General features: G+C 64.8%; 56 protein-coding genes and 1 tRNA gene (1 of these 57 cut by a window edge). 33 read left to right on the top strand and 24 right to left on the bottom strand.

What is annotated here, in order from left to right; all coding sequences use genetic code 11:
- The 6 genes from LB538_RS26900 to LB538_RS26875 all read left to right on the top strand — a co-directional run.
- Positions 1-456 carry the end of an acetamidase/formamidase family protein gene (locus LB538_RS26900; RefSeq protein ID WP_224531969.1) on the top strand. It extends 489 nt beyond the left edge of the window, so only the last 456 of its 945 coding nucleotides appear in the window; its start codon lies off the left edge, out of view; its stop codon occupies positions 454-456.
- A complete protein-coding gene (locus LB538_RS26895) occupies positions 453-2,273 on the top strand; it encodes an ABC transporter ATP-binding protein (RefSeq protein ID WP_224560623.1) in 1,821 nt (606 codons plus the stop codon). The genes LB538_RS26900 and LB538_RS26895 overlap by 4 nt, the downstream gene beginning before the upstream one ends.
- A gap of 90 nt (positions 2,274-2,363) precedes the next feature.
- Entirely contained in the window at positions 2,364-3,758 is a 1,395-nt protein-coding gene (locus LB538_RS26890) for a multicopper oxidase family protein (RefSeq protein ID WP_224531965.1), read from the top strand.
- Between the two features lie 105 nt (positions 3,759-3,863).
- The gene (locus LB538_RS26885) at positions 3,864-4,583 is read left to right on the top strand and encodes a hypothetical protein (protein ID WP_224531963.1); all 720 of its coding nucleotides are present in this window, start codon (positions 3,864-3,866) and stop codon (positions 4,581-4,583) included.
- A gap of 281 nt (positions 4,584-4,864) precedes the next feature.
- The gene (locus LB538_RS26880; protein ID WP_224531961.1) at positions 4,865-7,897 is read left to right on the top strand and encodes an AsmA family protein; all 3,033 of its coding nucleotides are present in this window, start codon (positions 4,865-4,867) and stop codon (positions 7,895-7,897) included.
- A gap of 211 nt (positions 7,898-8,108) precedes the next feature.
- Complete coding sequence (locus LB538_RS26875) at positions 8,109-8,441, top strand: hypothetical protein (RefSeq protein WP_224531959.1); 333 nt, start codon at positions 8,109-8,111, stop codon at positions 8,439-8,441.
- Between the two features lie 205 nt (positions 8,442-8,646).
- Here the strand turns inward: LB538_RS26875 and LB538_RS26870 are convergent, their stop codons facing one another.
- Positions 8,647-9,090 (bottom strand): hypothetical protein, encoded by a 444-nt coding sequence (locus tag LB538_RS26870; protein ID WP_224531957.1) that lies wholly within the window; start codon positions 9,088-9,090, stop codon positions 8,647-8,649.
- A gap of 178 nt (positions 9,091-9,268) precedes the next feature.
- Positions 9,269-9,344, bottom strand: a tRNA-Ala gene (locus LB538_RS26865).
- Between the two features lie 165 nt (positions 9,345-9,509).
- On the opposite strand from LB538_RS26865, the gene LB538_RS26860 reads away from it, so the two are divergent.
- Both LB538_RS26860 and LB538_RS26855 read left to right on the top strand, forming a co-directional pair.
- Positions 9,510-9,809, top strand: coding sequence for a YggT family protein (locus tag LB538_RS26860; RefSeq protein WP_135888880.1), 300 nt, complete (start codon positions 9,510-9,512; stop codon positions 9,807-9,809).
- Positions 9,809-10,132 (top strand): DUF167 family protein, encoded by a 324-nt coding sequence (locus LB538_RS26855; protein ID WP_224531955.1) that lies wholly within the window; start codon positions 9,809-9,811, stop codon positions 10,130-10,132. The genes LB538_RS26860 and LB538_RS26855 overlap by 1 nt, the downstream gene beginning before the upstream one ends.
- 392 nt (positions 10,133-10,524) lie before the next feature.
- On the opposite strand, the gene LB538_RS26850 is transcribed toward LB538_RS26855, so the two are convergent.
- The 3 genes from LB538_RS26850 to LB538_RS26840 are packed head-to-tail and all read right to left on the bottom strand — an operon-like array spanning position 10,525 to position 13,256.
- The gene (locus LB538_RS26850) at positions 10,525-11,406 is read right to left on the bottom strand and encodes a MurR/RpiR family transcriptional regulator (protein WP_095770045.1); all 882 of its coding nucleotides are present in this window, start codon (positions 11,404-11,406) and stop codon (positions 10,525-10,527) included.
- A 9-nt stretch (positions 11,407-11,415) separates the two neighbouring features.
- Positions 11,416-12,483 (bottom strand): ABC transporter ATP-binding protein, encoded by a 1,068-nt coding sequence (locus LB538_RS26845; RefSeq protein ID WP_224531953.1) that lies wholly within the window; start codon positions 12,481-12,483, stop codon positions 11,416-11,418.
- A gap of 2 nt (positions 12,484-12,485) precedes the next feature.
- Positions 12,486-13,256, bottom strand: a complete 771-nt coding sequence (locus LB538_RS26840; RefSeq protein WP_224531951.1) for an SDR family NAD(P)-dependent oxidoreductase — start codon at positions 13,254-13,256, stop codon at positions 12,486-12,488.
- Between the two features lie 171 nt (positions 13,257-13,427).
- Between LB538_RS26840 and LB538_RS26835 the strand changes: the two genes are divergently transcribed.
- The 4 genes from LB538_RS26835 to LB538_RS26820 all read left to right on the top strand — a co-directional run bounded on the left by LB538_RS26835 (position 13,428) and on the right by LB538_RS26820 (position 18,376).
- The gene (locus LB538_RS26835) at positions 13,428-14,660 is read left to right on the top strand and encodes an ABC transporter substrate-binding protein (RefSeq protein ID WP_224531949.1); all 1,233 of its coding nucleotides are present in this window, start codon (positions 13,428-13,430) and stop codon (positions 14,658-14,660) included.
- Positions 14,661-15,083: 423 nt separating this feature from the next.
- Positions 15,084-15,953 carry a carbohydrate ABC transporter permease gene (locus tag LB538_RS26830; RefSeq protein WP_224531947.1) on the top strand — a complete coding sequence of 290 codons (870 nt, stop codon included), beginning with the start codon at positions 15,084-15,086 and terminating at the stop codon, positions 15,951-15,953.
- Positions 15,950-16,774 (top strand): carbohydrate ABC transporter permease, encoded by an 825-nt coding sequence (locus tag LB538_RS26825; RefSeq protein WP_140846456.1) that lies wholly within the window; start codon positions 15,950-15,952, stop codon positions 16,772-16,774. The genes LB538_RS26830 and LB538_RS26825 overlap by 4 nt, the downstream gene beginning before the upstream one ends.
- A gap of 81 nt (positions 16,775-16,855) precedes the next feature.
- Positions 16,856-18,376 (top strand): M81 family metallopeptidase, encoded by a 1,521-nt coding sequence (locus tag LB538_RS26820; RefSeq protein WP_224531944.1) that lies wholly within the window; start codon positions 16,856-16,858, stop codon positions 18,374-18,376.
- Between the two features lie 109 nt (positions 18,377-18,485).
- On the opposite strand, the gene LB538_RS26815 is transcribed toward LB538_RS26820, so the two are convergent.
- From LB538_RS26815 to LB538_RS26790, 6 genes are all read right to left on the bottom strand, one after another.
- Positions 18,486-20,540, bottom strand: coding sequence for a M3 family metallopeptidase (locus LB538_RS26815; protein ID WP_224531940.1), 2,055 nt, complete (start codon positions 20,538-20,540; stop codon positions 18,486-18,488).
- Positions 20,541-20,617: 77 nt separating this feature from the next.
- Entirely contained in the window at positions 20,618-20,989 is a 372-nt protein-coding gene (locus LB538_RS26810; RefSeq protein WP_224531938.1) for a nuclear transport factor 2 family protein, read from the bottom strand.
- Between the two features lie 54 nt (positions 20,990-21,043).
- Positions 21,044-21,685, bottom strand: a complete 642-nt coding sequence (locus LB538_RS26805; RefSeq protein ID WP_095769607.1) for a carbonic anhydrase — start codon at positions 21,683-21,685, stop codon at positions 21,044-21,046.
- 164 nt (positions 21,686-21,849) lie between these two features.
- Positions 21,850-22,602, bottom strand: a complete 753-nt coding sequence (locus LB538_RS26800) for a DUF429 domain-containing protein (protein ID WP_224531935.1) — start codon at positions 22,600-22,602, stop codon at positions 21,850-21,852.
- On the bottom strand, positions 22,599-23,483 hold the full coding sequence (pdxY, locus tag LB538_RS26795) for a pyridoxal kinase PdxY (RefSeq protein ID WP_224531934.1): 885 nt from the start codon (positions 23,481-23,483) through the stop codon (positions 22,599-22,601). The genes LB538_RS26800 and pdxY overlap by 4 nt, the downstream gene beginning before the upstream one ends.
- Before the next feature lie 12 nt (positions 23,484-23,495).
- Positions 23,496-23,747: a hypothetical protein gene (locus tag LB538_RS26790; RefSeq protein WP_224531933.1), complete on the bottom strand. Its 252-nt coding sequence runs from the start codon at positions 23,745-23,747 to the stop codon at positions 23,496-23,498.
- Between the two features lie 243 nt (positions 23,748-23,990).
- Here LB538_RS26790 and LB538_RS26785 point away from each other — a divergent pair, with 243 nt between their 5' ends.
- The 5 genes from LB538_RS26785 (at position 23,991) to ppa (ending at position 27,877) form a co-directional block, all read left to right on the top strand.
- Entirely contained in the window at positions 23,991-24,638 is a 648-nt protein-coding gene (locus LB538_RS26785; protein ID WP_224531931.1) for a LemA family protein, read from the top strand.
- Positions 24,639-24,800: 162 nt separating this feature from the next.
- A complete protein-coding gene (locus tag LB538_RS26780) occupies positions 24,801-25,640 on the top strand; it encodes a TPM domain-containing protein (protein ID WP_263482571.1) in 840 nt (279 codons plus the stop codon).
- 6 nt (positions 25,641-25,646) lie between these two features.
- Positions 25,647-26,285 (top strand): TPM domain-containing protein, encoded by a 639-nt coding sequence (locus tag LB538_RS26775; protein WP_224531930.1) that lies wholly within the window; start codon positions 25,647-25,649, stop codon positions 26,283-26,285.
- 426 nt (positions 26,286-26,711) lie between these two features.
- Entirely contained in the window at positions 26,712-27,221 is a 510-nt protein-coding gene (locus LB538_RS26770) for a GNAT family N-acetyltransferase (protein WP_040991512.1), read from the top strand.
- Positions 27,222-27,343: 122 nt separating this feature from the next.
- Positions 27,344-27,877 (top strand): inorganic diphosphatase, encoded by a 534-nt coding sequence (gene ppa / locus LB538_RS26765; RefSeq protein ID WP_095769600.1) that lies wholly within the window; start codon positions 27,344-27,346, stop codon positions 27,875-27,877.
- A gap of 2 nt (positions 27,878-27,879) precedes the next feature.
- On the opposite strand, the gene LB538_RS26760 is transcribed toward ppa, so the two are convergent.
- The 4 genes from LB538_RS26760 to LB538_RS26745 are packed head-to-tail and all read right to left on the bottom strand — an operon-like array spanning position 27,880 to position 32,336.
- The gene (locus tag LB538_RS26760) at positions 27,880-28,827 is read right to left on the bottom strand and encodes an ABC transporter permease (protein ID WP_224531919.1); all 948 of its coding nucleotides are present in this window, start codon (positions 28,825-28,827) and stop codon (positions 27,880-27,882) included.
- A gap of 3 nt (positions 28,828-28,830) precedes the next feature.
- Positions 28,831-29,808: an ABC transporter permease gene (locus LB538_RS26755; RefSeq protein ID WP_224531917.1), complete on the bottom strand. Its 978-nt coding sequence runs from the start codon at positions 29,806-29,808 to the stop codon at positions 28,831-28,833.
- Between the two features lies 1 nt (position 29,809).
- Entirely contained in the window at positions 29,810-31,273 is a 1,464-nt protein-coding gene (locus LB538_RS26750) for a sugar ABC transporter ATP-binding protein (RefSeq protein ID WP_224531915.1), read from the bottom strand.
- A 46-nt stretch (positions 31,274-31,319) separates the two neighbouring features.
- A complete protein-coding gene (locus tag LB538_RS26745; RefSeq protein WP_095769596.1) occupies positions 31,320-32,336 on the bottom strand; it encodes an ABC transporter substrate-binding protein in 1,017 nt (338 codons plus the stop codon).
- A gap of 183 nt (positions 32,337-32,519) precedes the next feature.
- Here LB538_RS26745 and LB538_RS26740 point away from each other — a divergent pair, with 183 nt between their 5' ends.
- The 8 genes from LB538_RS26740 (at position 32,520) to LB538_RS26710 (ending at position 41,445) form a co-directional block, all read left to right on the top strand.
- On the top strand, positions 32,520-34,931 hold the full coding sequence (locus LB538_RS26740; RefSeq protein ID WP_224531913.1) for a glucan 1,4-alpha-glucosidase: 2,412 nt from the start codon (positions 32,520-32,522) through the stop codon (positions 34,929-34,931).
- A gap of 50 nt (positions 34,932-34,981) precedes the next feature.
- Entirely contained in the window at positions 34,982-35,995 is a 1,014-nt protein-coding gene (gene gnd / locus LB538_RS26735) for a phosphogluconate dehydrogenase (NAD(+)-dependent, decarboxylating) (protein WP_224531912.1), read from the top strand.
- A gap of 13 nt (positions 35,996-36,008) precedes the next feature.
- Complete coding sequence (gene zwf / locus LB538_RS26730; protein ID WP_095769593.1) at positions 36,009-37,385, top strand: glucose-6-phosphate dehydrogenase; 1,377 nt, start codon at positions 36,009-36,011, stop codon at positions 37,383-37,385.
- Between the two features lie 17 nt (positions 37,386-37,402).
- Positions 37,403-38,107 carry an ROK family protein gene (locus LB538_RS26725; protein ID WP_224531911.1) on the top strand — a complete coding sequence of 235 codons (705 nt, stop codon included), beginning with the start codon at positions 37,403-37,405 and terminating at the stop codon, positions 38,105-38,107.
- 203 nt (positions 38,108-38,310) lie between these two features.
- Positions 38,311-38,772: a MucR family transcriptional regulator gene (locus LB538_RS26720; RefSeq protein ID WP_095769591.1), complete on the top strand. Its 462-nt coding sequence runs from the start codon at positions 38,311-38,313 to the stop codon at positions 38,770-38,772.
- A gap of 178 nt (positions 38,773-38,950) precedes the next feature.
- On the top strand, positions 38,951-39,391 hold the full coding sequence (locus LB538_RS29225; RefSeq protein ID WP_263482573.1) for an aminotransferase class I/II-fold pyridoxal phosphate-dependent enzyme: 441 nt from the start codon (positions 38,951-38,953) through the stop codon (positions 39,389-39,391).
- A gap of 38 nt (positions 39,392-39,429) precedes the next feature.
- Positions 39,430-40,050, top strand: a complete 621-nt coding sequence (locus tag LB538_RS29220; RefSeq protein WP_263482574.1) for a pyridoxal phosphate-dependent aminotransferase — start codon at positions 39,430-39,432, stop codon at positions 40,048-40,050.
- A gap of 156 nt (positions 40,051-40,206) precedes the next feature.
- Positions 40,207-41,445, top strand: coding sequence for an MFS transporter (locus LB538_RS26710; RefSeq protein ID WP_224531910.1), 1,239 nt, complete (start codon positions 40,207-40,209; stop codon positions 41,443-41,445).
- Positions 41,446-41,531: 86 nt separating this feature from the next.
- Here LB538_RS26710 and LB538_RS26705 read toward each other — a convergent pair whose 3' ends face one another.
- Both LB538_RS26705 and LB538_RS26700 read right to left on the bottom strand, forming a co-directional pair.
- Positions 41,532-41,762 carry a hypothetical protein gene (locus tag LB538_RS26705; protein ID WP_217574228.1) on the bottom strand — a complete coding sequence of 77 codons (231 nt, stop codon included), beginning with the start codon at positions 41,760-41,762 and terminating at the stop codon, positions 41,532-41,534.
- A gap of 286 nt (positions 41,763-42,048) precedes the next feature.
- Positions 42,049-42,951, bottom strand: a complete 903-nt coding sequence (locus LB538_RS26700) for a LysR family transcriptional regulator (protein WP_224531909.1) — start codon at positions 42,949-42,951, stop codon at positions 42,049-42,051.
- Positions 42,952-43,088: 137 nt separating this feature from the next.
- Here LB538_RS26700 and LB538_RS26695 point away from each other — a divergent pair, with 137 nt between their 5' ends.
- Positions 43,089-43,511 (top strand): RidA family protein, encoded by a 423-nt coding sequence (locus tag LB538_RS26695; protein WP_224531907.1) that lies wholly within the window; start codon positions 43,089-43,091, stop codon positions 43,509-43,511.
- Positions 43,512-43,856: 345 nt separating this feature from the next.
- Here LB538_RS26695 and LB538_RS26690 read toward each other — a convergent pair whose 3' ends face one another.
- From LB538_RS26690 to hemC, 6 genes are all read right to left on the bottom strand, one after another.
- Entirely contained in the window at positions 43,857-44,573 is a 717-nt protein-coding gene (locus LB538_RS26690) for a glutamine amidotransferase (protein ID WP_224531906.1), read from the bottom strand.
- An 18-nt stretch (positions 44,574-44,591) separates the two neighbouring features.
- Complete coding sequence (locus LB538_RS26685) at positions 44,592-45,071, bottom strand: TerB family tellurite resistance protein (protein WP_224531904.1); 480 nt, start codon at positions 45,069-45,071, stop codon at positions 44,592-44,594.
- Positions 45,072-45,116: 45 nt separating this feature from the next.
- Positions 45,117-46,694 (bottom strand): heme biosynthesis protein HemY, encoded by a 1,578-nt coding sequence (locus LB538_RS26680; protein WP_224685883.1) that lies wholly within the window; start codon positions 46,692-46,694, stop codon positions 45,117-45,119.
- A gap of 9 nt (positions 46,695-46,703) precedes the next feature.
- Positions 46,704-48,173 carry a COG4223 family protein gene (locus LB538_RS26675; protein ID WP_224531900.1) on the bottom strand — a complete coding sequence of 490 codons (1,470 nt, stop codon included), beginning with the start codon at positions 48,171-48,173 and terminating at the stop codon, positions 46,704-46,706.
- A gap of 100 nt (positions 48,174-48,273) precedes the next feature.
- Positions 48,274-48,987, bottom strand: coding sequence for a uroporphyrinogen-III synthase (locus tag LB538_RS26670; RefSeq protein ID WP_224531897.1), 714 nt, complete (start codon positions 48,985-48,987; stop codon positions 48,274-48,276).
- A gap of 1 nt (position 48,988) precedes the next feature.
- A complete protein-coding gene (hemC, locus tag LB538_RS26665) occupies positions 48,989-49,912 on the bottom strand; it encodes a hydroxymethylbilane synthase (protein ID WP_224531895.1) in 924 nt (307 codons plus the stop codon).
- 103 nt (positions 49,913-50,015) lie between these two features.
- On the opposite strand from hemC, the gene tsaD reads away from it, so the two are divergent.
- From tsaD to LB538_RS26635, 6 genes are all read left to right on the top strand, one after another.
- Positions 50,016-51,101, top strand: a complete 1,086-nt coding sequence (gene tsaD, locus LB538_RS26660; RefSeq protein WP_224532004.1) for a tRNA (adenosine(37)-N6)-threonylcarbamoyltransferase complex transferase subunit TsaD — start codon at positions 50,016-50,018, stop codon at positions 51,099-51,101.
- Positions 51,098-52,099: an NAD(P)H-dependent glycerol-3-phosphate dehydrogenase gene (locus LB538_RS26655; protein ID WP_224531893.1), complete on the top strand. Its 1,002-nt coding sequence runs from the start codon at positions 51,098-51,100 to the stop codon at positions 52,097-52,099. The genes tsaD and LB538_RS26655 overlap by 4 nt, the downstream gene beginning before the upstream one ends.
- 2 nt (positions 52,100-52,101) lie before the next feature.
- A complete protein-coding gene (locus LB538_RS26650) occupies positions 52,102-52,410 on the top strand; it encodes a YciI-like protein (RefSeq protein WP_224532003.1) in 309 nt (102 codons plus the stop codon).
- 90 nt (positions 52,411-52,500) lie between these two features.
- Complete coding sequence (locus tag LB538_RS26645) at positions 52,501-52,926, top strand: EVE domain-containing protein (RefSeq protein ID WP_224531891.1); 426 nt, start codon at positions 52,501-52,503, stop codon at positions 52,924-52,926.
- Entirely contained in the window at positions 52,881-53,579 is a 699-nt protein-coding gene (locus LB538_RS26640) for a class I SAM-dependent methyltransferase (RefSeq protein ID WP_224531888.1), read from the top strand. The genes LB538_RS26645 and LB538_RS26640 overlap by 46 nt, the downstream gene beginning before the upstream one ends.
- Before the next feature lie 51 nt (positions 53,580-53,630).
- On the top strand, positions 53,631-54,056 hold the full coding sequence (locus tag LB538_RS26635; RefSeq protein ID WP_224531887.1) for a DUF1761 domain-containing protein: 426 nt from the start codon (positions 53,631-53,633) through the stop codon (positions 54,054-54,056).
- Positions 54,057-54,146: 90 nt separating this feature from the next.
- Here the strand turns inward: LB538_RS26635 and gcvA are convergent, their stop codons facing one another.
- Positions 54,147-55,067, bottom strand: a complete 921-nt coding sequence (gene gcvA / locus LB538_RS26630; RefSeq protein ID WP_140698256.1) for a transcriptional regulator GcvA — start codon at positions 55,065-55,067, stop codon at positions 54,147-54,149.
- Between the two features lie 130 nt (positions 55,068-55,197).
- Here gcvA and LB538_RS26625 point away from each other — a divergent pair, with 130 nt between their 5' ends.
- On the top strand, positions 55,198-55,458 hold the full coding sequence (locus tag LB538_RS26625) for a hypothetical protein (protein ID WP_224531884.1): 261 nt from the start codon (positions 55,198-55,200) through the stop codon (positions 55,456-55,458).
- The last annotated feature ends 121 nt before the right edge of the window (positions 55,459-55,579 follow it).

Below are 55,579 nucleotides of genomic sequence, written 5' to 3'. Positions count from 1 at the left end.
GGCAATCTCGACATCCGCGATCTTGCCGCCGGCACCACGCTCTATCTGCCGGTGGAAGTGCCTGGCGCGCTGTTCTCGGTCGGCGACACGCATGCCGCGCAGGGCGACGGCGAAGTGTGCGGCACGGCGATCGAAAGCCCGATGGACGTCGTGCTGAAACTCGACCTGGTGAAGGACGCGCGGCTGAAGACGCCGCGTTTCACCACGCCCGGCCCCGTGACGCGCCACCTCGATGCCAAGGGCTATGAGGTGACGACCGGCATCGGGCCCGACCTGATGACCGGGGCCAAAGAGGCCGTCAGCCAGATGGTCGACCTGCTTGCCGGCCGCTATAAACTCGACCCGGTCGAGGCCTATATGCTCGTCTCGGTCTGCGGCGATCTCAGGATCAGCGAGATCGTCGACATGCCGAACTGGGTGGTGTCGTTCTATTTCCCGCGCTGCGTGTTCGAATGAGCGCAGGCGTGGTCAACGAACACGCTGACGCCGCCGCAAAAGTGGCCGTGGGGCCGGTGCTCGAAATCACCGGTCTCTCCGTCGGTGTGCGCGGCGAGGATGGCGAGCGCGAGGTGGTGTCCGGCCTGTCGCTGTCGCTCAAACGCGGCGAGACGCTGTGCATCGCCGGCGAATCCGGTTCCGGCAAGTCGATGACGGCGCTGGCGGTCATGCAGCTCCTGCCGCAGCCGGCCGGCCGCATCGCTTCGGGAAAGATCCGGCTGTTTGATAAGGATGGCGGTGCCGTCGAGTTGACGGCGCTCGACGAGCGCCGCATGCGCGACATTCGCGGCGACCGCATCGCCATGATCTTCCAGGAGCCGATGACCTCGCTCAATCCGGTGCTGTCGATCGGCCGCCAGCTCACCGAATCGATCGAGGTCCATACCGGTCTCTCGCACGCCGAGGCGCAACGGCGCGCCGTCGAGGCGCTGAAGGCGGTTCGCATTTCCGAAGCCGAAAGCCGGCTGAAACAGTTTCCGCATGAATTGTCGGGCGGCATGCGCCAGCGGGTGATGATCGCCATGGCGCTGGCGCTCGAGCCCGACGTGCTGATCGCCGACGAGCCGACGACGGCGCTGGACGTCACCGTGCAGGGCGAGGTTCTGGAACTGCTGCGCGACCTGCAGCGCCAGCACGGCACCAGCGTCATCCTGATCACCCACGACATGGGCGTCGTCGCCGAGATGGCCGATCGCGTTATCGTCATGCGCAATGGCCGCATGGTCGAGGAAGGGGCCACCGCCGATATTTTCGCCAGGCCGCAGGCCGCCTACACGCAAGAGCTCCTCGCGGCGGTTCCGCGCATCGGCTCGGGCGTCGGACGGCGCAATCCGGGCGAGGCCACCAGCACGGCCGGACAGGACAAGGTGGCGGCGGTGAGCGACCTCCATGTCCGTTTCGACCTGCGCGGCGGCTTCTTCGGCCGCGTCAACCGGCGCGTGCACGCCGTCGAGGGTGTCAGCTTCTCGATCGCGCCCGGCGAGACGCTGGCGCTGGTCGGCGAATCCGGCTGCGGCAAGTCCACCACCGCCAAGGCGCTTGCCGGCCTCGTGCCCTATGCCGGCGGGGTGACGATCGGTGGCCGGGAGCTCTCCAGACTTGGCGGCGACGAACGCAAGGCGGTGCGGCGCGACGTGCAGATGGTTTTCCAGGATCCCTACGCCTCGCTCGACCCGCGCATGCGCGTCGGCGATCTGGTGGCCGAGCCGCTGCTCATCCATGGCATTGGCTCAAGGCAGGAGCGCCGCGAACGCGTGGCCGCCCTGTTCGAGCGGGTCGGCCTGTCGGCAGGGCAGATGGAGCTCTATCCGCATGAATTCTCGGGCGGCCAGCGCCAGCGCATCTGTATCGCCCGGGCGCTGGCGCTCCGGCCGAAGCTGATCATCGCCGACGAGAGCGTGTCGGCGCTCGATGTCTCGGTGCAGGCGCGCGTGCTCGATCTTTTGAAGGAGCTGCAACGCGAATTCGGCGTCGCTTATCTCTTCATCTCGCATGACATGGCGGTGGTCGAGAACATCTCCGACCGCGTCGCCGTCATGTATCTCGGCCAGATCGTCGAGATCGGCAGCCGCGATCAGGTCTTTTCCAATCCGCGCCATCCCTATACGCGGCGGCTCATCGAGGCGGTGCCGGTTCCCGATCCGTCACGGCGCCGGACACGCTTTGCACGTCTGGACCGCGAAATTCCAAGCGCGACGCGCCGGATCGGCGAGAGCGTGCCGAAACTGCTGCTCAAGGATTTCGGCGGCGGACATCTCGCCGCGGTGGCGGATTGACAGCCACCCGGAGCGGCGATCTGTCCGTTTCGGAAACTGCGCGAATGGTGATAAAGCCTGACGCAGTTACTCATCTATTTCGGGATTCCAATGTCGGCCCTCACACGCCGCAAACTCCTGCAGGGCGCCGCGGCGGCGGGCACGGCCGGTATCGGCCTCTCCGCCGCCGGCAAGTTTGCCGGCTGGGCGGGCCCGAAACCGGAACCGCTGATCCTGAAGACCGCCACCATCGAGGCGCGGCTGATGGAGGGTGCGCCGACGAAGAAGGTGCTGACCTATGGTGAAGCAGGTCCGCCGCCGGTCGTCAGGATGAGGAAGGGCGAGCCGTTTGCCGCGCGCCTGATCAACGGCATCGATGATCCGACGACCATACACTGGCATGGCATCCGCGTTCCCAACAAGATGGACGGCGTGCCGTTCCTGGTGCAGCCCTATGTCTATCAGGGCGACAATTTCGACTATGAATTCACGCCGCCCGACGCCGGCACCTTCTGGTACCACCCGCATTGCAACACGCTGGTCCAGATGGGTCACGGCCTGACGGGCGTGATCGTGGTCGAGAACCCGAAGGACCCGGTCTTCGATGTCGAGATGGTCGTCAACCTGCGCGACTGGCGGCTCGGCGACGACGGCCAGTTCATCGAGCCGTTCAGGCCGCGCGACGCGGCCAAGGCCGGCACCTTCGGCACGGTGCGCACCGCCAATTGGCAGGGCCAGCCGCAATTCGATGCACCGGCCGGCGGATTGGTGCGGCTGCGGGCGGCCATCACCGACGTCACCCGCATCTATGCCTTCCGCGTCGACGGCGCGGAGGCGACGGTCATCGCGCTCGACGGCAATCCGGTGCCGCAGCGGTTTACGCCGGATGCCTTGCAGCTGGGGCCTGGCCAGCGGCTCGAGCTTGCCATCCGCATGCCCGACGAGGAGGGCGCGATCGCTAGCCTGCGCGACGTCAGGGGCACCAAGCCGAAAATCCTGGCGACGCTGCGTTCGGTCGGCAGATCGCTGAAGCACGATCTGCGCGATCTCGGCCCGCTTGACGCCAATCCGGTGCCGGAGGTGGACCTGACAAGCGCCAAGCGGATTCCCCTGGCGCTGAGCGCTACGGCGGAAAACGTCGCGGCCGACGGCATTTGCGGCTCGCTCGGCTACAGTTTCTGGGCAATCAACAAAGTGCCGTGGCAAGGCGACACGCCGGACCCGACCGCGCCGCTCGCCGAACTGAAGCTTGGCCGCAGCTACATCATCGACATGGAGAACCTCACCCCGCACGCGCACCCGATTCATTTGCACGGAATGAGCTTCAAGGTGCTGTCGTCCTCGACCAGGACAGTCCAGCCGCTGGTCTCCGACACCTATCTCATCCAGCCCGACGAGAAGGTGCAGCTCGGCTTCGTCGCCGACAATCCCGGCGACTGGCTGCTGCATTGCCACATCATCGAGCACCAGAAGACCGGCATGACGAGCTACTTCCGGGTGGTATGAGCGCATCGGCGCGGAAGGCGTCGGCATTCCGCGGGTTGACGCGTTTGGCCGATTGCCTAGGTAGGCAGGAGGGCGCTGGGGCGGCACACAACTCCGACCGAAGGCATGACATCCTTGCATATTCGAAAACTTGCCTTTGTTGCGGCAGGCATCTCCACCCTGTCGTCCTGCGTCATCCCCGACGATACGTCGAGCATCGCCAAGGTCGACGCCACCACGGCCGCTGCCCGCAAGGAGATGGTCGGTCTCAGCGAGGCCGATGTCCGCATGTGCGCCGGCTTTCCGACCGCGACGGCCGACACGGGGCCTTCCGGTCAGATTTGGACCTACCAGCGCACCGTGCAACGCGGCAATCTCAGCATCGCGGTGCCGACGATGGCCGTGGGCGCGATTCCCGCGGTCGGAGGGTCGGTCAACGTCGCCCCCGGCGGCTATTGCAATACGCAAATACGCATGCTCAACGGCCACGTCGCAGAGGTGGCCTATGCCGGCGACAATAACTTGCCGAACAGCCGTGACGCGCTATGCGTCAGCACCGTGGACGCCTGCGTGGCCTATGCGCGCCAACGCAAGCAACACCAGTCTCCAGGTGAGGGGGGCGAGGCCGGTCCGAGACTCCGCTTGTGTCAGCGTCCTCCGGGGTGTATGGCGCCAGGCTCCTTTTTGGAGGCGTCGGGCGAAACATGCCGGCCCATGTCTCTGCCGGTTTCGGGCGGCGGGACATCCATCAGGTTTCTGACCTTGGCGTTGTTGTGCGCGTGGATGATGGCGCGGCTCAAACGAAGCAGGGTTCCGAGCGCAGACATTGGCACGTCCTCCATTTGAAATGGCTGATATGTCGGCGGCGGGTGCCGGAAAAATGCGCCCGGTCTGTTTCACGCGAATGGCTCGGAAACCGGCTGACCGTTTCCAAACCCTTTCGTCTGGAAACACTTGCGTGCAAATGGCTGCGACCGCGATAGACCTCGACGAAAGAGCCGACGGGCTCCGCGGAACAGTCCGAAATTCGTCCGGCGCGGGGCCCATGTTTCGGCAGGATTCAGTCGCGCGCCAGAAGCATGTATGTTTGACGATACTGATTCTTCCGATCGTTTTGGCTGGTCGATGTGAGAAAAATCGTCGCTGCACTCACCGTAGCCGTCGTTCTTGTCGTCGGGCTGCTTTTCCTTCTGCCCGCGCTTGTTTCAACCGACTGGGTTCGTGCCGAACTGAGCCGGCAACTGTCAGCCGCAACCGGAATGACAATTCGGCTGGACGGACCTGTCAGACTATCGCTGCTGCCCAAGCTGGCGGTGGTCGCGGACGATATCTCGCTTTCGACCGGCACGGGCGATATCGCGATATCCGCTCCGCGGTTCTCGACTTCGATAACGCTGTCGTCCCTATGGTCGAAAAAGCTTGAGATACAGTCCGTCGCGCTGGCGGATCCGACAATCGCGCTCAAGGCTTCGGCAAACGTGGCGTCAGCTCCGGAACCGAAGGATGTACAGGCCGATCCGTTCGCGGCGGTTGTCGATACGCTCGAGCGGCTGGCGATCAACCAACTGACGATAACGAACGGCACCCTCACCTCAGGCGCGTCGACCGGCAATTCCGCTGAGGTGACGGCAATCGACGCCGATCTGAGGGTTCCGGACCTCGACCGGGAGGTCTCGTTTTCATTGGCCGGCACCAGCGGCGGCCGTCGCGTTGAAATGAGCGGGAGCCTTTCCGCCTTGAGGCCGATCCTGAAACGGCTGCCGGCCCAGATCGCCATCGAGGCGCGTCTCGATCCGGCGCCGGTTGCCAAATTCTCTTCCTTGCATGCGAGTGGAGAGATCCAGCTCAACGGGAACGGCAGTTATCAGATCAAGGGCGGAAAGTTCGATGTCGGCGACCAGAGCTTCCAGATGGACGCGCTCTTTCAGCCCGGGGCGCGGCATCGCTTCTTCGCCGACCTGGCGGCAAAGCGCGTCGATATCGACGCCTTGAGCGATATTGGAAAGGGTGGTTCCAGCGCGGGCAAGGCTCCGGGCGGTTCCAGCGGGCCCGACCTCGCGATGCTCTCTGCGTTCGACGCCGACATCAGCGTCGCCATCGATGAATTGGTCGGCGGCAAGATACAGGCTTCCGATGTCCAACTCGCCGCGACGCTGCGCGACGGACATATCGAGGCAAAGCTGGAGCACTTCGGCCTCGATGCGGGAAGCGTTACCGCGAAAGCCTCGACGAATGTCGGTGAAACGCCTCCGACCATACGCGGCAATATTGCGAGTTCAGGGCTGGATATCGGCTCTGTAGCGAAGCTGGCCGGACAATCCGTGCCGTTGTCCGGCAAGCTGACCGCCGATATGGGGTTCGCTTTTCGCGGACTCACCGCAGAGCGCATACGCAGCAGCGTCAATCTGCAGGGAACGGTCGGAATTCGGGAAGGCAAGCTTCCGCTGGCAGCACTTGCCGAGGCCCGGACGGCCGACGACATCACCGGGCTCAATCTTGACGCGAAGGTTCACGATGTCGGCAAGCCGGTCGATTTGACGGGCAAGCTCGTCTGGCGGGGACAGGCCGTGACGTTCAAGTCCCAGCTCGCACCTGCATCCTTTCTGGCCAGCGGCTCCGTTGCCGATGCGTCCGGGCCGATCAGCCTTTCGGTTTCCTCCAAATACCTCGAAGGCAGCATAAGCGGCGCTGCCGGGGGTGGCGACACGTTCAAGGGTCAGGTTTCGGTCACATCGGCCTCGGTCGACAAGCTCATGCAATGGCTGGGGCAGAGTGCTTCCCACGGTCTGCGAGACTTTGCCTTCAAAGGTGACGTGGACGCCGGGCGAGGACAGCTTTCCTTTCAGAAAACCTCTGTTGCCTTGAACGGGGTCAAGGCGTCGGGCCAGGGCTCGATGAAACTTGGGGCGCCCCTCAACATCCGGACGTCGCTCAATTTCGCGAAGCTTGACTTCGCGGCGTTCGCCGGCGGCGGCGAGACTGCCACAGGCGGAAAGCAGAAGCCGAACGGCGCCACCGACGCGCCGATCGATCTCTCCTTCCTCAAGGGAATTGACGCCAAGGTGGATATCCAGGCCGACAAGCTCGGCTATGGAAAGGTCTTCACCGGGCCGGTGGCGACCACTCTGGTGATCGCCGATGGCAAGGCGCACCTGAACGTGCCGCAAAGTCCCTTCTACGGCGGCACGATTGCCGCGCAAATGACAGCCGACGGCTCCAACGACGCCGCTTCCCTGACCCTGAACACTGCGATCGCCGGCGCGGCCGCGGCTCCCTTGCTCCATGACGCGGCGGATTTCGACCGCATCGAAGGAACGCTCAATGCGACCGTCGCGGTTTCAGGCTCGGGAAAGACTACGAAATCGCTTGCCCGCTCCCTTGGCGGCAAGGCGGCGGCAAAATTCGGCGACGGCGCCTTCCGGGGCATCGACATAGCCGAGGTCTACAACAACCTGGTGGGGCTGCTTTCCAGCGGCTTCAAGCAGGATCAGACCAAGAAGACGACGTTCACCGAACTCGGCGCCTCTTTTGCCATCGAGAACGGCGTCGCGCAGACGACGGACATCAGCCTGCTGGGTCCGCTGGTGCGAATGGACGGCTCGGGCAAGATAGACTTCGCCGACCAGACGCTCGACATCCGTCTCAACCCCCGCGTCGTTGCCTCGCTTGCCGGGCAGGGAGGCGACGTTGCCGTGAATGGCATCGGGGTGCCCATCGTGGTCCAAGGCCCGCTGTTTGCGCCTCGGGCCTATCCGGACCTGAGCGCATTGGCCAAAGACCCGCAGGGCGCGCTGGATATGTTGAGCCGCCTTGGGCTGCCGACCGGGAAACTCAATCTCGACAAGCTGATCCCGGGCCAAACGGGCTCGAACGGCGACGGTTCCGGCAAGGGAGCGGCGGATCTGATCGGCGATCTTCTGCGCAACGCCGCACCCCGGCCCAAAGCGCCGCCCGCGGCTCCGGAACCCGCCGTGGCGCCAGACACCGGCAATACGGATAATGCGCCGCCGCCAGGTTCGAACGCCGGCGGCGAGGCCGAAGCAGAGATCACCGCGCCGGCGGCTGAACCCGCTTCCGCCGACCCGCAGGCCGCCCCTGTTTCGCCCGAAGCGCCAAAGAAAGGGGAAATCGACACGCTTCTCGATCAGCTGGCGAATTAGCGTTATGGGATGCGTCGGGTCGCCAAGGATTGCGTGAAGGACACCGGCGGCTCCGTGGACTTCAAGCCTGAAGGCGGGTTTGGGCATACCGGCGCAATACATGATCTAACGCTCATATGTGCGGCCGCAAATCAAAGTGATCTCGGCCGCCGCAAATCGTACCCAATCAGGACGTTCTTCCGGCCTTAATCTGCACAGATTGGAGAGGCCGATGAAATTGTCTGTTCTTGCCCTTGCCGGCACCATGCTGGCGGTGATGCCAGCGGTCCATGCGGCGCCGATGATTGGCATGCCGGCCAGGAATGGCCTGGTCCAGCAGGCGCATGTCACATGCGCCTACCTGACCGAGGACGGCTACTGCGTGCGGCCGCACAAGAAGCACAAATACTGGAAGCGCCACCACTACGACCGGCCTGCCTATCGCACCTATGAGCGTCAGCTACCGGACGAGGATTATTGGCGCTATCAGCGTCCGCGGCCGATCATCCGGGTCGTTCCCGACTATCCGCAGGACGAAGACAATTGGGATGACTGGGACGATTGAGGCGAGCCGCCCTTCATTGGCAAGCGGGATGCCTGCAGGCCCGCTATTCATCAGAGCGGACACCCCCGCCATTGGTCTGGCAGGTCGGCGGAGAGGTCGACGAAACTCGCCGTCTGGCCTGCCCGGCGCGACCTTGTCGTTGACATTGCGCGCCCGGGCACGCCTGAACCGGCCCATCCGGGAATAACGGATGGAGTTGGGGCTCCTACCTCTTCAGCGCGATGCTCATGCCGCTGAGGTCGGCGTTGACCTGCAGGCCCACCTGCCGGCCGGTGAGCTCGAGCTGGGCGCCCTTGTCATTGGTCATGACGATCACCTGGGCGCCTCTGCCGAGCGCGCCGCCGCCGCCGGCCGCGCCGTAGACGCCCGTCACATCGCTGGCGCGTCGGATGTGGCGCACCCTGCCCTGAAAATAGGTCTTGGATGCGCCGAAGGCCAGGCCGCCCGAGATGCCACCGATCGAGATCGGATAGCGTTTGCCATGGAAGGTCAGCGTGCCTTCCCCGCCGGAGCCGCCGATGAAGAAGGCTGCCTTATAGACGGAGAAGCGGATCGTGCCGCTGTCGGCATGAGCGGCGCTGGCAACGCTGACGCTGGCGGCAGCAATGGCCGCAACCGCGACTGAACGGAACCTGGACGAAATCTTCATGATGGAGAACTCCTCAAGCATCGCCGCTTACCCAGCCGGCCGGGGAATATCAGCTTCAAAAGTATAGCTGAACCCTCTTGCCCCTCCATTGGTTCCAAGCACGCGGCCCGAAATCCGGCAGTCACAAAATGCTGAGCGAGGAGGCAAAAGCCGATGAGAAGTACATGCGTATGCTGGCTGGTGGAGCTGAGGGGGATCGAACCCCTGACCTCATCATTGCGAACGATGCGCTCTCCCAGCTGAGCTACAGCCCCGTTCCAGCGGATCGGCTTGTATCGGTCGCGGCCGTTTCATGTCAAGGCGAAAGACCGGCAGGCGACGAGCACGCTGACTGGTAGGCCTTGCCCACCAGTCAAGCCCGCGGGCCTTGCCCGCACGCCAAGCAATGGCTACATGTCGGCGACAATTTGGAGACCGGCATGATCGCCCTTATTCAGACCATCGTCATGGCGCTTGATATCTACTGGTGGATCATCATCGCCTCGGCGATCTTTTCCTGGCTCTACGCCTTCAATGTCGTCAATTCGCGCAACCAGTTCGTCGGCAGCGTGGGCAACATGCTCTACCGGCTGACCGATCCGGCATTGCGCCCGATCCGCCGCTTCATGCCCGATCTCGGCGGCATCGACATTTCGCCGATCATCCTGCTTCTGATCATCTTCTTCATCCGGCAGTTCCTGGTCACCACCGTCTGGTCCTGGGTCGTGACCGGCGGCTGATGAGCACGCCGTTTCGGCAGGGCGAGAACGGCATCGACCTCTTCGTGCGGCTTACGCCGAAAGCGGCGCTCGACCGGATCGACGGCGTCGAGACCGCTGCCGACGGGCGCAGTCATCTTAAGGCCCGCGTCCGCGCCGTGCCGGAGAACGGCGCCGCCAATCAAGCGCTGGAACGGATGATGGCGAAGGCGCTGGGTGTTCCAGTGTCGGCCGTTTCCCTGGTCGCCGGCGGCACATCGCGGCTGAAGAAGCTGCGGATCGTGGGGGATGGGGCCGAGCTGGCGAAAAGCGTCGAGGCTCTTTCTAAGCAATCGAAGATCTGAGACGCAGGCGGGACGGCGCCCCCCTCTGTCCTGCCGGACATCTCCCTCGCTTGGCTACGCTATGCACACATCTTCTGTGACTGGCGCGACTGATCAGGCCAAGGCTTGATTGCCACGTGGTTCCCCCAATCCGTCGCTGCTTCGCAGCGCCACCTTCCCCCCTCCGGAGGGAAAGGAACGGAGCGTTGCTGGACGAGCATTGACGGCAAAAGGCTTGGCGCCTTTCCTCTACCCCGTCGATCGGGGGAGAGGTGGCTCGGCGAAGCCGAGACGGAGTGGGGGTCGACCAGCGCTACATGAGGGGCGCGGAAGCTGCCAATCGGGAAGATGCCCGGGGGGCAGAGGGGGCGCGAAGGATCGCCAACTTCGGCGGCGCAAGCCGCTGCAACCGCTCAATCGCCCAGCGGCAATTTCGGATCGTCCACCTTCAGCGTGTTCACGCTCTGCTTGATGCGGCGCAGGTTCTCCAGCACTTTCGGCCCGCGCGCTTCCGCCACCGTGGTGGCGATCATGTCGAGGATGGCGAGCAGTGCGTAGCGCGACGAGGTCGGCTTGTAGATGTTGCCGTCCTCGACGGACTGCAGAAGGATGACCGTGTCGGCGACCTTGGCCAGGGCCGAATCCGGCGCGGTGATGGCAACGGTCGCCGCACCATATTGCTGCGCAACCTCGACCGCCTCGATCACCGAGCGCGCATAGCCCGAGACGGAGAAGGCAAGCAGCGTCGTCTCGGGCGTCGCGACGGCGGCATACATGCGCTGCAGCTGGCCGTCGGTCTGGGCGAGCGCCGAGAGGCCCAGCCGGAACAGCCGGTTCTGCATCTCGGTCGCCATCATCGAGGAGATGCCGCCTGAGCCGATGCACAGCACATTGCCGGAGCTCGCAATCCGGGCGGCGACGTCCATCACCGTCGTCATGTCGAGATTTTCGCTGGCGCGCTGGATGGCGGCGATCGCCGCCTCGGTGATCGCCGAGGCGATGCGCTGCTCGCGCGCGTCGCGGCTGAGCGGCTCCGGCGACAGATACTGGCCGCCGATGGCGATCGCCTGCGCCAGGTAGAATTTGAAATCGCGCAGGCCCTCGCAGCCGAGATTGCGGCAGAAGCGGGTGACGGTCGGCTCGCTGACGCCGACGCGCGCGGCGATCTCCGAGATCGCGGCCTTCGAGGCGAAATCGAGATCGGAAAGCACCAGTCCGGCCAGCCGGCGGTCCGACTTGGTGCCGTCCTGCGATATCAATTGCAGGCGGGTGATGATGTCGGCCGGGGTCTTCATGTCATCATCTCACAGCGGCAGGCCCGTCGCCTTGTCGAAGAGGTGGATGTTGCGCGGGTCGACGCTCACCGGCAGCCGGTCGCCGGGCTTCACCTGCAGCCGGTCGCGGAACACCGCGCGCACCGTGTCGTCGCCGACCGAGCCATAGACATGCGTTTCCGAACCGGTCGGCTCGACGACGTCGACCTTGATGGCGAGGGCATCGTCGCCGGCGCCGACGAGGAAGTGCTCGGGCCGGATGCCGGCCTCGACCATCTCACTGCCGGACATAGCCTTGCCCGGGAGCGCCAGGCGGCCGCCGCCTGTCGTCTCGAACCAGGACTTGGCTCCGGCGGTCTTCAGCGCGCCGGAGACGAAGCTCATCGAAGGCGAGCCGATGAAGGCGGCGACGAATTTGTTGGCAGGCCGGTCATAGAGCTCCAGCGGCTGCCCGACCTGCTGGATGCGGCCGCGATCCATGACCACGATGCGGTCGGCCATGGTCATGGCCTCGATCTGGTCGTGGGTAACGTAGACGATGGTCGATTTCAGCCGCTGGTGCAGCGCCTTGATCTCGGTGCGCATCTGCACGCGCAGCTGCGCGTCGAGATTTGAAAGCGGCTCGTCGAACAGGAACACCGAAGGCTCGCGCACGATGGCGCGGCCCATGGCGACGCGCTGGCGCTGGCCGCCGGACAATTGCCTCGGATAGCGGTCGAGATAGGAAAAGAGGTTCAGCACGCCCGAGGCCTTCTTGACCTTGTCATCGATCGCGGCGCGATTCTCGCCGCGGATCTTCGGGCCGAAGCCGATATTTTCCGAAGCCTTCAGATGCGGAAACAGCGCGTAGGACTGAAACACCATGGCGATGTTGCGTTTCTGCGGCGGCAGGTCATTGGCGCGCATGCCACCGATGACGAGGTCGCCGGAGGTGATCGTCTCCAGCCCTGCCAGCATGCGCAGCAAAGTGGACTTGCCGCAGCCGGACGGGCCGACCAGCACGACGAACTCGCCGGTCCGGATGTCGAGGTCGATGTCCTCGAGGATTTTGTGCTGGCCATAGGATTTCGACAGGTTGCGGAACTGGACGTCGGTCATGGTCACGCTCCCAATATGTCGTCGATGAAAGGCAGGTAGCCGGCTGTCAGTCCCGCGTCCACGGGCACCACGGCACCTGTTATGCCGGAAGCGCGCTCGGAGGCAAGGAAGGCGACGGCCTCCGCCACTTCCGACGCGTTGACGATGCGGCCGAGCGGATAGAGCCGCTTCAGCCGGCCTAAGATCTCGGGGTCCTTGGCCAGGCGATGGTCCCAGGCGGCGGTGCGGATCGAGCCCGGACAGACGACATTGGCACGCAACCCGCTGCGGCCGAGCTCGACGGCGATGGATTTGGCGTAGGCGTTGATGCCGGCCTTGGCCGCCGCATAGGCCGGATTGCCGAAATGCGAAATCGCGTTGACGGAGGAGATGAAGACGACGCTGCCCGACCCGCGCTTGGACATCGCCTTGATGAGCGGATCGGCGAAGGTCATCACGCCGGTCAAATTGAGGCCGAGCTCCTCTTCGATCTTGTCCGCCGTCAGCGCCTTCAAGGTCTCGGCGCGCGTCCAGCCGGCATTGTTGATCAGGATGTCGGGAACGCCGTCCTTGTCGAGCAGCGCGGGTATCGCCGCTTCGATCGAGGCCCGGTCGAGCAGGTTGAAGACATGGCGCGACGCGATATGCGGGCTGGCCAGAGCTTCCACCGACTGGTCGCAGCCGACGACGCGCGCGCCGCGCTCGGCTATGAGCTCGACGATCGCCGAACCGAGGCCGCCGCCGGCGCCGGTGACGACAACGGTTCTGCCCTCGAAATCGGCCTTTGATACCACGATGCGCGCTCCTCCGCCGTGCCAGACAGCGACGGAACGCTATCCAACAAAATGTAATTTAGCAACATGATAAACTGCTTGCATTGGGCATAACCCTCGATAATGTAGGAAAGTAACATAAATCCTGTGCCTCTAGGCCAGGCGCGAATGCGCATCAATGGGAGAGAGCAGATGAGCCTTGCGAAATGGACTGTCGGCCTGTTGGCCGGAATGAGCATGCTGGCTTTTGCGGCACCTGCCGGTGCCGGCGAGGTGCGCGTCACCGTCGCCGAGTACAGCGCCAAGACCGGCCCCTATTTCGAGGAGGTCAAGAAGGAGTTCGAGGCGGCCAATCCCGGCATCACCATCAAGTATGAAGTGGTGCCCTGGGACGTGCTCCTGCAGAAGCTCACCACCGACATCACCGCCGGCACCAATGCCGATCTTTCGATCATCGGCACGCGCTGGCTGATCGATTTCGTGCAGCAGGGTGTCGCCGAGCCGCTCGACAGCTACATCAAGCCGGAGTTCAAGGACCGCTTCATCGACACCTTCCTGCAGCCCTCGATCATGGACGGCCACACCTACGGCCTGCCGATCGCGGCTTCGGCCCGCGCCATGTATTACAACAAGGAGCTGTTCGAGAAGGCAGGCATCGCCAAGCCGCCGGCCACCTGGGCCGAACTGCAGGAGGACGCGCGCAAGATCAAGGCTCAAGGCGCCTTCGGCTACGGCCTGCAAGGCAAGGAGATCGAAACCGACGTCTATTACTACTATGCGATGTGGTCCTTCGGCACCGAGATCCTCAACAAGGACGGTACATCCGGCTTGAGCACGCCGGGCGCGCTCGAGGCCGCCAAGCTCTACAAGTCGATGATCGACGAGGGCCTGACGGAACCGGGTGTCACCTCCAACAACCGTGAGGACGTGCAGAACCTGTTCAAGCAGGGCAAGGTCGGCATGATGATCACTGCGCCCTTCCTGTCCAACCAGATCAAGGAAGAGGCGCCGAAGCTGAAATACGGCGTCGCCGCCATCCCCGCCGGACCGACCGGTGCGCGCGGCACCTATGGCGTCACAGACTCCATCATCATGTTCAAGAACTCCAAGAATAAGGACGAGGCCTGGAAGCTGCTCGACTTCCTGTTCACCAAGGAGCAGCGCGCCAAGTTCACGCAAGGCGAGGGCTTCCTGCCGGTGAACAAGGAAGAGGCGAAGATGGAATATTACGTCAACAACGCCGACCTCGCCGCCTTCACCGCGCTTCTGCCCGACGCCCGCTTCGCGCCGGTCATCCCGGGCTGGGAAGAGATCGCCCAGATCACGTCGGACGCCATGCAGAAGATCTATCTCGGCAGCGCCACGCCGGAAGCGGCCCTGAAGGAGGCCGCCGACAAGGCCAACGCCGTCCTGAAGAAGAAATAGGGCGTATCTCCCTGCGCCCGTGGCGCGCTCCACCCGTCGGAGCGCGCCACACCTTTGGGAACCTACGTCGGCGCCGCCCCAGCCAGCCTCCTTCCTCTCCCTCCGGAGGGGGGAGAGGTGGCTCGGCGAAGCCGAGACGGAGTGGGGGAACCACCTGGCAACCGCCGCGAACGGACATACGAAGGGCACTCGGCGCAAGCATCGCCTGCCTTGCGCCAAGGGTCGACCCCCACTCCGTCGAGCTTCGCTCGACACCTCTCCCCCGATCGACGGGGGAGAGGAAGGGGCTCTTCCGCAACTGCCGCGGAGGACAGGCAGACAGGTGAGGGGCGGCGCCTGGAAGGAATTCGAAACTGAGCGCCTGGCAAGACAGATGAGAATTGGCACCCCCTCGAAGCCGCGCAACGCGATACAAACCAGCCGATGCAAAATCGTTTCCTGCCCTATCTGCTGACGCTGCCCAGCCTATTCCTGGCGGCGGTGGTGATCTTCTGGCCGGTCTGGGACCTGATCCAGATCTCGACGCATGACGTCAACCGCTTCGGTCAGTTGCGCGAGTTCAGCGGTCTCGCCAATTTCGCGGCGCTCGCCGCCGATCCCGATTTTGTCGCCGCGCTCTGGCGCACCGCGTTGTGGACGGTGCTGGTCGTCGGCGGCGCGCTGCTTTTGTCGATCCCGGTGGCGATCATCCTCAATACGGACTTCTACGGCCGCGGCCTCGCCCGCGTCATCATCATGCTGCCCTGGGCGGTGTCGCTGACCATGACCGCGGTGGTCTGGCGCTGGGCGCTCAACGGCGAGAGTGGCATGCTGAATTCGGCGCTGATGAAGCTCGGCCTGATCAGCCAGAACATCCAGTGGCTGGCCAGCGCCGAAACCGCCTTCCCGATGCAGGTGCTGATCGGCATATTGGTGACGGTACCGTTCACCACCACGATCTTCCTCGGCGGCCTGTCCTCGATCCCCGACGATCTCTATGAGGCGGCAGCACTCGAGGGCGCGACGCCCTTGCAGCAGTTCCGCGAGATCACCTTTCCGCTCCTGAAGCCGTTCATCAACATCGCGATCGTGCTCAACACCATCTATGTCTTCAACTCCTTCCCGATCATCTGGGTGATGACACAAGGGGGGCCGGCGAACTCGACCGACATATTGGTGACCCATCTCTACAAGCTCGCCTTCCGCATCGGCAGGCTGGGCGAGGCTTCCGCCGTGTCGCTGGTGATGTTCGCGATCCTGCTCGTCTTCACCATGATCTATGTGCGCCTCGCCATGCGGGAGCAGCGGGCATGAACAGCAAGATGAAACGCACCATCATCGCCTGGCTGCTGCTTGCACCGTTGGTCGCGGTGACGATCTTCCCCTTCGCCGTGATGTTTCTCACCGCCGTCAAGCCGCGCACGGAGGTGCTGACGCCCACCTGGTGGCCGAGCGAGTTCCGCTGGTCGAATTTCGCCGACATGTGGGTAGCAACCGGCTTCGGCCAGGCGCTGCTCAACTCGCTCTATGTCTCGGCGCTGGCGACAATCGGCGCGATCCTGATCTCGGTGCCGGCCGCCTACGCCATGTCGCGCTTCCGCTTCGGCGGCTATGGCGCCTTTCGCCAGTTCCTTTTGATCTCGCAGATGATATCGCCGATCGTGCTGGTGCTTGGCCTGTTCCGGCTGATGGCGGCCTGGGGCCTGGTGGAGAGCACCACCGCGCTCGGCTTCATCTACATGGCCTTCAACGTCGCCTTCACGGTCTGGATGCTGCAGAGCTATTTCGACACAATCCCGCGCGACCTCGAGGAGGCCGCCTGGATGGAAGGCGCCGGGCGCTGGCTCACCCTGCGTAAAGTGTTCCTGCCGCTCTGCCTGCCGGCGATCGCGGTGACGGCGATCTTCACCTTCATCAACGCCTGGAACGAGTTCGTCGTGGCGCTCACCATGCTGCGCAGCCAGGAAAGCTACACGCTGCCGATCCAGGTTTTCTCGCTGGTCGCCGGCCGCTATACGATCGAATGGCACCATGTCATGGCGGCCACGTTGCTGGCGACACTGCCGGTGGCGATCCTCTTCATCTGGCTGCAGCGCTATCTCGTGCGCGGATTAGCGCTCGGGGCGGTCAAATAGCTATCCCCGCAATTCCAGGAAAAGTGCGCAGCGGTTTTCCGTCCGGAATTGCGAAAAACAAAAGGTCATCACGGAGCCTTCATGCGCATCTTCACCGCCTCGCTGGCGACGGAAACCAACACCTTCTCGCCGGTGCCGACCGACCGGGCTTCCTTCGAGATGGCCTTCTATGCCGGCCCCGGAAAACATCCGGAGACGCCGACGCTCTGCTCCTCGCCGATCGTGGCGCTGCGCAAGCGCGCCGCGAAGGAAGGGCTGACCGTCATCGAAGGCACTGCCACCTGGGCCGAGCCCGGCGGCCTGGTGCAACGGCAGACCTATGAAGCGCTGCGCGACGAGATCCTCGATCAGCTCAAGGCCGCCTTGCCGGTCGATGCGGTGATCCTGGGATTGCATGGCGCCATGGTGGCGCAAGGCTATGACGATTGCGAAGGCGATCTCCTGGAGCGCGTGCGCGCCATCGTCGGGCCGAAAGTGGTGATTGCCTCGGAGTTCGATCCGCACAGCCATTTGACGCCGAAACGCGTCGCAGCTTGCGACATCATGGCCTATTTCCTCGAATTCCCGCACACCGATTTCTACGAGCGCGGCGAGCATGTCGTCGAGCTCGGCCTTGCCGCGGCGCGCGGCGAGATCAAGCCGGTGATCTCGACCTTCGACTGCCACATGATCCAGGTGCTGCCGACCAGCCGCGAGCCGATGCGTTCATTCGTTGACAAGATCAAGGCGCTGCATGGCAAGGACGGCGTGCTGTCGGTCTCGGTCATCCACGGCTTCATGGCGGCCGACGTGCCCGAAATGGGCACGCGCATCCTGGTCGTGACCGACAATGACAAGGCAAAGGGCGACAGGCTCGCCGAGACGCTCGGGCGCGAGCTCTATGACCTGCGCGAGAAGACCGCCATGACGATGCTGTCAGCATCCGCCGGCATCGAGCAGGCACTAGCCGTGCGCGCCGAGCGCAAGGACAAACCCGTCGTGATCGCCGACATCTGGGACAATCCGGGCGGCGGCGTGCCGGGCGACGGCACCATTGTGCTGCGCGAGCTGCTTTCGCGTGGTGTGACCAAGGTCGGCGTGGCGACGATCTGGGACCCGATCGCCGTGACCTTCTGCCATGCGGCCGGCGAAGGCGCGGTTATCGACCTGCGCTTCGGCGGCAAGGCCGGCCCCCAGGCCGGCGAGCCGATCGATGCCCGCGTCAGGGTGCTGAAGACAACCAACGAAGGTTGGCAGAGCTTCGGGCCGAGCCGCGTGACGCTGGGGCCATCGGCGGTGGTGCGCATCGAAGGCACCGAGGTCGACGTCATCTTGAACACCAACCGCACCCAGACCTTCGAGCCCGATATCTTTTCCAACATCGGCATCGATCCGTTGTCGAAGGATGTCCTGCTGATCAAATCGACGAACCATTTCTACGCCGGCTTCGCGCCGATCGCCGCCGAGATCATCTATGTCGCCGCGCCGAGTTCCTACCCGAGCAATCCGGCGGTGACGGATTATACCAAGCTGACGCGGCCGATCTGGCCGAGAGTGGCTGATCCTTGGCGCGCTTCCCCTTCTCCCCTTGTGGGAGAAGGTGGCCGCGAAGCGGCCGGATGAGGGGTGTTCCAGCGGAGTGAGGCGCTGGCGTTCCCTGGAACACCCCTCATCCGTCTCGGCGCTTGCGCGCCGATCCACCTTCTCCCACAGGGGGAGAAGGAAAAAGGCGCTACACCAGCCCCCGCTTCACCATCATCGCCTCAGGCGACGGCATTTTCCCCCGGAATGCCGTGTAAAGCTCCTCCGGATCCTTCGAGCCGCCGGCGGCATAGATGTTCTTCCGAAGCCGCTCGGCGAGTTCCGGATTGAAGGCGTCACCCGTCTCCTCGAAAGCCGAGAAGGCGTCGGCGTCGAGCACTTCCGACCACATGTAGGAATAATAGCCGGCTGAATATCCGTCGCCGGCGAAGACATGGCCGAAATGCGGGGTGCGGTGGCGCATCGCGATCGTGTCGGGCATATGCAGCTTCGCCAGCGTTTCAGCCTCGTATCGAAGCGGCTCCGCCGGCGCGTCAGGTCGCGCATGATAGGCCATGTCGATCAGCGCCGAAGCGGTGAACTCGACCGTGGCGAAACCGGCGCCGAAGGTGCGAGCGGCGAGCATCTTGTCGAGCAACGCCTTCGGCATCGGCTTGCCCGTCTTGACGTGCAGCGCATGCTTTTCCAGCACCGCCGGCACCGTCAGCCAGTGCTCATAGAGCTGCGAGGGCAGTTCGACGAAGTCGCGGCTGACCGAAGTGCCGGAGACCGACGGCCAGGTGACGTCGGTCAGCATCCCGTGCAGCGCATGGCCGAACTCGTGGAACAGCGTCTTCGCCTCGTCGACCGACAGAAGCGCCGCCTCGCCGGCCGGCGGCTTGGCGAAATTCATGATGTTGTAGATCACCGGCTTGGCGCCCGGGCCAAGCTTATAGCCCGACCGCAGCGCGCTCATCCAGGCGCCGGAGCGTTTTGAGGGCCGCGCGAAATAATCGGCGAGGAACAGGCCGCGTTCGCTGCCGTCCGCATTCTTCACCACGAAAACACGCGCATCGGGATGCCAGGCTGTAATGCCCTTCTTTTCCTCGAAGGTAATGCCGAACAGGCGTGTCGCCACATCGAAGCAGGCTCCGATGACACGTTCGAGCTGCAGGTAAGGCTTCAGCTCCGCCTCATCAAAGGCGAATTTCTCGGCACGCAGCTTCTCCTGGTAGAAGCGCCAGTCCCAGGCTGCGAACTTTTCGTTGCTGCCAGCTTCCGCCGCCAGCCGCTCCAGCTCCTTCTGATCGGCCGCGGCCTTCTCCAGCGCTTTTTCCCAAACCGGATCGAGCAGTTCGTGCACGGCCTTCGGCGTCTTTGCCATCGTGTCGTCGAGCTTCAGGGCCGCGAAAGAATCGTAGCCCAGCAGCTTCGCCTTCTCGGCGCGCAGCTTCAGCATGTCGCGCACCACATCGGAGTTGTCGAAGGCGCCGCCATTCTGGCCGCGCATGATGAAGGCTTCGAACGCGATCTCGCGCAGGTCGCGGCGCTCCGAGAAGGTCGAGAACGGCTCGTAGATCGATCGCGACAGCGTCACCGCATAGCGGCCCTTCTGGCCGCGCATCTCGGCCGCTTCCGCCATCGCGCTCTTCAAAAAGTCCGGCAGGCCGGCAAGGTCGGCCTCGTCGAGGAACAGCGCCCAGTCGCGCTCGTCGGCGAGCACGTTCTGGCCGAATTTGGTGCCGAGCGAGGAGAGTTCCTCGTTGATTGCCGCGAGCCGCTTCTTGCCGTCGGCATCGAGCTTGGCGCCCGAACGGACAAAGCCCTTCCAGGTCTTTTCCAGGACACGCAGCGTTTCGGCATCAAGCTTGAGGCTGTCGCGCCGCTGGTAGAGATCGTCGATGCGGGCAAACAGTTTTTCGTTCATCGAGATCGCCGAGAAATGCCGCGACATCTTTGGCGAAACCTCGCGCTCCATCGCCTGGATCGTGTCGTTGGTATGAGCGCCGGCGCGGCACCAGAAGATCGACGAGACACGGTCGAGCGCCTCGCCGGCAAGCTCGAGCGCGGCAAGCGTGTTCTCGACGGTCGGCATCTCGCTGTTGCCGGCGATCGCGTCGATCTCGGCCTGATGCGCCGCCAGCGCCGCGTCGAAGACCGGCCCGAAATCATTGTCGCCGATTCGCGAGAAATCCGGCAGGCCTAGCGGCCCTTGCCAGACGGTCAGCGGATGGGCGGCGAGATCGACGGTTTTGGAAGATGACATGAGCGATTCCGGTGAGTGGATGGAGGCGGGTGCCTCCGATGTAGGGCGACGTCCCACACCGCGCAACACGGCGGAGTTCAATAGCCGCTGCAATCCTGCGCCACCGCCGTCTGCGTGCTGACGACGATGCGCCCGCCAGCGATGGTAAAAGTCTCGCGCATCAGCATGTCGTTGCTGGGGAAGTCGTAGCAGGCGAGCACCGTGGTCTCGCCATTCTCGCTCTTTTCAATGCGATGACGGATCGCGGCGCCCGTCACCGCGCCCTGCCATTCGTCGATCGAGGCGATGAAATCCTGCTTGGTCTGCACGACGCCGATGTCGTCCAGCTTCATGCGCACGTCGTCGGCAAGCAATTCGGACAATTCGGTCCTGTCGGCGGCCAGCAGCGCCGAATACCAGCGATCGATGATGGCGCCGTCATCGGCGCTGGCGCGGGCGACCGTGGACATGAACAGCGCCGCCGCGAGAAAGAACCTCCACCGGCTCCGGTGCATTATCCCTCCTCACAACTCAGGCCGCTCGAAATCGCCGGTTTCCTTGTTCATCACCCACAGCTCCCCGGTCGAGATGTCGAACCATGCGCCGTAGAGCGAGAGCTTGCCCTTGCCTTCGAGGATCGAGACGCAGGGAAAGGTCCTGAGATTGGCGATCGAATAGCGGACTGAAATACGCTCCAGCGCCGTCTGACGCTCGGTCGCCGTCATCATGGTACTGGAGGCCACGGTCTCGGCGGCCGGCGCGATCAGGCTCATCCATTTGCCGATGAAGTCGCCGGGCGACAGGGGCGAGGAATTGGTGTCGAGCGCGGCACGGATGCCGCCGCAGCGGCCGTGGCCCATCACCACGATGTTCCTCACCTTCAGGCTCTGCACGGCGAATTCGAGCGCGGCCGATGTCGAGTGATATTCGCCGTCCGGCTCATAGGGCGGCACCAGATTGGCGACATTGCGCAGCACGAAGAGCTCGCCCGGCCCGGCGTCGAAGATCGCCTCCGGGGCTGAGCGGGAATCGCAGCAGGCGACGATCATCGTTTCCGGCGCCTGGCCTTCGCGCGCCAGAGAGCGATAGCGGTCGCTTTCCGAGGGATAGCGGCCGGCCATGAAGTTGCGATAGCCGGCGAGGAGGTGCTCAGGGAGGTGAGGCATGGGCGGCGTCTGGGCCCTTTCCGGGTTGGATGCGGCACGAATGTCGGTGTTCGAGCGATGTCTGCCTGAAGTCTGGGAAAGCCTCTAGCGGCAAAAGTCGGTCGCGAGCAATGCCGAATTGCGGATGAGCCCGTCGCAATCGCGATGCGGCATTCATGGCTTCGTCAGGCCCAGATGGCAACCTGAATCCCGAAACGATCGGTCAATGGCGGATCTGGAGAAGGTTTTGCCTCGCCGCCGGCGATACGCCCGGCAATCAGCATCATCGCCGCCGCGTCGAGGAAGTCGTCGCTCGCCGCGCCGCGTGGTGGCGCCTGGTCGAGAAAGGCTTTCCTGTAGCCACGCCGGCAAAGCAGCGCCTTGCGCTCCTCCATGCCGGCCGGGTTGACCGCTCCCTTGATCTTCTTCGGCAAGGCCATCGCCGTGCCGCCGTTCAGCCGGCAGAACGCCACTTCCGGATGCGATTCGAAGATGCGGCCACGCAAATCGGGCCGCGAGATCAACAGCTGATCGATCTCGCGGATTTTGGCAAAGATGCCGAAGGCCTGGATGGAAACGCCGCGCGGCGGATCCGACGTTGCCAATGCCGTCGCGCTTGCCAGCTGATGCGCCGCATACCAGGCCTCGATCGTGGTGAAGCCGCTGGTATCGGCATAGAGCGCCGCCCGCGAGGGGATGGCGAACACGCTGGATTGCCGCGCCCCGAGCAGCGGCCGCACCAGCGCTTCCGGCCCGCGACCTCCCTTGCGCGAAAAATCCGGCAGGCCGATCGGCATGTCGACGGCGATCGTTGCATCCGGCAGCGCGTCGAGCAGCGCCTGGAAGCTCGGGAAGACCGAGACCGACGGCGCGGCGTCCGCTTCGCGGTGGACGGCGATCCAGCCGGCCTTGCAGCCGTCGACGCCTGCGAGCTTCACGCCCGCTTGTCCCGCCCCGGATGCAGGAGATGGCGCAACTGCACCATGGCCATGGGGTGCGACAGGCTCTGCGCGTCGGTTTCGAGCTGCAGCTCGTCGCCGCCTCGCTTCGCCGTGCGAGCCAGAATCTCGTAGACGGCGGCGGTGGTCGATTGCAGCGCCTTGACCGGCGGCTGGCCAGAGAGAACGCGCGCCAGATAGACGGCGGCCGTCAGGTCGCCCAGCCCGTTTGGCGGCTTCTCGATCACGCGGTGCTCGGCAAGCAGCGCCTGGCTGCCGTCGAGCAGGAAATTGCCGGTGCCGCCCGCCATCATCGCGGGCGCCGAGGTCACCAGCATGGTCGAAGGGCCGGCGTGAAGCGCCGCCGCCGTCACCGCCTTGATGTCGGGCAGCGGCGCGCCCGCCATCCATTCCAGCTCATAGCGGTTGGGCGTGGCGATATCCGCGATCGGCATCAATTTGTCGCGCATGGCGGCCGCCGTCGGCTCGGGCACATAGAGCCCGCCCGAATCGCCCATCACCGGATCGCAGATGTAAAGCGCGTTCGGCGTCTTTTCCTTGACGGCGGCGACCAGCGAGGCGACTGCGTCGGCCTGGCCGGCCTCGCCGAGATAGCCCGACAGCACGGCCCGCACCTCGCCCAACCAGGGCGCGCGCTCGAGATCGGCCATCAGCGCCTTGAACTGATCGAGCGGCGGCACGATGCGCGTGGCCCGGCTGTGGCCCGGATGCCAGGGCAGGATGACGGTCGGCACCGCCCAGACCGGGAAGCCCAGCGTCTCCAGCGCGAAGACGGCGGCGCGGTTGCCGACCGAGCCGCGGGCGACATGGCTGGAGATGACGATGACCGCGCGCGGCGCGTCGACTTTTTCTGCACTCATGGAAATCTGTTCCTAGCCGCCACGCGTTGCGGCATACACCAGCCAGGCCAATAGCCCAATGGCAATGAGGAAGCCGAGCGTTCGGCCAATGCGGGTTCCCCAATATTCGATGGGATCGGTGCGGTCGGTGTCGGCGGCGGTCACGCGGTCGCGCGCATCCTTCGCCGTGCGGACGATGAACGACGCGCCGCCCGGCGCCGTCTCGCGCGCCACGCGTTCGAGGATGCGGCGCGATTCGGTCTCGTCATCCCGGCGCTCGGCCATGGCAATTGCCCTTTCCTGCCCGGACCTTAGAGCAATTCCAGGAAAAGTGCGAAGCGTTTAGACTCGGCGACTTCGCCGTAGCCTTCCGGACCGGAATGGCGTCAGACAAGACGATGAAATCCTGTTCGCTCGACTATTCACAGGGGCTCGCGCCCGAGCCGGAGCAGGCGTCATCGGCCGGACATTTTCTTACGCGTGGATTGTGGTAATGCTTCGCGCGCAACTTCTGTCGAGGGACCAATCATGATTGTCGAGCGCCTCTCACCACCTTCCCCCTTCCGCAGCCTTGCCGCCTTCCTGATGATGGCTTTCGTGCTGCCGCTGCTTGCCGGCTGCGGCTACAACACCATCCCGACCGCGGAAGAGAACGCGCATGCGGCCTGGAGCGAGGTGCTCAACCAGTATCAGCGTCGTTCCGACCTGATCCCGAATCTGGTCGAGACGGTGAAGGGCTATGCCTCGCATGAAAAGGATACGCTCGACGCGGTCGTTCAGGCGCGCGCCAAGGCAACGCAGATCACCGTGACGCCGGATACACTCAAGGATCCCGAGGCGCTGAAGAAGTTCCAGGATGCGCAGGCCGGGCTGACCAGCGCGCTGTCGCGGCTGATCGCGGTGTCGGAAGCCTATCCCGACCTCAAGGCGAACCAGAATTTTCTCGCGCTGCAAGCGCAGCTCGAAGGCACGGAGAACCGCATCGCGGTGGCGCGGCGTGACTACATCCAGGCGGTCAGGGACTATAATCTGACGCTGAAGACCTTCCCATCCGTGCTGTGGGCGACCTTTTGGTTCCGCGGCAACGAACCGTTTGCGAACTTCACCGTCGAGGAAGACAAAATGCAGGTGCCGAAGGTCGATTTCGGCACGAGCACCACCAAGCAGGGCGGGTGAGCGGCGATTTAATCGAGCCTGTCAGCTTTGCGTTCCTTCGCGCCCCCCTCTGTCCTGCCGGACATCTCCCCCTCTTGGGGGGAGATTGGACATCACGCCGGCCTTCGCCAATCTTCAGCGTGGAAGAAAGGGCGAGGTTGTCGAAACTGCCAATCTCCCCCCTTGAGGGGGAGATGTCCGGCAGGACAGAGGGGGGCGCGACAGAACGCCGGCATCGCCTTTCTTGGCTTGCTTTTTTGTCTCCTCCTCCCCCTCGCCGCCCTCGCCGCCGACCTGCCCGCTCTCACCGGCCGCGTCGTCGACAATGCCGGCATCATCGATGCCGGCACGCGCGCGTCCCTCACGCAAAAACTCGCCGACTTCGAGACAAAAGGCTCCGACCAGATCGTCGTCGCCACCATACCCAGCCTCGGCGGCGAGGAGATCGAGCCTTACGCCAACCGGCTGTTCCGCTTCTGGAAGCTCGGCCAGGCCAAGGAAAATAACGGCGTGCTGCTCTTGGTCGCGCCCAACGACCGCAAGATGCGCATCGAGGTCGGCTACGGGCTGGAAGGCACGCTGACCGACCTGCACACCAAGCTGATCATCGAGAACGACATGGTGCCGGCCTTCCGCGCCGGCGATTTCTCCGGCGGCATCACCAAGGCCGTCGACGACATGATCATGGTCCTGGAGGGCAATCCGGAGGAGCTGGAAGCGCGCGGCAAGCGCAACGAGCAGGCGCCGTTCAATTCAGACGACCTGTTCTTCGCCATCTTCATCACCATCTGGGCGCTGATCTTCTTTGGCGGCATCGCGATGACGGTGCTGCCGCCGATCTTCGGCCAGAAGATCGGACCGGGCCGCTATCGCTGGCTGGGCATGACTTTCGATCAGAACCGGCGCTCTTCCTCGGGCGGCTGGTCGTCCGGGGGCGGTGGCTGGTCCTCGGGCGGCGGCGGTGGCGGGTTTTCCGGCGGCGGCGGCTCGTCCGGCGGCGGCGGCTCTTCGGGAAGCTGGTGAGGCATCATGGCAACGCGACCGATCAGCGCCGAGGACCATGACCGCATCGCCGAGGCGATCCGCGCCGCCGAGTTGAAGACCGACGGCGAGATCTACTGCGTCGTCGCTCGGGCCAGCGACGGCTACTTCTTTCCGGCCGCGTTCACGACGACGATCGGCGTGTTCGTCGCCAGCCTTGCCGTCGCCTATGGGCTGGAGGCATGGTGGCTGTCCATACGGCTGCCGCATTTCGTGCTGGCGCAAGCGCTGGCGCTGACCTCGGCGCTCGTTTTGCTCTGGTTCCTGCCCACCTTGCGCATTCATTTCGTGCCGAGAAGGCTGCGCTATCAGGCGGCGCACGCCAATGCGATAAAGCAGTTCCTGGCCCGCAACGTCCACCGCACGAGCGCGCGCACCGGCGTGCTCATCTTCGTCTCCGTTGCCGAGCGCTATGCCGAGGTCGTCGCCGATTCCGGTATCGACGCCAAGGTCGGCCAGCATGTCTGGGACGGCGTGGTGGGCGATCTGACCAGACATGCCGGCGACGACCGGCTGGCCGACGGCTTCGTCAAGGCTATCGGCACGGTTGGCGCGGTGCTCGCCGAGCATTTCCCGGTCACCGAAGGCGACGCCAACGAACTCGACGATCATCTCGTCGAAATCTGACTAGTTCCCGTATTGGGATCTTGACCGGTCGGCTCTGTTGCGTCGGCAGGCGACACGCCTTGGAGATTGGCCGAAACGCCCATCGCGATCGTCATTCTAGGCCGGAGCAGGAGCGGAGCTCCGTCGCGAAGACCCTAGAATCCATGCCGTTACCTTCGCCACAGCGTGCAACGGAGCAGAATTCTGCGCCGTGGCAACGCCTTAAGGTCACGGCATGGATTTCTAGGGTCTGCGCCGCGTCGCTTCGCTCCTTGCTCCGCCATAGAATGACGAGGTTGGGCGGCTTCAGCCAATCTCCGGCGTTTGCGCTGATTTTACGGAAATGAACGCCTCGTCGGCGCACCCACCTTTCGCCTGTGCGAAAGCGAGGAGGCGTGTTGGCGGACTCTTTGCAATCGGGCGAGGCGGGTTTATGGTTAACCAATCATGAACACGCTGACGATCGACATCCGGAAGGCAGAGCCGCGCGACGCGAGCGCCATCGCCGAGGTGCACCAGCAAGCCTGGCGCGGCGCCTATTCGGGCATCATCCCGCACCGCACGTTGACTTCGATGATCAACCGTCGCGGCGTCGACTGGTGGGCCAACGCGATTCGCCGCGCCGCCACCGTGCTGGTGGTCGAGATCGGCGGAACGGTCGCCGGCTACGCCACGATCGGCAAGAACCGCGCCCGCGAGCTCAGGCAGCAGGGTGAGATCTACGAGCTCTATCTTCGTCCGGAATATCAGGGCATCGGGCTCGGCAGCCGGCTGTTCAAGGCGGCCAAGGCCCGGCTCGCCGACCACGGCCTGCGCGGCCTCGTGGTCTGGGCGCTGGAGGACAATCACAACGCCTTGGCCTTCTACGCCGGCAATGGCGGCCGCGATATCGCCGAAGGCGTCGAGGTCTTCGAGCAGAAGGCGCTCAAGAAAGTGGCTTTCGTCTGGAATGACTGACGTCGCCTAGGTTACAATCCATCACAAACTGTGCGCTTCCATTGGCGTTCAGTGCCATTCGCCGCATTGCACCATGACGTTTCGCCCGCTATCGGTCTTGCAATCGAGAGAGGGATTTAGCCATGCGTATCGAAGCCGTGCCCACAGGAAAGAACCCGCCTGAGGACGTCAACGTCATCATCGAGGTGCCGATCGGCGGCGAGCCGATCAAATACGAAATGGACAAGGAGGCCGGCACCCTGTTCGTCGACCGCTTCCTGCACACCTCGATGCGCTATCCCGGCAATTACGGCTTCGTGCCGCACACGCTGTCGGGCGACGGCGACCCGATCGACGTTCTGGTCTGCAACACCCGGGCGCTGGTGCCGGGCTGCGTCATCAATGTACGGCCGATCGGCGTCTTGATCATGGAAGACAATGCCGGCCAGGACGAGAAGGTGATCGCCGTTCCCTCGCCCAAGCTGACGCTGCGCTACGAGAACGTCACCGAATATACGCATCTGCCCGAGATCACGCGCCAGCAGGTGCAGCACTTCTTCGAGCACTACAAGGATCTCGAGCCCGGCAAATGGGTCAAGATCGAGGGCTGGCACGATTCCAAATATGCCAAGAAGATGATCGTCGACGCGATCGCGCGGGCCAAGACAGCCAAATAAGACTACCGAACGGCCTTCTCGCCGCCGGCCGCCGTGATCACCCCGACGATGATCAGCCCGGTCAGCACCAGCCGCACGCCGGCGCTGACGCCGAACGTGTTGAGCATGGTGAGCAGGAGCACCAGGAACAGGCCGGCGCCCCAGACGCCCGGCACATTGGCCTTGCCGCCGGCGACCGAGGTGCCGCCGATGACCACGACCGCGATCGAGGCGAGCAGGTATTCGTTGCCGATATCGACATTGGCGCCGCGGAAATAGCCGGCAAGCAGCGCCCCGTCGATGCCGCCCAGCGCGCCGCACAGCGTGTAGGTGAGGAAGCGGATGCGGCCGACATGGACGCCGGCGAGCCATGCGGCGCGGATGTTCTGGCCGATCGCCAGCACCGAGCGGCCGTAGATCATGCGCTGCAGCGCCAGCGCGGCGCCGATGGTGAAGACGACCGTCAGCATCGCCAGCACCGGAATGCCCAGCACCTGCCAGTTGGTGAAGTCGGCAAAGCCCGGCGGCGGCTTGATCTGCAGGCCGCGGCCGTAGCTGATGTCGACCGACTGGATGATGAAGCTCGCCGACAGCGTCGCGATGATCGGCGGGATGCGCAGCGCCCAGATCAATAGATAGTTGATCGCGCCGATCGCGGCGCCGCAGGCAAGTGCGGCAAGCAGACCGACGAGGATCATGGCGTCGCTGCCGCCCATCACCTTCATGGCGACCGCGCTTGCCAGCCCGATATTGGATGGCAGCGACAGGTCGACATTGCCGGGTCCCAGCGTGATAACGAACATCTGGCCGACGCCGACGATGACGGTGAAGACGGCGAGCGACAGCGCTGCCGTGACCATGCCGCCGGCGCCGTAGCCGCCGGTGAAGGCAATCGTTGCCAGCCAGACGACGACCGCGCCGACGAAGGACCAGATCCAGGGCTTTTCAAGCAGCGTCCGCACCGAGGTCATCGCTCACCGCTCCCTGCGGCTGATCAGCACCCGCGCCGCCAGGACGATGATCAGGATCGCTCCGTTGGCGGCCACCTGCCAGTCGGGCGGGATGTGCATGAAGGTCAAGAGCGGCGAGGCGGCCAAGGCCAGCGTCAGCGCGCCGAGGACGGCGCCGATCGGCGACACCCGGCCGCCGACGAACTCGCCGCCGCCGAGGATGACGCCGGCGATCGAGAGCAGCGTATAGCCATTGCCGATATTGGCGTCGGCCGACGTGGTGATGCCGATCAGCGCCATGCCGGACAGAACGCCGAACAGGCCGGTCAACGCGAACAGCACGACCTTGGTCTTGAGCAGCGACCAGCCGGCGCGCCTCAGCGCCGCGGCATTGCCGCCTGAGCCGCGCAGGATGACGCCGTAGGACGTGCGCATCAGGCCGAAATGCACGACCGCGGCGATCAGCAGCGCGGCAAGGATCGGGAACGGAATGTAGGGCGGCTTGAACGACAGGATCGACAGCAGCCAGTCCGGCGCCTTGCCGCCGGGCTTGGGGAGGATCAGGATCGCAAGCCCCTGCCAGACGAAGCTCATGCCGAGCGTCACCACGATTGAAGGCAAATTGCGCAGGTGGATCAGCGCGCCGAGCAATGCATAGACGCCGATCGAGCCCATGAGCACGAGAATGCCGAGGAGCGGCGCGTCCCGCAGCCATGTCGCGGTGACGCAGCCGACGAAGCCGACGAACGTCCCTATCGACAGGTCGAGCTCGTTGCCGGCGATGACGAACATCTGAGCGATCGTCGCCAGCGCGATCGGGATCGCCAGGTTGAGCATCAGATTGAAGCCGAAATAGCTGATGGCGCGCGGGTTGAGCCAGGCAATCGCAATCAGCACCAGCGCCAGCGACAAAGCCGGCAAAAGGCCGCGCAGCATGCGCGCCCGGGCGGCGCTGCCGCGCGGCGAGGCTTTCGGAACGGTGCCGGGAGCGATCGCCGTCATCTCAGGCCGCATCGCCGAACGAGGACTGGATGATCTTTTCCTCCGTCAGCTCGTCGCGCCGCAGATTGGCGACGATGCGGCCATTCTTGAAAACATAGACATGGTCGCAATTGTCGAGCTCCTCGGTCTCGGTCGTGTACCAGAGGAAGGTCCGGCCCTTGGCGGCCTCCTCGCGCACCAGGTCGTAGACTTCCAGCTTGGTGCCGATATCGACGCCGCGCATCGGGTCGTCCATCAGCACGATCTCTGCGTCGGAGCCGAGCGCGCGGGCAAACAGCGCCTTCTGCTGGTTGCCTCCCGACAGCGAATAGATGTTGTTGTTCATGTCCGGCGTGCGGATACCGATCTTCTTTTTCCAGAATTCGGCAAGCTCGGCCTCGCGCTGCGGCGAGATCAGCAGCCCGTTGCGCAGCCGCGCCAGCGAGCGGATGCCGATATTCTGCGCGATCGACCATTGCGAAAAGATGCCGTCCGACTGGCGGTCGCCGGCGACCAGCGCCACCGGCGCGGTGACCTCGATGCCGGTCCTGGCGCGGGCGGCGGCCGAGAAGATCGCCAGCAAAAGATCCGTCTGGCCGTGGCCGGCAAGTCCCGCAAGACCGATGATCTCGCCTGCGCGCGCGACAAGCTCCTTGCCGTCCTGCTGCCTGGCCGGGCGTGCCCGCACCCTGAGCGCTCCTGGCTCGGTCTTGCGGGCCTCGGCGGCGGCTTTGTGATGTCCCTCGGCGCCGCCCATGGCCGCGACCAGCCTGTCGCGGTCGAACGCGCTCGCGGCGTCGGCCGCGACCACCTTGCCGTCGCGCATCACCACGATGCGGTCGGCGTTCTGCAGCACCTCGCCCAGCACATGCGAGATCAGGATGCAGCTGCCTCCGGCCGCCACGAAGCGGCGCACGAATGAAAGCAATTGGCCCGCCGTATGCGCGTCGAGCGACGAGGTCGGCTCGTCGAGGATGACCAGATGTAGCGGCTCGCGGGTCAGCGTGAAGGCGCGCGCCACCTCGACCATCTGGCGCCGCCCGATCGAAAGGTCGCCGGCGATGTCGTCCGCCGAAATGCCGTGGTCCGGGAAGATCTCGTCCAGCTTGGCGCGGATGAGGTCGGCGGCCCGGCGCCGCCAGCCGAAACCGGTGAGCGCGGGGTGATTGATACGGGTATTCTCGGCGACGCTGAGATTGGGGCAGAGCGACAGCTCCTGGAAGACGCAGCGTATGCCAAGTTCCAGCGCGCGCGCCACCGAATAGCTCGCTTCCTGATTGCCGCGCACGGCGATCTGCCCGCCATCCGGCCGCAGCGTGCCGGCCACCATGTGCATGAGCGTCGACTTGCCGGCGCCGTTATGCCCGACCAGCCCGACGCATTCGCCGGCGCCGACATGGAAGTCGACGCCGTTAAGCGCCCGAACGGCGCCGAAATGCTTTTCGGCGCCGTTGAGCCTGACGATATCCGCAATAGCCTGAAGCATCCTCAACTTTATCCGGTTGGCGATGCGGACCGCAATGTGCCCACCGCTATTGCTTGATGTTGGCCTTGATCGCCGCGATAGCTTCTTCCTGCGTGTATTCGTGCGTGGCGACGCCGCCTTCCTTGATCTTCGGCAGCGCGGCCTCGAAATCGTCCTGGGTGAAGGCGAGATAGGGCACCAGGAGGTCATGCGGGATGTCCTTGCGGCCGTCGAGCACCTGCTGCGCCACCCAGAAGGCCAGCGTCGACACGCCGGGCGCGATCGAGGCCGACCAGGTCTTGTAGCCGTCCTTCTCCTTCTGCTCCTTCCACCACTTCAGCTCGTCCTGCCGGTTGCCCATGATGATGGTCGGGCGTGGCTTGCCGGCCGCGGCGAAGGCCTGCGCGGCGCCATAGCCGTCGCCGCCCTGGTCGACGATGCCGACGACATCCGGCAACGACGGCAGGATGGTCGCCACCGCCTTCTGCGCCGTCGTCTGGTCCCAGTCGCCCGTCACCGAACCGACGATCTTGAACTCGGGATGGGCGGCGACGCCTTCGAGGATGCCGGCATGGATGGCATCGTCGATCGAGGTGCCGGCGAGACCGCGGATTTCCAGCAGATTGCCGCCCTTGGGCTGGAATTTGGCCATCTGCTCGACTTCCTGCTTGCCCATGTCCTTGAAGTCAACGACGACGCGGTAGGCGCAAGGCTCGGTCACGATGCCGTCGAAGGAGACGACGACGATACCGGCATCGCAGGCCTGCTTGATGGCGCCGTTCAGCGCATCGGGCGACGCGGCGTTGATGACGATGGCGTCATAGCCCTGCAGGATCAGGTTCTGCACCTGGGCGGCCTGAGTCGGCACTTCCTTGTCGGCGGTGGTGAAGACATCCGCTGCCGCGACCACCTTGTCCTCGACCGCCTTCTTGGTGACGATCGCATAGCTGTCGAGCATCGCCTGGCGCCACGAATTGCCGGCATAATTGTTGGAGAAGGCGATCTTCTTGCCGCTGGTGTCGGCAAGCGCGGTGCCCGAGGCGAGCATCGCCGCAAATGCACTCAATACGAGCAGTTTCTTCATGTCGGTTCCTCCCGAGGTTGCTGCTACTAAACGCGAATTCTCTGTTTTTTATCTATTGTCAGACAAATGCAGAGGAACCGCAAGCTGTCAACTGCAAAGCATTGGCACTGCTCGATCAACTTGCGGTGCGACGATTGAAAAGACGGCGACTCCTGGTCTAGGAACGCGGCAGGAGGCCAGTGCATGGCAGTGACGCCGACCGTTGCTAAAGGCGCGCCCGGAATTCCGGCGCGCTGGACGTCAAGTGCCAAGAGTGGCGTCGGAACCGCGCTTTCGGCAAAAAGCCCGCTCTGGTTCACCACCAGCCACGGCATCCTGAATGAAATCTATTATCCGCACCTCGACAGCGCCTGCACGCGCGACCTGGGGCTGATCGTCACCGGCCCCGGCGGTTATTTTTCCGAAGAGAAGCGCGATGCGGCCCACACCGTCCACCCTTTCGAGGATGGGGTGCCTGGCTACCGGCTGACCAACATCGCCTCCGACGGCGCTTACCGGATCGACAAGCGCATCGTTACGGATTCGAAACGACCTGTGCTGCTGCAGGAAGTGCATTTCAGCGCGATCAAGGGCTCGCTGGCTGATTATCGCGTCTACGCGCTGCTTGCGCCGCACCTCGTCAATGCCGGCATGGGCAATACGGCCTGGATCGGCGAGCACAAGGGGCAGCGTCTTCTCTTCGCCACAGGGCGCGGCGTGTCGCTCGCGCTCGCCTCCTCTTTGCCCTGGGGCGCCTGCTCGGCCGGTTATGTCGGCTTTTCCGACGGCTGGCAGCAACTGCACGACAACGGCGCGCTCGATACTTCCTGTCATGCAGCCGAAAACGGCAATGTCGCGCTGACCGGCGAGATCGGCCTTTCGGCCGGCGGGACGGTCGCCTTGCTGGCGCTCGGCTTCGGCGCCTCGCCGGAAGAAGCAGCGGATCTTGCCTTGGCCAGCCTGCAACAGGGTTTCGAGCCGGCCGCGAAGATCTATGTCGAGAACTGGCGGACATTTCAGGCAGGATTGGAAAAACTCGACCGCCACACCGCCTCCGGTCTGAACACCTACCGCGCCAGCACCGCGGTGCTGGCAACGCATCTGTCGGTAGCCAGACCCGGCGCCGCGGTCGCCAGCCTGTCGATCCCCTGGGGTTTCAACAAAGGCGACGATGACCTCGGCGGCTATCACCTCATCTGGCCGCGCGACTTGGTCGAGACGGCGGGTGGCTTCCTGGCGGCCGGCGACGGCAGGCAGGCGCTGCAGATCCTCGCCTATCTGCGTTCGATCCAGCAGCCGGACGGCCATTGGCCGCAAAATTGCTGGTCCGACGGCACCGCCTATTGGCCCGGCATCCAGATGGATGAATGCGCCTTTCCGCTGCTGCTCGCCGATGCCTTGCGCCGTGCCGGCCATCTGCCGAAGGCGAAGCTCGCCGACTTCTTGGGCATGATCGAGAACGCGGCCGCCTATGTCGTGCGCAACGGCCCGGTCACCGGCCAGGATCGCTGGGAAGAGGATGCCGGCTACAGCCCGTTCACGCTGGCCGTGGAAATAGCGGGCCTGCTCGCCGCGGCCGACATGCTGGAAACCTGTGGCAAGAATGAGCCGGCAAACTATCTGCGCGAGACCGCCGATTGCTGGAACGACCAGGTCGAGCGCTGGACCTATGTGACCGGTACGCAGGCAGGCGCCAAGGCGGGAACCGACGGATATTATGTCCGCATCGCGCCGCCCGACAATGGCGGCGCCGCGTCTCCGAAGGAAGGCTTCGTCCCGATCAAGAACCGGCCGCCGGGCGACACCGACAAGCCCGCCGAGGCGATCATCAGCCCGGATGCGCTGGCGCTGGTCCGCTTCGGCCTGAGGGCCGCGGACGACCCGCGCATCGTCGACACCGTCAAGGCCATCGACGCCGAGCTGCGCTGCGACCTGCCGCAGGGGCCGCTCTGGTACCGCTATACCGGCGACGGCTATGGCGAGCACGAGGACGGCTCACCTTTCGACGGCACCGGCCGGGGGCGGCCGTGGCCGCTGCTCGCCGGCGAGCGCGCCCATTACGAGCTGGCAGCCGGCCGCGGGGACAGGGCGGCGCAGCTCCTTGAGACTTTCGAACGTTCGGCCGGCGTCGGCGGCTTCCTGCCGGAGCAGGTCTGGGATCGCCCCGACATGCCAGACCGCGAATTGCGGCTGGGCGCCCCTTCGGGCAGCGCCATGCCGCTGGTCTGGGCGCATGCAGAGCACATCAAGCTGTTGCGCTCGCTGCGCGACGGCGCCGTCTTCGACCTGCCGCCGCAAGGCGTCGAACGTTATATCAAGGGCCAGACGGTCTCGCCGCTTAGGATCTGGCGCTTCAACCACAAGATCCGCTCCATTCCGGCCGGCAAGGCGCTGCGCGTTGAATTGTCGGCGCCCGGGGTCGTCCATTGGAGCAGCGACAAATGGCTGACCGTGCAGGACAGTAAGACAACCGAGAATGCGTTCGGCATTCACCTGGTGGATTTGCCCGTCAACCGCCTGCAGCCGGGAACCACCATCGTCTTCACTTTTTTCTGGCCCGGGGCGATGCGTTGGGAGAATGTCGACTTCAGCGTCGGCATTGGCGCCCAATCGTGATCCAGCAGGGCCATTGTACTTCTCCTTCCTCAAGCAATCGGGATGAAACCATGCAGATCGGAATGATGGGACTGGGCAGGATGGGCGCCAACATGGTGCGGCGCCTGATGCGCGACGGCCATGAATGCGTCGTCTATGACATCAATTCGGCAAGCGTCGCCGGCATGGTCAAGGACGGCGCGGTCGGTGCCGCCTCGCTGGAGGAGTTCGTCGCCAAGCTCGCCAAGCCGCGCTGCGCCTGGCTGATGCTGCCGGCCGCGATCACTGGCAGGATCGTCGACCAGGTGGCGGCGCTGATGGAGCCGGGCGACATCATCATCGATGGCGGCAATTCCTACTACCATGATGCCGTCGACCAGGCGGCCAAGCTGGCGGTTAAGGGCATCAACTTCGTCGATGTCGGCACCAGCGGCGGCGTGTGGGGGCTGGAGCGCGGCTACTGCCTCATGATCGGGGGCCCCGATGACGCTGTGAAGCATCTCGATTCGGTCTTTGCCACGCTGGCGCCGGGCGCCGATGCGGGCGCCAACCCGCCCAAGGATGCCGGCACGGCGCCCTTCGGCTATCTTCATTGCGGACCGAGCGGCGCCGGCCACTTCGTCAAGATGGTGCATAACGGCATCGAGTATGGCGTCATGGCCGCCTATGCCGAGGGCATGAACATCCTGAAGTCGGCCAATGCCGGCAAGCGGTCCAGGATAGCGGACGCCGAGACCAGTCCGCTCGAAAACCCGCAATACTACCAGTTCGACATCGACCTGCCGCAGGTCGCCGAGGTCTGGCGGCATGGCAGCGTCATCGGCTCCTGGCTGCTCGATCTCACCGCCGGCGCGTTGAAGAGCGATCCGGCGCTTGCCCAGTTCGGCGGCCGTGTCTCCGATTCCGGCGAAGGCCGCTGGACGCTGAAGGCGGCGATCGACACCGGCGTCCCGGCGCCGGTGCTGTCCTCTGCGCTGTTCGACCGCTTCTCTTCCCAGGGCGAATCGCAATTCGCCGACAAGCTTCTGTCCGCCATGCGCTATGCCTTCGGCGGTCATGTCGAGAAGCCGAAGACCGGCGCGTGAGGGGAGAGACTGCATGAGCCAGGAGAGGTCCGACACGCTGGTGCTTTTCGGAGCGACCGGTGATCTTGCGCACAAGAAGATTTTCCCGGCGCTCTACCAGATGGTCGCCAAGGGCACGCTGAGCGAGCCGGTGATCGGCGTCGCCTTCGAGCCTTGGGAGCTCCCCAAATTGGTGGACCGTGCGCGCGACGGCATCGTCACCGCGCTTGGCCGTGTCGACGACAAGGTCTTTTCCAAGCTCGCCTCGTTGCTGCGCTATGTCAGCGGCGACTACCGCGACGGTGCGACCTTCGAGAAGCTGAAGACGGCGCTGGGTTCCGCGCAGCGGCCGCTGCACTACATGGCCGTTCCCCCGGCAATGTTCGAGACGGTCGTGCAAGGGCTGGAGCAGTCCGGCACCGCACGCGGCGCGCGGCTGATGGTGGAAAAGCCGTTCGGCCACGACCTGCAGTCGGCGCGCTGGCTGAACCGGGTGCTGCATCTGGTGTTCGACGAGCAGTCGATCTTCCGCATCGACCACTATCTGGGCAAGGAAGCGATCCAGAACCTGCTCTATTTCCGCTTCGCCAACTCCTTCCTCGAGCCGATCTGGAACCGCAACTTCGTCGAGAGCGTGCAGATCACCATGGCCGAGGATTTCGGCGTCGAGGGCCGCGGCAAATTCTACGACGATGTCGGCTGCATCCGCGACGTGATCGAAAACCACCTGCTCAACATCCTGTTGCTTTTGGCCATGGAGCCGCCTGTCGGCCGCTCGGCCGACGACCTGATCGACGAGAAGGTGCAGGTGCTGCGCGCGATCCGCACGCTGACCAAGGACGATGTCGTGCGCGGCCAATTCGACGGCTATCTGGCCGAGCCGGGCGTCAGGCCCAACTCTCCGGTCGAGACCTTCGCCGCGGTGCGCTTCTTCGTCGACACCTGGCGCTGGCGGGACGTGCCTTTCTTCATTCGCGCCGGCAAGAACATGCCGGTGCACGCCACCGAGGTGATCGTGCGTATGAAGCGGCCGCCGCTCGACGTCTTCGATCCGATCAAACCGGGCGACGCCAATTATGTGCGCTTCCGCATCGACCCGCAGGTGGCGATCTCGATCGGCGCCCAGCGCAAGGTCGCCGGCGACGACATGATCGGCGAGCAGGTGGAGCTGACCGCGCTCGACGACACCAAGGGCGACATGCCGCCCTATGAGCGGCTGATCGGCGACGCCATGAACGGCAATGGCCAGCTCTTCACGCGCCAGGACGCGGCCGAGCTTGCCTGGCGCATCGTCGGCCCGGTGCTCGGCGACACCGCGGCGCCGGCAATCTATGCGCCCAAGACCTGGGGGCCGGTCGATGCCATGAACGGCTTCGGCCCACCCGACGGCTGGATCAATCCGAGCAAATAACTTTCGGGGAGGACGGGATGGCGAAGGCAGCAAAGAAAGCCGCGGCAACCGGCGATCCGATCGTGCTCGCCGTCGATGTCGGCGGCTCGCATGTGAAGATCCTCACCAGCGCAGGCGGTGAGATGCGCCGCGTCGCGTCCGGCCCGAACCTGACCCCGGACCAGGTCGTCTCGTCGGTCAAGACACTGGCCGAGGGCCTGGATTATGACGTCATCTCGATGGGCTATCCCGGCCCCGTGCGCGACAACAAGCCCTCGCTAGATCCCTTCAATCTCGGCAAGGGCTGGAACGGCTATGATTTCGCCGCCGCTTTCGGCAAGCCGGTGAAGCTCGTCAACGACGCGCTGATGCAGGCGATCGGCAGCTATGACGGCGGCCGCATGCTGTTCCTCGGCCTCGGAACCGGCCTGGGCGCCGCCATGATCATCAAGAATGTCGGCCAGCCCATGGAGCTCGCCCATCTGCCCTACAAGAAGGGAGGGACTTTCGAGGATTATGTCGGCGAACGCGGCCTGGTGAAGCATGGGAAGAAGAAGTGGCGCAAATACGTTTTCGACGTTGTCGACAGGCTTCGCGCCGCCTTGCAGCCGGACTATGTCGTGATCGGCGGCGGCAATGTCGACAAGCTCGATCAATTGCCGGAAAAATCCCGGCGCGGCGACAACACTCGCGCTTTCGAGGGTGGATTTCGTCTGTGGCGCGACAAGGCGCTGGTCGTCTGATAGTTACATTTCAGTATTATTGTTCAAAACAGCGTGTATTGACGCGACAAAATGTTGCGCCGCGCAGATTTGCCGACTAGGAATTCGCCGGCCTGCGGCCCCTGCGGCTTCCCGAATTCGCAAACAACGCTCGCAGCGCTTCGACATTACACCGCGAAAACCGAATCGTTTTCGCGACCTTGCGGCAGAAATGGAGGGACTACGTGGACGAGGACACCAGCACAGCCAGGGAAATCGACCTGCTCGAGCTCACCGCTCATATCGTATCGGCCTATGTCGCCAAAAACCGCCTGCCTGCTTCCGACCTGGGCGGACTGATCGCCAGCGTCGCCTCTTCGATCGGTGGGATCAGCCAGCCGGCGGAGCCCGCGGCGCCCCCGCCGGTTCCCGCCGTCAATCCCAGGCGCTCGGTGACGCCGGACTACATCATCTGCCTCGAGGACGGGAAGAAGTTCAAATCGCTGAAGCGCCATATCGGCGTGCATTTCGGCCTGACGCCGGAAGCCTACCGCACCAAATGGGGCCTGCCGGTGGATTACCCGATGGTCGCGCCCAACTACGCGGCGTCGCGCTCGCAGCTCGCCAAGTCGATCGGCCTCGGCCGCAAGGCGGAACCGGAGCCGGCGAAGCCTGCAAGGGCCAGGAAGGCCAAAGCCCCGGCCTGAAATAACGCGCCTGCACCAATGGTTTAGGGAAGCCTGCCGAGGAATCAGCCTTGGCAGGCTTCCTGCTTTTATGGCTTGGATACCGTTCCACCAGGCAATTCCAGGAAAGCCGTACGGAATTGCGTCAAAACAGGACGCGCGGTCTGTTTAAAAGGATGAACCGCTTGGGGACATGGTCATGAACTACACCAGAATGGTGATCGAGAAGGAAGCGCCGGAGGAATACGGCTACGAGCGCATCCGCTACAACCTTTCCGAAAGCTCGATCGCAGACCAGAAACTCTCCGACATAGGTCTCGCGCTGCCGGACCTCACGCTGTTCTATGGCGAGCACCGCGGCGACAGGGAACTGCGGGCGCTTATCGCCGGGCAGGACACGGGTCTTTCCCCCAATGATGTGCTGGTGACCGCTGGCGCGGCCGGCGCGCTGTTCATCATCGCCACGTCGCTTCTGTCGGCCGGCGACCATCTCGTGGTCGTGCGGCCGAACTACGCCACCAACATCGAGACACCGAAGGCGATCGGCTGCGCCATCTCTTACATCAATCTCGATTTCGACGAGGGCTTTGCCATCGACATCGACCGTGTGAGGCAGAGCTGCGGCCGAACACCAGGCTGATCAGCGTCACCTGCCCGCACAACCCGACAGGCACGATGATGACACGCGCCGACCTCGACGCGCTGATTACGCTTGCCGAAGGCCGCAAATGCCGCCTGCTGGTCGACGAGACCTATCGCGACCTCTCTTATGGACAGAGCCTGCCCGCGGCGGCCTCGCTCAGCTCCGCCGCCATCAGCGTCTGCTCGCTGTCCAAGGCCTTCGGCATTCCGGGCATCCGCATCGGCTGGCTGGTGACACGCGATCCGCAATTGCAGGAAACGTTCCTCGCCGCCAAGGAGCAGATCGGCATCTGCGGCAGCGTCATCGACGAGGCGATCGCCCGCGCCACGCTCGAACGCCGTGATACCTTCCTCGCCTCGCTGCTCCCCGAAATGGCCAGGCGCCGCGACGTCGTGCAGGACTGGATCGACGGCGAGCCACTGGTCGACTGGGTGCGGCCGCAAGGCGGCGTCGTCGGCTTTCCGCGGCTCAACGTCGATGCCGGCTTCGACCTCGACAGATTCTATACCAGGCTGCTGGAGGAATACGGCACCTATGTCGGCCCCGGCCACTGGTTCGAGATGCCGAAGCGCTTCTTCCGCCTCGGTTTCGGCTGGCCGAAAGAGGCGGAGTTGCGCGGCGGGCTGGAAGCCATCTCGGCTGCTTTGAGAGGCTGAACGCACCTCACCAGAGCGGGCAATTCCGATTTTCTTCGCGCCACCGCGGATTTTTTGCGCGCATGGCAAGACGAACTGGGCTAAAGGGTTGCGGCCGGACCAGCGCCCACCGTGGAAGTGCCCCGCCGGCCTTTGTCGCAACGGGGCCCTCGAATCATGACAGCCGAAACAACGTCACCAGACCAGCGCTACGCCGCGTTCCGGCACCGCCCGTTCCTCAGCTACTGGACGGCGCGTTTCCTCACGACCTTCGCCACCATGATCGTCTCGGTCGCCGTCGGCTGGCAGGTCTATGACCTGACCCGCAATCCGTTCGACCTCGGCATTGTCGGGATCGTCCAGTTCCTGCCTTCGCTGCTCCTGGTCCTGGTCACCGGCGTCGTCGCCGACCGCTTCGGCCGCCGGCTGATCATGACGCTGGCGACCCTGGTCGAGGCCGGCTGCGCCTTGGCCCTGCTGCTTCTGACGCTGCGCGGCCTGACCGGCCCGCTGCCGATCTTTGCCGTATTAGTGATGTTCGGCATAGCCCGCGCCTTCTACGGCCCCGCTTCGTCCTCGCTGTTCGCCAATCTCGTGCCGCAGGAGGATTTCGCCAACGCGATAGCCTGGAATTCGTCGGCCTGGCAGACGGCGACCATCGTCGGCCCGGTCGCCGGCGGCCTGCTCTACGGCGTGTCGGCGGAAGTCGCCTACGCCACCGCCGCTGTGCTGATGCAGGTTGCGAGCATGCTTGTGTTCACCATTCCCAAGCCTGCCCAGCAGACGGCCACCGACAAGCCGACGATGCAGACGCTGTTTGCCGGCTTCAGCTACATCTGGGGCGAGAAGATCGTGCTCGGCGCGATCTCGCTCGACCTGTTCGCCGTGCTCCTGTCGGGCGCCTTTGCGTTGCTGCCGGTCTATGCGCGCGACATTTTGCAGCTTGGTCCCTGGGGGCTCGGACTGCTGCGCTCGGCGCCGGGCATCGGCGCCATCTGCGTCGCCGTCTGGCTGGCCGGCCATCCGATCCGCGACCATGCCGGCAAGATCATGCTCGGCTTCGTCGTCTTGTACGGCGCCTCGATAGTGCTGTTCGGCCTGTCGACCATCACTTGGCTGTCCATCGTCGCGCTCGCCTTGCTTGGAGCGACCGACATGTTCAGCGTCTACATCCGCGAGACGCTGATCCAGCTCTGGACGCCGGACGAGGTGCGCGGCCGCGTCAACGCCGTCAACCAGGTCTTCGTCGGCGCCTCCAACGAGGTCGGCGAATTCCGCGCCGGCACCATGGCGGCGCTGATCGGCACAGTTCCCGCCGTGGTGATCGGCGGCATCGGCGCCATCGCTGTCGCCGGCCTATGGGCCTATCTGTTTCCCGCACTGCGGCAGGTGCGGCATCTCAACAGCCGCAACTGATCGCGTTCTTGATCCAAGCCGCTGGATCCGACGTTCAGGCCAATCTCACCGCGCCGTCGCCCAGCGAGGCAGGGGCGCGAGCAAATCTACTCCGAAAAGCTCACGCTGACGCCGCGCTGCCGAAAATAGGCCTGCATCAACTTGCGGCCGGCGCGGTTGTTCTGCACCAGCTTGGCCGGGTCGAACACCGCCTGTTTCTTCCCCTCCCGCGCCAGCGCCGCCTTGAGTGCCGCGATATGCGCATCGAGGTCGGCATTGTCGGCTCGGAGTGAGGCATAGATATTTTCGGTCGCCTCGGCCAATGTCAGTTCGCTCACGGGTGTCTTCCTTTGATTGATCGGGCGGCGCTTAGCACAGATTCGCGGCTCCGCCGATACCGATGAGACTGCCTGCTGATCGGTGCCACGCGGCAGTGATCGGCGGCATCGCAGAACTATGGTCCCGGTGCTGCGGGCAGGTGGTCCTGAATAGCGCCAGTGATCGGGCGGTCATAAGCGGCGATCAGCGGCAGAACACTGGTTCGCCAGCGCAACAGGGATGAACTGAGCACTCCAAATCCTCTGGGCCAACGGCCGGTCATGGCGCGGCTGCTCGTCGCTCTCGTTAAGCTCCCTTCTTCCGCAGGTCATTGACGACATCGAGAAAGGCACGCAGCGCCGGCGGCACGGCTCGATGTCCAGGATAGTAGATTGCAACCTCTTCCGGAGCGGGCATCCACCTGGTCAGGACCTTGCGCAGCCGGCCATCGGACATGGCCGCTTCTGCAGCCGAATCCGCCACATAGGCGATGCCCAGACCCTTTACTGCGGCTTCGACCATTAGCTCCTCGTCATCAAGAACAATGGGGCCGTTAGCGTCAATCACGAGTTCCTGGCCGGCGCGTTCGAATTCCCATCGATAGAGCTTCCCGCTGGGCATGCGGTGACCGATGCAATGGTGGCGCTGCAATTCCTCCGGGGTTCCCGGCTCCCCTGAGCGGTCGAGATAGGCGGGCGAGGCGACGCAGATGAACGTCAGCCGGCGTGCAAGCGGCACGGCGATCATGTCCTTGGGAACCGATCCGAGGAGGCGCACGCCGGCATCGAACCCGCCGGACACGATGTCGATGAGTCGCCCCTCGACGACGATGTCCACCGTTACATCAGGATGGAGCTCCGCCATCTGCGGAAGAACCCCGCGAACGAGAAGCCCAGCCATCAGTCGCGGTGCGTTGATGCGGACCGTCCCCGCAACGTTGCCCCGGAACCCTGCGATGCTGTCGAGCGCCTCATCCAGTGAGGCGAGCGCCGGCTGAAGGCGGCCGAGCAGTTGGAAGCCGGCTTCCGTCGGCGAGACGCTGCGTGTGGAGCGGTTCAGAAGGCGCACGCCCATGCGCTCCTCGAGCGCTCGCATAGCATGGCTCAACGTGGAAGGCGCAGTGCCGATCTCGTCCGCTGCGCGGCGGAAGCTGCGATGCGTGGCAACGGCCACGAAGGCGGTGAGATCATTGAGGGACGGGCGGGACATTGGTGGTGTTTTTGCATCACCCTATGCCGATTTCAATGACTAATGCGCATAATGCGATTGCCCTATCTCCAACTCGAAGACCCGGCTCCCGGCCGTTGCCGGTCCGCTCCCATTAACAAGGCACAAAGGAACACGAAATGCCTGCACGTGACGCCATCTATCCGGCCAAACGCCACGCGTTATACGATATTCATCGATATTCTGCGGCCATTCGCTCCGACGATCTTCTTTTCGTGTCGGGTCAGGTCGGGAGCCGTGAGGACGGCTCGCCCGAGCCCGTATTTGAGGATCAGGTTCGGCGCGCCTTTGCCAATCTACGCGAGGTCTTGGCCGCCGCCGGGTGTAGATTCGATGATGTTGTCGACGTCACCACCTTCCACACCAACCCGGATGACCAGATCGCAACAGTGCTGGCCGTCCGAGCGGAAGAGATCGGCGAACCTCCCTATCCGAACTGGACGGCAGTAGGCGTCAGCTGGCTTGCCGGCTTTGATTTCGAAATCAAGGTCGTGGCCCGCATCCCTTCGACGACCAGCGACCGGCCGGCGGACAAGCGCTGATTGCTTGCCGTGCACTGGTGATTTGCTGGCAACGACGCTAGCTGGGGAGCTTTCAGGATCCAACGCAAACGGCGCTCAAAGTTTTGCATCTGGAAGGCGATCCGCTCGCGACTTGAAGTTCGCGAATGGGTCGACTTCGGCTAGGGCGTGAAGACCGGAAGGCGCCAGCGAAGTCGGCTTAGCCGTCCTGCGACCAATAGCTTTGCATTCGACACAGTCTACTATTTGGGCAGCGGCAAGGGCACCCCTACTGCCGACATTGGGCGCAAAGCGGCCTTTCCATGCCCCGGCAGGCGTAAGCCATTCTCGGTCAAAACCGAGCATTCAGAGCAATGGCCTTTCGCCCTACCCCACAGCCGGCTTGCCGAAAATCAACCCCAGAAACTCGCCCAGCCAGCGCCTCAGGTGCATGTCCCAGATCAGCCGGCCGCCGAGATGGTCGCGGCCGGGCTGGGCGCCGGGCAATTCGAAGCGATGCGCGCCGCGCACCACCCAGCGCTGCATCATCGCCCTTGTCAACTCGCCATGGAACTGGATGCCCCAGGCATTCTCCCCATAACGAAACGCCTGGTTGGGATAGGTTTCCGCGGTTGCCAGCAGCGTCGCTTCCTTCGGCAGCGAAAAGCCTTCACGGTGGAACTGATAGACCATTTCCGGCCAGTGCAGCAGTTTCTTGCCGGCCTCGGTCGCCTTCAGCGGATACCAGCCGATCTCGACCAGGCCTTCGCCGTGGCCCTCGACCTTGCCGCCGAGATGGTTGGCGAGCATCTGGGCGCCAAGGCAGATGCCGAGGAACGGCCGGTTCTCCTTCAGCGGGATTTCCAGCCAATCGGTCTCGCGGCGGACGAACTCGTCCTCGTCATTGGCACTCATCGGGCCGCCGAAGATAACCGCGCCGGCATGACCGTCCAGCGTGCACGGCAATTCGTCGCCCAATGGCGGCCGGCGGATGTCGAGGTCGAAGCCTTCTTCCAGGAGCATATGGCCGACGCGGCCGGGGCTCGAAGTCTCCTGATGCAGCACGATCAGGATTTTTGGTCTCGGCCTCGGTCTTGGTGGCATGGAAGGCGAAGGATCCTGCTATTCGTCGCTCGATTCGCCCCGCGCGCCGGGCACCTCTGCTGCCGCCTTGCGGCGCGCATCGATGCGGTCGCGACGCTCGACGCCGATCAGCTCGGCGACCCGCCAGACGGTGTTGTCCTCGAGCTCGTCAAGCTCGCCATCGGCATAGACGATTTCCCACATCAGGCCGATGAAGGCCTTGCGCGCCTCGGGGTCGAGGTGGCGCTTCAAGACGCTGGTGAAGGCGTAGAGGTCGATCGCCTCGTTGTCGGCGCGCTCGCCGGCCGCCGCCAGCGCATCGAGTTCCTTGCCGCTCACCGAATAGGTCGCGGCCAGGATCTGCTTGAACCGTTCCCACTCGACGTCCTGGCGCACGCCGTCGGCGTTCATCACATGATAGAGCAGCGCCGAAGCCGCGACGCGCGGATCGTCGGCGCTCGGCTTGGCCTCGCCAGCAGCCGGCAGATCTCTCAGGAAGGACAATACGCGCTCGAACATCGATGTTTTTTCCCTGCCCAACAAACCCGGTCCCAGAACACAGCCTCAGAACAAACGAAAGCGGCGCGGCGATTTTCCCGCTTCTTCTTCCGGCGCGACACCAGGGTCGTCCGGCAGAGGCGGCAGCTCCGGACCGGGCTCGCCGATTTCAGCCTCGCTGACGGCTTCCGCAACGGACGCTTGCTTCTCGCCGCCGTTTGAAGGCACCGGCGCCGGCTTCTCGGCCGGAGCATCGGCGACGATGTCGATCGCCTTTTCGGCGACAGGCTGGACAGGCGGCGCGGCCGTGATCGCCGGTACGGCGACATCCGCGTCGCTGTCGATCAGCTGGCCAAGCCGCTCCATCGGCGCCCGCCAGGTGAAGGCATCGAGCTTGCCAGTGACTGGCGACACCGGCGCCCAGCGCTCGGAGATGACGCCGTCCGCCACCCACGCCGGATCGCGCGGCGCGCGCACGGCCTTCGATAAGAGCTGCCTGACCTTGCCCTGGTCGCCGGTCTCGGCCTCCTCGATATCGGCGAGCAGAAGATAGGCGCCCTCGCGACGATCCATGCGGATCGCGGCCTCCGCCTCGCGCCGCGCCGTGGCGAAATCCTGAGCATTGAGCGCTGCGCGCGCCACGGCCATCGACGACTCGGGATGATTCCTCTTCAATTCCTGCAGCTTCTTCGCGCGGTTCAGACGATCGAGCACGGCGTCTCCCGGCCTGGCATGGGTATAGAGCTCGGCGATGTCGGGATGCGGCTCGGCCTTCCAGGCGGCCTCCAGGATCTTGGAGCCCTTGCGCACGTCGTTTTGCCGGATAACCAGATCGGCGGCGATCACCGCGGCCGGCGCGAAATCCGGCGCCAGCTTGTTGGCTTCGAGCGCCGCGGTGCGGGCCGCGTTCGGGTCGCTGTCGACCAGCGCCTGCGCCTTGGCGGTGAGCAGCACGGCGCGGCGGCGATTGGCGGCGTCGCGCTCGATCTGCCTGGTCGATTTCTGCGCCTCGACCAGCTTCAGCGCGCCGTCCCAATCGCCGCGTTCGGTAAGTTCTTCCAGCGTCGATTCCGCCGCCCAGGCAAGCTGCGGCGCCACCGCCGCCGCGCGGCCGGCATAGTGGCGCGCGGCATTGCGGTCGCCGAGGCGCTCGGCCTCCAGATAAAGCCCGCGCAGGCCGAGCAGCCGCATCTCGGGATCGTCGAGCATGCGCTCGAATTTCTCCCGCGCGCCTTTATGGTCGCCTTCGAGCAGCGAGGCCTGGGCGTCGAGCAGGTTGATCAGCGGCTCCTGGTCGGAGCCGATCAGCTTGGCCGCCTCCTTGGTCTTCTTGCGCGCCAGCGCGCCGTCGCCGGCGCCGGCGGCGATCATGCCCGTCGACAATGCCTGGTAGCCGCGGTCGCGGCGGCGCACCCTAAAATAGCGCGAGATCGTGTAGGGGCTGTTCCACAGCGACTTGATCAGCCACCAGACGATCATCACCGCCGCCACAACAGCGACGATCGCCACCGCCGCCACCATCAGCGTGACCTGGTACTGGTAGCCGTTGAAGGTGACGAGCATCTCGCCCGGACGGTCGGCCAGCCAGGCAAAGCCGAGCCCGAGCGCGAAGACGACGGCGAGGAAGACGAGGAGGCGGATCATCTTGTCTCCTTAGGCCTTCGTCGCGCCGGCAATCAGCGCTTCGAGCTGCTTTTCGACCTCCAGCCGTGCCTTCAGTTTGCCGGCAAAATCGGCGCCGGCCGCCTTTGCCGCGTCCGGCAGCGTGTCATATTCGCTGAGCGCCGTGGCGTAATCGCCCTGGTTGACCGCCACTTCCATGCGCGCGACGGTTTCCGGCACGCCCTTGCCCTCGACCGCACCGACCGGCCGCACCTTGACCAGCGATTCAGCGCTCGACACCAGGCTCTGGAAGAAGCCGGCATTCTGGTCGACCGGCTTTGCCGCATCGACCATGGCGTTGGCGGCGGCATCGGCCTCCGCAGCGATGGTGGCGCGGGTCGGCACGCCCTTTTCGGCATAGGAGCGCAGCGCCGCGAGCTCGGGCGCGTCCGGCGCGATCGCCGCGAATGTGTCGAGCTCGGTCGCGAACGGCGCGCCGCGATCGAGCGCCGACTTCAGCGCCGAGGCGGCGATCGCCAGCGCGATCTTGGGTTGCGAGGCTTGCGCCTCGACCTTGCCGGAGAGCTGCGATACGGACTGCTCCAGTGCCGCCACCCTGCCGTCCTCGGCCTTGGCCGCGTCGCCGGCCGATTTCACCAGCGCGTCGAGCCCGGCGATCTTCTCGTTGAGCGGACCGAGATCGGCGGGTGCCGCATTGCCGTTCTTCTGCAGCTCGGCGACGGTTGTCTCGATCTGGCCGACCTTGTCGCCGAGCGCCTTGAGCGCAGCGCCGTCGCCGCCCTGGCCGGCCGAGGATTTCAGCGCCGCGACATCGGCCTTGACCCGATCGAGCGCCGAGGACAGGCCGTCGACCTTGGCCGAGGTGCCGCCGCTTTCCTTCAGCGCCGCAATCTCGGTTTTCAGCGAAGCGATCTCGCCGTTGACGCTATCGAGCGACCCGCCGCCCGGTCCCGACGAGCCGAGCAGGCCGACCGCTTGCAGCAGGCCGGCACCGGCAAGCGCGATCACGCCGCCGACGACGCCCGCAGCGATGGCGTTGACGCCGGTTCTGCGTGGCGGCTGCGGCACGCCATCCTCGCCCCATGTCTCACTTCGTGTCTCGCTTGCCTTCGATGCCGAGGCGCCGGCGCCAGGCGCGGATGCGTCCTCGAAATTGTAATCGAAGCCCTTGGGCTGGCTCTTCGGCGCATCGGACGCGCCGGGATACGGCGCCTCCGGCTCGCCCTTGCCGGCCTCTGATTTATCGGCTGCAGCCTGCGCGGCGTCGCTATGCTCCCACGGCTCGATATCGGCCTGCTCGGCATGGATCGGCTCTTCCGGCGGCTCCGGCTGCGAAGCAGCGGCGGCCTCTTCTGCCTTCGCCTCGTCGGTCTGCGCGGCACTGGCCTCGGCCTTGGCGGCATCCTCGTCAGTGATTCGCGAGACGGCGCCGGGCTCGAGTTCGATGGTCACCGGCTCGCGCCGGGTCTTCGAATGTCGCATCTTCGGCGTCTTGACCATGCTTTGGGCTCCGCGAACTGGCTTGAGGATGGTTCAAAGGGTCCAGGGGATGCTCTAGCACATCACCAAGCGGTGAAAAGGGGCGGTGTGATGACGCGGCTCAGCCGGGCAGCGACAAAAGCGCCAGCAGCTGCTCTTCCTCGGGCTTGGACGCGATGCGGACCCTGTCACCGGCAACCCCGTTCAGCGGCTCGGCAACACGCGCCGAAAGCGCCAGGAATTCCGTTCTTTCAAAGAGATGCCGCAAGGCCGGCCGCGCAATCAGGCTGACCAGCGCCAAGCTGGCCTTGGCCGAATAGAGCAGCGCGGCCTCGACCGGCCGGCCCGACAGGCGGGCGACCACATCGGCATCGCCATAGTCGACAGCTGTCGTGTCGTAGGTCTCGATCGCCTGGATATGCACGCCAGCCGCCGCCAACCGCTGCTCGAACGCAGGCAAGCGGACGCGGCCGCACAGATAGACGATTGCCTTGCCGGCAAGGCCGCCGGCGATGGCATCGGTCAGCGCCTCGGCGTCGCCCGGACCTTCCGTGACGGAGAGGAATCCCGCCGCGCGGCAGGCTTCCGCCGTCCGTTTGCCAACTGCGTGGCAAGGTAGGCGCGCAAGTGCCCCGATCAGCGCCTTCGGCGCATGCCGCACCGCATTGGCGCTGGTGACGACGACCGCGACGCCATCGGTGCCGATGCTCGCCTCGACCGGCAATGCGCTCGTCTCGGTCAGCGGCAGCAAGACAGGTTGGAATCCCAGGGCTTCGAGGCGCCGTGCCGTGCGCGACGCGCCAGGCTCCGGCCTCATCACCAGGACGCGGACCATGTCAGGCCCAGCCGTCGAAGAATGTCGCACCAGCCCTGGTGCGGACCGTGCGCGCCGCGTCCAGGCCGATCTCCGCCGCGTCGGCAGCCTCGCCTTCCAACCGGACCTCGTGCGATTCCGTGCCGTCGGGCGAGATGATCAGTCCGTCAAAGGACAGTTTTTCGCCCGAGACCGTCGCATGGCCGGCGATCGGCGTGCGGCAGGAGCCGTCGAGCGCGGCCAGGAAGGCGCGCTCGCAGGTGAGCGCCTGGCCGGTCGGCACGTGATGGATCGCCGCCAGCATCTTTTCGACGTCGCGGTCGCCGATGCGGGTTTCGATGCCGATCGCGCCTTGTCCCGGCGCCGGCGGAAAGGCTTCCAGCGGCATCAGGTCGGTGACGACATGCTCAAGTCCGAGGCGCTTCAATCCGGCATAGGCCAGGATGGTGCCCTCGGCGACGCCCTCGTCCAGCTTGCGCAGCCGGGTCTGCACATTGCCGCGGAAGATCACCACGTCGAGATCCGGCCGCATGCGGCGGATCAGCGCTTGACGGCGCAGCGATGACGATCCGACCGTGGCGCCATGCGGCAGGTCGGCGATCCGCTTCACGTTCTTGCCGATGAAGGCGTCGCGCGCGTCCTCGCGCGGCAGGAAGGTGACAAGCTCCAACCCGACGGGCAGCACCGTCGGCATGTCCTTCGACGAATGCACGGCGATGTCGATGCGGCGCTCGAGCAGCGCTTCCTCGATCTCCTTGGTGAACAGGCCCTTGCCGCCGGCCTCCGACAGCGGCCGGTCCTGGATGCGGTCACCACTAGTCGAGATCGGCACCACTTCGAACGCCTCTTCGGGCAGGCCAAGCGCCTGCATCAGCCGCGCCCGCGTCTCATGCGCCTGGGCCAATGCCAGCGGGCTGCCGCGTGTTCCGATTTTCAAAGTTTGCATGGCGCGCGGTCCGTGATAACCCCCGGGGCAGCTTGAGGTCTGCCGGGCCTTTTCCTAATTGGGATTGGCCGGTGATACAATCATAGAGGCCAGCGACCAATTGATCCGCGTTCTGGGCATTGAGACGAGCTGCGACGAGACGGCGGCCAGCGTTGTGGCGCTGGACGGCGTCGCCGCGCCCGAAATCCTGTCCAACATCGTGCTCAGCCAGATCGAGGAGCATGCGGCCTTCGGCGGTGTCGTGCCCGAGATCGCCGCGCGCGCCCATGTCGAGGCGCTGGACGGCATCGTCGAGGCGGCGCTCGCCGATTCGGCGGTATCGCTCGATGAGGTCGACGCCATCGCCGCCACTGCCGGTCCCGGCCTGGTCGGCGGATTGATCGTCGGCTTGATGACCGCCAAGGCAATCGCCGCCGCCGCCAACAAGCCGCTGATCGCCATCAACCACCTCGAGGGCCACGCGCTGACGGCACGGCTGACCGACGGTCTCGATTTTCCTTATCTGCTCCTGCTCGTTTCCGGCGGCCACACCCAGATCGTCGCGGTGCGCGGCGTCGGCGATTACCAGCGCTGGGCGACCACCATAGACGATGCGCTGGGCGAAGCCTTCGACAAGACCGCCAAGATGCTTGGCCTGCCCTATCCCGGCGGCCCGAATGTCGAGAAGGCGGCCGCCAGCGGGGATGCAGGCCGCTTTGCCTTCCCGCGCCCGATGAAGGGCTCGGCGCAGCCCGATTTCTCCTTCTCCGGCTTGAAGACGGCGGTGCGCCAGGCGGCGAGCGCGATCGCGCCGCTGAGCGACCAGGACGTCGCCGATATCTGCGCCTCTTTCCAGGCCGCGGTGGCCGACGCGCTGGGCGATCGTGTCGCCCGCACCCTTGCCCGGTTCCGCCAGGAATTCCCGGGCCATGCAAAGCCGGCGCTGGTCGTCGCCGGCGGCGTCGCCGCCAACCGCACCATCAAGGCGACGCTCGAAGCGCTGTGTTTCGAGGCCGGCTTCGCATTCGTCGCGCCGCCGCAGAAGCTTTGCACCGACAATGCGGCGATGATCGCCTGGGCCGGCATAGAGCGGCTGCGCGCCGGCATCGCCGACGAAAACGCCGCCGATTTCGTGCCGCGCTCGCGCTGGCCGCTCGACAGTGTTTCCGCGCCTCTGGTCGGCTCGGGCCGGCGTGGTGCCAAGGCATGAGCAAGAAAGGCACCAGCGGCTGGCGCGTCTCGGTGCTGGGCGGCGGCGCCTGGGGCACGGCGCTGGCGCTGGCCATGTTGCGCGCCGGCCATGATGTCCGGCTCTATGCCCGCGACACTGAGACCGTCGCCGCCATCGCCCGCGGCCAGAACCCGCGCTACCTGCCCGGCATCAGGATCGAGCCCGGCATCATGGCCTCCAGCGACATTGCCGCGGCGCTTGACGGCGCCGACTGCGTGCTCGCCGTGACGCCGGCGCAGTCGCTGCGCGCCATTCTGGCCAACGCCCGCAACCATGTGCCCCAGGGAGCGCCGCTGGTGCTCTGCGCCAAGGGCATCGAGCGCGATACCGGCGCGCTGCTCTCGGCGATCGTCGAGGAAAGCCTGCCGGGCAATCCGGTCGCGGCGCTTTCCGGCCCGAGCTTCGCCAGCGACGTCGCGCGCGGCCTGCCGACCGCCGTGGTGGTTGCCGCCCGCGATGCGGAATTGGCGGCCGAGCTTGCCGCGCGCTTTTCGGCGGAGAACCTGCGCTGCTATTCGAGCGACGACCTGATTGGCGTCGAGATCGGCGGCGCGCTGAAGAACGTCTTTGCCATTGCCGCCGGTGCTGTCACCGGCGCAGGCCTCGGCGCCAGCGCCCAGGCCGCCATGGTGACGCGCGGCTTCGTCGAATTGCGCCGCATCGGCGCGGCCTTCGACGCCCGGCCGGAAACGCTGATGGGGCTTTCCGGCCTCGGCGACCTCTTGCTCACTTGCTCCTCGGCGCAGTCGCGCAATTTCGCCTATGGCTTGGCGCTCGGCCAGGGCAAGCCGCTTGCCGGCCTGCCGCTGGCCGAAGGTGTGCCGACGGCGGGGATTGCCGCCCGCATCGCTGCCGAGCGCGGCATCGAGGCGCCTATCATCTCGGCCGTCGCCGCCATCCTCGACGGCAAGGTGACGATCGGCCAGGCCGTGACCGCGCTGATGACGAGGCCGCTCAAAACCGAAACCGACATTTGACCATCGGAGTTGAAAATGCTGTTGCGTTGATTTGCAAGGACAAGCCCGGCAGCCTGCAGCTGCGCGTCGACACGCGGCCGGCGCATGCTGCGTTCCTGGAAGGCCTGATCGCCGAGGGCAAGCTTGCCTTTGCAGGTCCCTTCCTCGACGCCGACGGCAAGCCGGACGGCAGCCTGGTGATGATCGAAGCGCCGGACATGGCTGCTGCCCAAGCTTTGGCCGCGGCCGATCCCTACGCCAAGGCCGGCCTGTTCGAAAGCGTCCAGATCCGTCCGTGGAACTGGGTCTTCCAGAAGCCCGCCGGCGCATGATTGGCTGCTCTCGCCGCAGCGACGGCGAGAGAGTAAGCATAGACGGGAACGCCATGCGTGGCGGTGCGACAAAGCGATGGGACAAACGATATGAACTACTGGCTGTTCAAGTCCGAACCCTCGGTCTTTTCCTTCGAAGCGCTGAAGGCCAAAGGCAAGGCCGGCACGCAATGGGACGGCGTGCGCAACTACGCCGCCCGCAACAACATGAAGGCGATGCAGATCGGCGATCTCGGCTTCTTCTATCATTCCAATGAGGGCCTCGACATCGTCGGCATCGCTGAGGTCTGCGCGTTGGCGCATCCCGACACCACGACCGACGATCCGCGCTGGGAATGCGTCGACATCCGCGCCTATAAGGACGTGCCGAAGCCGGTGACGCTGGAACAGGTCAAGGCCAACCCGAAGCTCGCCGATATGGCGCTGGTCCGGCTTGGCCGGCTTTCCGTGCAGCCGGTGACGCCGGCCGAATGGAAAGAGGTCTGCCGCATGGCCGAGCTCAACCCGGCGCCGTGACGAAGCTCACGCCGAAAAGCGCGAAAAAGTTCATCCTCGACAACACGGCGCTGATGGCGCCGCCGCATGTGCCGGAAGTGCTTCTGCACCTCGCCGACGAGGCGCATGACCTGTGGCTGCGCACCGAGGAGGAGCTGGCCGAGATCGGCCTGCCGCCGCCCTTCTGGGCCTTCGCCTGGGCCGGCGGCCAGGGCCTCGCCCGCTATGTGCTCGATAATCCGGGCACCGTACGCGGCAAACGGGTGCTCGATTTCGCCTCCGGTTCCGGCCTCGTCGCGATCGCAGCGATGAAAGCAGGCGCTAGCCAAGTGATCGCCGCCGACATCGACCCGTTCTGCGAGACGGCGATCGCCATCAACCTCGAAGCCAACGGCGTTGAAGCGCAATTCCGCGGCACGGATTGCGTCGGCACCGATGATGGCTGGGACGTCGTGCTCGCCGGTGACGTCTTCTACGACAAGGCCTTCGCCGAACGGGTGGTGCCCTGGTTCGGATCTCTGGAGGCGCGCGGCGCCGAAATCCTCGTCGGCGATCCGGGCCGTGCCTATCTCCCCAGGACCGGGTTGGAAGCGCTTGCCATCTACCAGGTTCCGGTGACGCGCGTGCTGGAAGATGCCGAGGTCAAGCGCACCACCGTCTGGCGCCTTGCTTGACGCGATCGCCGAACAAGCGTTCCATCGCCTTTCAACTTGGAGGGGAAAAGCATGGATTTTTCGGTCGTGAACTGGCTGGCGGTGATCGCCGCCGCAATCGTCTCGTGGCTGTTCGGCGCCGCCTGGTACATGGGCTTGAGCAAGCCTTGGCTGAAGGCCGCCAAGCTCGAGCCGGCCACCATGCAGCGCTCGGCCCTTCCGTTCGTCGTCAGCTTCATCGCCGAGCTGATCATGGCGCTCGTGCTGATGCTGGTGGTGGGCGCCATAACCGGCGGCGAGCCGAACCCGATCGCCGGGTTGCTGTTCGGCTTCGTGCTCTGGCTCGGCTTCATCGCCACCACGCTCACCGTCAACCACCGCTATGAAGGCTTCGGCTGGGCCTTGACGCTGATCGATGCCGGCCACTGGCTGGGCGTGATGCTGATCATCGGCGCCATCATCGGCTGGTTCGGCGCGCCGGCCGCCGCGGCTGGCTAAAGCAATTCCAGGAAAAGTGTAAGCGTTTAGGCTCGGCGACTTCGCCGTAGCCTTCCGTCCGGAATTGCGCGGAAACAAGTATTTAGGCCATCACGTCGGCGTCTTCGCCGCCTCCTCGGTAAGCCATTCGCGAAAGGCGACGACGCGTGCGTCGTCCTTCGCCGCCTCCGGATAGACCAGGAAATAGGCGAATTCCGGCGCGACCTTGATGCCGAGCTCGAAGGGCCGCACCAGGCGCCCTTGCGAAAGATCGTTGGCGACCATGGCGAAGTCGGCGAGCGCCACCGCGTTGCCGTCGAGCGCCGCCTGGGTGGCATCGGTCGACGACCCGAAGACCAGCGTGCGGCTGTCGTCGAAATCGTCGACGCCGGCCGCGTGCATCCACATGCTCCAATTCGGCCAGGTCACGCCCTGCCGCGACCATTCGATATGCGCGAGCGTGTGGTTGAACAGGTCACGCGGCTCCTTCAGCGGCGGACCTGACGCCAGCAGCGCCGGGCTGCACACTGGGATGATGATGTTCTCGAACAGCCGATGCGCGCAGAGCCCCGGATATTTGCCGGCGCCGAAGCGGATGCCGACATCGACGTCGTCGAGGTCGAAATCCCGGACATCGTAGGTGATGTCGAAGCGCAGCTCGATGCCCGGCTTTTGCTTGCGGAAGTCGTCGACGCGGCGCATCAGCCATTTCGTCGCGAACTGCGCGTCGAGCGTCACCTTCAGCAGCGCCGTGCCGCGGGTCATCTTGCGGGCTCGGCTGACGGCGCGGTTCAGCAGGTCGAGCGCATCGACCGAGGCCTCCAGCAGCACATTGCCTGCCTCCGTCAGCCGGATGGTGCGGCTGGTGCGCGTGAACAGCACCAGCCCGAGCTGATCCTCGATTTCCTTGATCTGGTGGCTGACCGCCGCTGGCGTCAGGCCGAGCTCGTCGGCTGCGCGGGTGAAGTTGAGATGCCTGGCCGCCGCTTCGAACGTCCGCAGCGCACGCGTTCCCGGCAGCAGCTTGGACATGCGATCTCCAAATAAAACTTGATGATCGGAAAAGAACTACTCGTTTCCAGTTTGTTTTTCAATCCGGCATCATGGCTTCATCGAAACACCATAAAACCGGATTTGATATCCGGAGAACACGGATAGAGCCATGTCTGAGATCGCCCTGAAGCCCTGCACCACCCTGGAATCCCCTTCCGGCTTCGCCCTTTGGCTGCGTTCGGCACGCGATTGGCTGCGCCAGGCCCGCGTCGCCGCCCGGCTGTCCCACGATCCGATCGAAGACCTCTCCGACAGCCAGTTGCGCGACATCGGCGCCGGACGTCGGGACGTCGCGAAAACGATGGACAAGGAACTTCGTGAGATCGGGCTGCTCGGCACGGGCTGGCAGAAACCGGGAAAGAGGCAGTAGGAATAGGGATTAGGCAGTAGGCAATAGGCAATAGGGAAGGAGACACCTACTGCCTACTGCCTACTGCCTACTGCCTACTGCCTACTGCCTACTGCCTACTGCCTACTGCCTACTGCCTACT

It is taken from the genome of Mesorhizobium sp. Ca11 (assembly GCF_020165275.1).
GTDB lineage: Bacteria > Pseudomonadota > Alphaproteobacteria > Rhizobiales > Rhizobiaceae > Mesorhizobium.
Note: the sequence above shows the minus strand (reverse complement) of the source record. Positions and strands in the feature narration are given on the sequence as shown.

Excerpts from the sequence above, each read along its gene's own strand:
- LB538_RS26680 (WP_224685883.1), bottom strand. The coding sequence starts at position 46,694 with ATGATCCGCCTCCTCGTCTTCCTCGCCGTCGTCTTCGCGCTCGGGCTC.
- LB538_RS26835 (WP_224531949.1), top strand. The coding sequence starts at position 13,428 with ATGAGCCTTGCGAAATGGACTGTCGGCCTGTTGGCCGGAATGAGCATG.
- LB538_RS26655 (WP_224531893.1), top strand. The coding sequence starts at position 51,098 with ATGAGCAAGAAAGGCACCAGCGGCTGGCGCGTCTCGGTGCTGGGCGGC.
- LB538_RS26860 (WP_135888880.1), top strand. The coding sequence starts at position 9,510 with ATGATCGCCCTTATTCAGACCATCGTCATGGCGCTTGATATCTACTGG.
- LB538_RS26740 (WP_224531913.1), top strand. The coding sequence starts at position 32,520 with ATGGCAGTGACGCCGACCGTTGCTAAAGGCGCGCCCGGAATTCCGGCG.
- zwf (WP_095769593.1), top strand. The coding sequence starts at position 36,009 with ATGAGCCAGGAGAGGTCCGACACGCTGGTGCTTTTCGGAGCGACCGGT.
- LB538_RS26875 (WP_224531959.1), top strand. The coding sequence starts at position 8,109 with ATGAAATTGTCTGTTCTTGCCCTTGCCGGCACCATGCTGGCGGTGATG.
- LB538_RS26645 (WP_224531891.1), top strand. The coding sequence starts at position 52,501 with ATGAACTACTGGCTGTTCAAGTCCGAACCCTCGGTCTTTTCCTTCGAA.
- LB538_RS26685 (WP_224531904.1), bottom strand. The coding sequence starts at position 45,071 with ATGTTCGAGCGCGTATTGTCCTTCCTGAGAGATCTGCCGGCTGCTGGC.
- LB538_RS29225 (WP_263482573.1), top strand. The coding sequence starts at position 38,951 with ATGAACTACACCAGAATGGTGATCGAGAAGGAAGCGCCGGAGGAATAC.
- LB538_RS29220 (WP_263482574.1), top strand. The coding sequence starts at position 39,430 with ATGACACGCGCCGACCTCGACGCGCTGATTACGCTTGCCGAAGGCCGC.
- LB538_RS26750 (WP_224531915.1), bottom strand. The coding sequence starts at position 31,273 with ATGCTTCAGGCTATTGCGGATATCGTCAGGCTCAACGGCGCCGAAAAG.
- LB538_RS26890 (WP_224531965.1), top strand. The coding sequence starts at position 2,364 with ATGTCGGCCCTCACACGCCGCAAACTCCTGCAGGGCGCCGCGGCGGCG.
- LB538_RS26725 (WP_224531911.1), top strand. The coding sequence starts at position 37,403 with ATGGCGAAGGCAGCAAAGAAAGCCGCGGCAACCGGCGATCCGATCGTG.
- hemC (WP_224531895.1), bottom strand. The coding sequence starts at position 49,912 with ATGCAAACTTTGAAAATCGGAACACGCGGCAGCCCGCTGGCATTGGCC.
- LB538_RS26790 (WP_224531933.1), bottom strand. The coding sequence starts at position 23,747 with ATGGCCGAGCGCCGGGATGACGAGACCGAATCGCGCCGCATCCTCGAA.
- LB538_RS26755 (WP_224531917.1), bottom strand. The coding sequence starts at position 29,808 with ATGACGGCGATCGCTCCCGGCACCGTTCCGAAAGCCTCGCCGCGCGGC.
- LB538_RS26695 (WP_224531907.1), top strand. The coding sequence starts at position 43,089 with ATGCCTGCACGTGACGCCATCTATCCGGCCAAACGCCACGCGTTATAC.
- LB538_RS26670 (WP_224531897.1), bottom strand. The coding sequence starts at position 48,987 with ATGGTCCGCGTCCTGGTGATGAGGCCGGAGCCTGGCGCGTCGCGCACG.
- ppa (WP_095769600.1), top strand. The coding sequence starts at position 27,344 with ATGCGTATCGAAGCCGTGCCCACAGGAAAGAACCCGCCTGAGGACGTC.
- LB538_RS26640 (WP_224531888.1), top strand. The coding sequence starts at position 52,881 with ATGGAAAGAGGTCTGCCGCATGGCCGAGCTCAACCCGGCGCCGTGACG.
- LB538_RS26635 (WP_224531887.1), top strand. The coding sequence starts at position 53,631 with ATGGATTTTTCGGTCGTGAACTGGCTGGCGGTGATCGCCGCCGCAATC.
- LB538_RS26825 (WP_140846456.1), top strand. The coding sequence starts at position 15,950 with ATGAACAGCAAGATGAAACGCACCATCATCGCCTGGCTGCTGCTTGCA.
- LB538_RS26700 (WP_224531909.1), bottom strand. The coding sequence starts at position 42,951 with ATGTCCCGCCCGTCCCTCAATGATCTCACCGCCTTCGTGGCCGTTGCC.
- LB538_RS26895 (WP_224560623.1), top strand. The coding sequence starts at position 453 with ATGAGCGCAGGCGTGGTCAACGAACACGCTGACGCCGCCGCAAAAGTG.
- LB538_RS26760 (WP_224531919.1), bottom strand. The coding sequence starts at position 28,827 with ATGACCTCGGTGCGGACGCTGCTTGAAAAGCCCTGGATCTGGTCCTTC.
- LB538_RS26675 (WP_224531900.1), bottom strand. The coding sequence starts at position 48,173 with ATGGTCAAGACGCCGAAGATGCGACATTCGAAGACCCGGCGCGAGCCG.
- LB538_RS26885 (WP_224531963.1), top strand. The coding sequence starts at position 3,864 with ATGACATCCTTGCATATTCGAAAACTTGCCTTTGTTGCGGCAGGCATC.
- LB538_RS26745 (WP_095769596.1), bottom strand. The coding sequence starts at position 32,336 with ATGAAGAAACTGCTCGTATTGAGTGCATTTGCGGCGATGCTCGCCTCG.
- LB538_RS26810 (WP_224531938.1), bottom strand. The coding sequence starts at position 20,989 with ATGTCCACGGTCGCCCGCGCCAGCGCCGATGACGGCGCCATCATCGAT.
- LB538_RS26710 (WP_224531910.1), top strand. The coding sequence starts at position 40,207 with ATGACAGCCGAAACAACGTCACCAGACCAGCGCTACGCCGCGTTCCGG.
- gnd (WP_224531912.1), top strand. The coding sequence starts at position 34,982 with ATGCAGATCGGAATGATGGGACTGGGCAGGATGGGCGCCAACATGGTG.
- LB538_RS26625 (WP_224531884.1), top strand. The coding sequence starts at position 55,198 with ATGTCTGAGATCGCCCTGAAGCCCTGCACCACCCTGGAATCCCCTTCC.
- pdxY (WP_224531934.1), bottom strand. The coding sequence starts at position 23,483 with ATGAGTGCAGAAAAAGTCGACGCGCCGCGCGCGGTCATCGTCATCTCC.
- LB538_RS26690 (WP_224531906.1), bottom strand. The coding sequence starts at position 44,573 with ATGCCACCAAGACCGAGGCCGAGACCAAAAATCCTGATCGTGCTGCAT.
- LB538_RS26815 (WP_224531940.1), bottom strand. The coding sequence starts at position 20,540 with ATGTCATCTTCCAAAACCGTCGATCTCGCCGCCCATCCGCTGACCGTC.
- LB538_RS26870 (WP_224531957.1), bottom strand. The coding sequence starts at position 9,090 with ATGAAGATTTCGTCCAGGTTCCGTTCAGTCGCGGTTGCGGCCATTGCT.
- LB538_RS26770 (WP_040991512.1), top strand. The coding sequence starts at position 26,712 with ATGAACACGCTGACGATCGACATCCGGAAGGCAGAGCCGCGCGACGCG.
- LB538_RS26775 (WP_224531930.1), top strand. The coding sequence starts at position 25,647 with ATGGCAACGCGACCGATCAGCGCCGAGGACCATGACCGCATCGCCGAG.
- LB538_RS26855 (WP_224531955.1), top strand. The coding sequence starts at position 9,809 with ATGAGCACGCCGTTTCGGCAGGGCGAGAACGGCATCGACCTCTTCGTG.
- LB538_RS26845 (WP_224531953.1), bottom strand. The coding sequence starts at position 12,483 with ATGACCGACGTCCAGTTCCGCAACCTGTCGAAATCCTATGGCCAGCAC.
- LB538_RS26850 (WP_095770045.1), bottom strand. The coding sequence starts at position 11,406 with ATGAAGACCCCGGCCGACATCATCACCCGCCTGCAATTGATATCGCAG.
- LB538_RS26805 (WP_095769607.1), bottom strand. The coding sequence starts at position 21,685 with ATGCCTCACCTCCCTGAGCACCTCCTCGCCGGCTATCGCAACTTCATG.
- LB538_RS26820 (WP_224531944.1), top strand. The coding sequence starts at position 16,856 with ATGCGCATCTTCACCGCCTCGCTGGCGACGGAAACCAACACCTTCTCG.
- gcvA (WP_140698256.1), bottom strand. The coding sequence starts at position 55,067 with ATGTCCAAGCTGCTGCCGGGAACGCGTGCGCTGCGGACGTTCGAAGCG.
- LB538_RS26830 (WP_224531947.1), top strand. The coding sequence starts at position 15,084 with ATGCAAAATCGTTTCCTGCCCTATCTGCTGACGCTGCCCAGCCTATTC.
- LB538_RS26785 (WP_224531931.1), top strand. The coding sequence starts at position 23,991 with ATGATTGTCGAGCGCCTCTCACCACCTTCCCCCTTCCGCAGCCTTGCC.